Source organism: Nonomuraea sp. NPDC003804, from assembly GCF_040610675.1.
GTDB lineage: Bacteria > Actinomycetota > Actinomycetes > Streptosporangiales > Streptosporangiaceae > Nonomuraea.
In genome coordinates this window covers 1-56834 of sequence record NZ_JBEXMT010000035.1, presented here as the reverse complement: position 1 = coordinate 56834, position 56834 = coordinate 1, and the positions used below count along the sequence as shown (strand labels likewise).

Below are 56834 nucleotides of genomic sequence, written 5' to 3'. Positions count from 1 at the left end.
CGGCTCGCCGCGCTGTCGGAGGCGGCCGGCACCCCGCTGGTCGTCCCGCACGGCAGAGGCGTCAGGTTGACCAGGGCCGGTCACACCCTCGCCGACGCGGCGGTCCGCGCGCTGGCGGTCATGGCGACGGGCGTCCGGGAGGTGCGGGAGGAGATCGACCCCGGCAGCGGCCGGATCGTGCTCGGCTTCCTGCACCTGCTCGGCCGCTCTCTGGTGCCCGCACTGGTGGGCGGCTTCCGCGAGCGGCGTCCGGGGGTGCGCTTCAGCCTCGTGCAGGGCTCGCGGCAGGACATCCTGCGGCGGCTGCGCGAGGGCGAGATCGACCTGGCGTTCGTCGCGCCGCTCCCCTCCGGCGACGCCGAGCTGACCGGCACCCCGCTGGCCCGGCAGGAGCTGGTGCTCACCGTCCCCACCTCGCACCGGCTGGCCCGCCGCCGCCGGGTACGCGCCGCCGAGCTGGCCGACGAGGACTTCGTCACGCTGGAGCAGGGGTACGGCGTGCGCCAGATCACCGACGAGCTGTGCGCCGCCGCCGGCTTCCGGCCCCGGATCACCTTCGAGGGCCAGGAGTCCGACACCGTGCGCGGACTGGTCGGCGCGGGACTCGGCGTCGCGCTGCTGCCCGGCTACGGGGTCGCGCCGCTGCCGGGCGTGGTCGAGATCCCGCTGTCGCCCGCCGTGTTCCGCACGATCGGCATCGTCAGGCCCGCCCAGCTCACCCCTGTGGTGCGGGCCTTCCACGCGCACGTGGTGGCGGAGACGCGCGACGTCGGGCCCGAGTTCAGCCTCCTGGCGGAGAAGGGGAGCCGTTCCCGCGCAGCCGGCCGACCATGAGGTGAACGGTCGCCGGGCTCGTGTTGTCTCCCCTCTGGGCGTGGCTTTACGACGATCCGGGCAGTCCACCCATATGACTGGGTCAAAACGGACAAAAGCCATCATCGGTGCCGGAGTTGCGGGTGCGGCCCTGCTCGCGGCCGCCGCATGCGCCGGCACGCCGACCGACGCCGCCAAGGCGGCGCCCGCACCCGCCGTCGGAGGCGCCGTCGCCGGCCTCGCGTCGCCGACGATGCCCCCCGAGCCCAGCCCCGGCGAGATGAGCCCCGGGGAGCCGAGTCCCGGAGTCGGCGGCATGGAGGACATCACCCGGGCGGGCACCGCCGCCATGGACGCCGTCGAGGGCGGCACGGTCGTCTCCCTCGAGGCGGAGGAGGAGGGCAAGATCTGGGAGGTCGAGCTGGCCGAGAAGAACGGCACCGAGCAGGAGCTCGAAGTGGACTCCTCAGGAAAGGTCGTCTCGGGGCCCACGGCCAGGGAAGGCGACGCCGAGGACAAGGCCAAGCTCCTCGCCCTCGTCAAGGGTGCCGAGCTCACCTACCAGGACGCGGCCGAGAAGGTGGCCGCCGCGGTACCCGAAGGCAAGATCACCGAGCTGAAGCTCGACCGGCACAAGGGCGCCGTGGTCTGGGAGTCCGACGTCGTCGGGTCGGACGGCACCAGGCACCAGATCAGGGTCGACGCCAAGGACGGCACCGTGACCAAGAGCGGCCAGACGAGCTGAGAGCCCACACCGCACACCGGACGCCCTGATGCGCCGCGCGCCTCCCCCACGCGCGGCGCTGCCACCGCTGCCCCGCGTCTCCCGTGCGGCCGGGCGCCTCCGGGCAGCCGGAGATCGCCGGATGGTCGCCGGACGACCGGCGGCGCGGCGGGCAGGACGGGAGGGTGGGCAGGATGGGGAGATGAGCGCCGCGTACACGCCCGCGTGGCCCGCGATCCGGCAGAGGCTGGAGACCAGGCCGTGGGCGGCGGAGATCCTCACCGCCATCAGATCGGACTTCACCCGCTGGTCGCGCGATCTGGTCATCCCCGGCCCCGACCAGCCCTCGGCATGGACGCACCACTACTTCTGCGACGCCGACGGCGCCCCGCTGGTGTTCGACGCCGCCACGCCCGCGCGGCACGCCTGCCCCGCGTGCGACCGGGTCTACCGGGGCGAGCCGTGGGACGGCGCGTGGCGCACCACGATGCACGACGCCGCGGCCGTCCAGGCCCAGCGCGCCGCCCTGCTCATCCGCCTGTCGGACGCCGCCGCAGAGGCCGCCGCCGAACTCGAGCGCCTCGCCGCCGCCTACGCCCGCCACTACCTCTCCTACGAACCCCACGGCGGCAACGCGGGCCAGGGCCGGGTCCAGCCGCAGTCGCTCGACGAGGCGGTCTGGGCCGTCGGCCTGCTGCGCGCGCTGCGCTGGGCGGGCGACGTGCTCAGCCCCGCCACCTCCGCCGCCGTCGACGCCATGGCGAGCGCCATCGCGGATCTGCTGCGCCCGCAGGCCGGCATGGTGCACAACATCCACTGCTGGCTGCTGGCCGCGCTGGCCGAGTGCGCCGCCCGGCTCGGCGACCGGAACCTGACGGAGTGGTGCCGCGACGCGCCCTTCGGCGCGGAAGCCCAGGTCATGCAGGGCTTCCACCCGGAAGGTGTCTGGTACGAGATCAACGCTCACTACCACTACTACGCGGTCGCCGCCCTCCTGTCCTACCGCGAGGCCGCCGGACCCGAAGGACTGTCCGAGCGGGCGGCACGACGGCTCGCGCGCGCGATCGCCGCCCCGCCGTCGCTCGCCTACGCCGACACCCGCCTGCCCGCCTACGGCGACGGCTGGGCCGAGTGCCACGTCGGGGACTTCGCCGCCCAGGCCGAGGCGGCCTGCACGCTCCTCCCCGAGGCGGCGGTCGACCTGGCCCCCTACTACGAACGCCGCCGTCCCGGCCCGGTGCGTCCGTGGTTCGGCCGCCCCGACGCCCTGCCCGGCGGCGTGGACGTCGGGTACCGCTCGTCCGTCGCCGCCCTGCTCTTCGGCCCGGACGAGGTGCCCGCGGCCTCACCGTCCACCACCCCGGCCTCCGGAACCAGCCGAAAGTCCGCGGGCTCACCCGCCACCCCCGCCTCCGGAGCCGACCGGAGTCCCGCGGGCTCGCCCGCCGCCCCGGCCTCCGGAACCGGCCCCAGGCCAGCGGGCTCGCCCGCCGCCGCCCGCGACTTCGCGCCGGACCGGGTGGCCGGGCGTCGCTCGTCCTTCGTGTGGCCGCACGCCGGGATCGGGGTGCTGCGCTCCCCCGCGGTACGGCTGGCGATGCGGTTCGGCCCCGACGCCGGCTGGCACGACCACCGCGACAAGCTCAACGTCGACGTCGAGACCGCCACCGGCTGGTGCAGCCTCGACCTCGGCACCAGCGGGTACGGCTCGGCGTTCACGGCGTGGATGCGCTCGCCCCTCGCGCACAACGTGGCGATCGTCGACGGGGCCCGGCAGCCCCCGCACACGGGACGCCTGCTGGAGTCGTCCGAACGCCGTCTCGTGGCGGAGTCGGCGTGGGAGGGCAACGTGCTGCGCCGCTCGGTCGCGGTGACGGACGACGGATGGGCCGACGAGGTCACGGTCACGCTGCCCTCGGCACGGCGCGTCGAATGGGCCTTCCACGGCGACGGCCTCTTCTCCCCCGACCCGACCCCGGACCGCCCCGCCGTCCCCTCCACCCGCCCACCCTCCGACTCTCCCGCCCAGGGGGTTCGGGAGCCCTCGGCCTCCGCCCGCCACGGCCGGGAGCCCTCTTCCTCCCGGCCCGCGTGGGAGCCGCGTGATCCCAGCGACTGCGCCGCTCACTCCACCGGCGTCTCCAGCTCCTCCACGATCTCGCCCTCGGGCCCTTGCGACGCCGGCTCCAAGGTCCCCCGCGATGTCCGACCCGAGAACGTGGGCGCCGCCGGCTCCGCGAGCCTGCGTGACGCCCGACCCGGGAACGGTGGCGACGCCCGACCCGAGGGCCGTGGCGCGGGCGTTCTCGGTCAGGAGGCGGCGGCGTTGCGTGATGTCCGCCGGCTCGCCGTCCCCGCCGACGGGATCCTGCGCGGCACCTGGGACTTCGACGGCGCCCCGCACCTCGCGCTCGCCGTGCCCGACGGGTTCGCGGCCTACGCCGCCACGGCGGAAGGGAACCCGAACGGACGCCCGCTCGGCCTGCTCATCCTGCGCGGGCACGCCGCCCGTGCCCGCTTCCGCGCGACCTTCACCGTCAGCGAGGGGCGCCGGCGAGCAGCCCCTGGCACAGCTCCATGAGAGTACGGCGCAGCGGCGCGGCCCGCTCGGCGAACCCGCGCTGGGCGGCCGCGTAGGCGAGCCTGCCCTCGGGCGTCTCGATCGGGACGGGTGCGTAGCCGAGGGCGCTCAGGTCGTAGGGGCTGGCGCGCATGTCGAGCGTCCTGATGTCGCGGGCCAGCTCGAAGCAGTCGGCGACCAGCTCGCTCGGCACGAGGGGCGACAGCTTGTAGGCCCACTTGTACAGGTCCATGTTGGCGTGCAGGCAGCCGGGCTGTTCGAGCTCCACCTGGCGTTCGCGGGTCGGCCGCAGGGCGTTGAGCGGGCGTGCGGCCTCGGTGAAGAACCTGAAGGCGTCGAAGTGGCTGCACCGGGCGCCACGGCGCTCGACGACGGCGGCGATCTCCTCGGACGGCATGCGCAGCGGCTGCGCGGCGTGCCGTACCTGGCCGGCGGGCAGTTTGTAGACCATCGCCCACTCGTGCATGCCGAAGCAGCCGAAGTTGCCCTGCCGTGCGGCGGTCGCCGACAGCAGCGCGGCCGTCCACTCGACCATCGCGCGCCGCTTGTCCAGCAGCCGGTCGACGTCGACGGTGGCGCCCTCGCCGGTGTCGAGGTAGTCGGCTCCGTAGCCCTGGGCGTCGGCCAGCACGACGCCCGCGCCGGGATGCCATCTGCGCAGCCGCCCGGGGCGGTAGCCGTAGTAGTCGAACAGGAAGTCTTCGACCGGGTGGGCCCTGCCCTCCTTGCGGCGGCTCAGGTGCGGCCCGACCCAGGCGTCGACCCGCCGCTGATGCGCCTCGGCCCGTGCCTGCCACTCCCGCTTGTCGAGGATCCTCACGGCTTCATCGTAGGAACCCCCGCCCGGTGCCGGATCCCGAGCCGGGTCAGCGGGCGAGCACGAACGCGAGCCGCCGGGCCAGGCCGGTGTTGCGGCGCAGGCCGAGCCGGTGGACGGCGAGCTCCAGCGCCTCACGCCGCCCGACCAGCACCACCCACGCCTTGGCCCTGGTGACCAGCGTGTAGAGCAGCCTGCGGCGCAACATCACCCCGCCCGCCTCCACCACCAGCGGCGCCACCACGAACGGGTACTCGCTGCCCTGGGAGCGGTGGACGCTGATCGCGTAGGCGTGGGTGAGGTCGTCGAGCTCGTCGAACCCGTAGGACACCACCTCGCCCTCGTCGATGAGCACCTCGACGACGCGCTCCTCCCTGTCGAGGGCGACGATCGTGCCTGTCTCGCCGTTGAAGACGCCCTTGTCGTAGTTGTTGCGGATCGGCATGACGCGGTCGCCGACCCGGTAGACCGACGCGCCCGACCAGTGCTCGGCCGTACCGTCGCGGGCCGGGTTGAGCCGCTCCTGGATCAACCGCCCGAGCTCGGCGGTGCCCGCGTCGCCCTTGCGCATGGGGCACAGCACCTGAACCTGCTCGGGACGGACGCCCTGTTTCGCGGGGATCGCCTCGGTCGCGAGATGCACCACCCGCGCCGCCACCGCCGACGGGTCGTCGAGCTCCTCGAACCAGAACCCGCCGCCGCCCGGTGTGTACGGCACCGCACCCGACCTGATCTGGTGGGCGGCCTGGACGATGCCGCTGCCCTCGGCCTGCCTGAAGACGTGGGTGAGCCGCATCCGGGGGATCGTCTCGACCCGCAGCAGGTCGGACAGCACGCTGCCGGGCCCGATGCTCGGCAGCTGGTCGCTGTCGCCGACCAGCAGCAGGTGGCTGCCGTCGGGGATGGCCGAGCACAGCCGGGTGGCCAGATGGAGGTCGAGCATGGACGCCTCGTCGACCACGACGAGGTCGGCCTGCGCCGGGGTCTGGTCGAAGAGCTTGTCAGGATCGGGCTGTACGGCGAGCATCCGGTGGACCGTCGTCGCGGGCAGCCCGGTCAGCTCCGACAGCCGCTTGGCCGCCTTGCCCGTGGGCGCGCACAGCGTGACGGCGCCGCCCATCGCCCGCACGGTCGAGGCGATCACTCGCACGGTGTGGCTCTTGCCGGACCCGGGGCCTCCGGTGAGGACCGAGACCGTGCTGGTCAACGCCATGGTCACGGCGGCCTGCTGATCGTCGTGCAGGCCGGGGTCGTCGCTGAAGGCGCGCAGCGGCAGCGTCGACCTGGCGGCGCAGAGCCTGGCCAGCTCCGCCGCCAGCTTGACCTCGCGGCTGTGGTGCTCCTTGGAGTAGACGACCAGGTCGTCGTCGGTCTCCTCGACGACGACACGGCGCTCGGACAGCAGCGCGTCGACCATCCGGCCGACCAGCTCCTCCTCCAGCTCCAGCCGTTCGGCGGTGCGGGCGACCAGCGCCGGCAGCGGCAGGAAGCAGTGACCGTCGCGGGCGGCGGCCGCCTCCAGCCGGTCGACGAGAGCCGCCTTGATCCGCTGCGGGCTGCGCTCGGGGACGCCCGACCGCAGCGCGATCCTGTCGGCCGTGGCGAACGCGACCCCCCTGACCCTGCCGATGAGCTGGTAGGGGTCGGTGGCCAGGATCTCCGCCGAGGCGTCGCCGTACACCTGGTAGATCTTGGCGGCCAGCAGCGGGCTGACCCCGTAGCCCTGGAGCACCACCATCAGCGCGGCGACGGCCTTCTGCTCCTTCCACGCCTCGACGATCTGCGCCTGGCGGGCGGGGCCGATGTTGATCACCTCGGTCAGCCGCTCGGGGGCGGTGTCGATGACGGTGAGCGTGTCCTCGCCGAAGTGGCCGACGATCGCCTGGGCCAGGCGCGAGCCGATGCCGCGGATGAGCCCCGAGCCGAGATAGAGCTGGATGGCGTGGACGGTGGACGGCACGACACGCTCGCACGCGGTGACCGCGAAGCGCTTGCCGTAGGTGGCGTGCTCCTCCCACTGGCCGTCCAGGCGGAGCGTCTCGCCCGGCTGCGCCCCCGCCAGCGCCCTGCCGGAGGCGACGAAGCCGGACCCGCCCGCCTCGCTGCTCATGCGGGCGACGGTGTACGCGTCCTCCCTGACGTACACCAGGTGCTCGACGGATGCCTCCACGTACGGGATCCAACCACGCGGCGCCGACATTCGGCGGCACCCCACCGCCCCGGACGGTCCGGCCAGGGGCGCCACCTCCACCGGCCCGGCCCGAGGGACGCGGCGGCACGGAACAGACAGCGCCGGACAGACGACGCGGGACAGGGCCAAGGCGGGAAAGGGCCGAGCCGGTCACGTCGCCGAGCTCGGCGCGCACCCGCGCCATCGTCTCCTCGTCGGGCCGCTCGGCCTCGGCGAGCCACTGGAACTCCGCCACCAGCTCGCCGACCTCTCCCGCCAGCGCCATCACGAGGTTCTTGGGCGTGTGGAACCGTTCCCATTCGCGGTCGCTCGCGAACCCGCGCAGCCGTACCGCCAGCTCCTCCAACGGGGACGTCATGGCTGGTGACACTACCCCCTGTGTCACCTCCGCGGTTCGCGGGGACCGCACCACACGCCGCTGCCGACGGCGGTGGGAGCGGGGCTCGCCCGGGGCCGGTGCACCCCGCGGACTCCACCGATGGCGGACACGGCCGGTCTCACCCGACAATGGGCTGATGCCAGGCGTTGAGACACCTGAGACACCGTGGGGCTGCTGGGAGCCGGCGCCGCTGGAGGAGGTCGTCGCCCTGTTCGGGGCCTCGACGGTGCCGTGGTGGGTGAGCGGCGGCTACGCGATCGAGCTGGCCGTCGGGCGGCCCTTCCGCGAGCACGGGGACGTGGACGTGTCGGTCCTGCGCCGGGACCACCTCGCGGTACGCCGCCTGCTGGCCGGCTGGGACTGCCACGTGGCCGATCCGCCGGGAACGCTGCGGCCGTGGCCGGTCGGCATCCTGCTGACGCCGTTCCACAACATGGCGCTCATGTGCCCCGACACCACGCGCGCCGACGTCGACCGGCACGGCGTGCTGTTCCGCGAGGCGGTGGAGGAGCTGGTCGGCTGACGTTCCCCCGCCAGGGGGAGGCGCCTCCCCCACCCGGGCGAATCGCGGCGGGGCCGCCGGACGCGAAGCTCGTGAGCATGACGCGATGGATGACGTGGGTCCCGTGGGCCGCCGCGGCCGGCGCTGTTGCCTACGGGGCGGTGCAGGCCTCCTGGGCGCTGGGCGACGCACCGTCCTGGGTGCTCGGCTTCGACCTGACCTTCCCCGCGTGGGTGGTGGTCGGGCTCTGCGCCGGCGTCGTGCTCGTGGTGGCGGGGTTGCGCGCCACCGGGGGCCGGCTGCCGCTGGTGCTGGCGGCATGGGCGCTGAGCGCCGCGCTGGTGTCGGCGTCAGCGGTGCTGCTGCTCGACGTCGTCGGCGGCATCCTGCCGGGGCTGGGGCTGCCCCGCGACCTGCCCGCCTTCCTCAGCAGGGCGAGCTGTGCGACCGTCGGGCTGCTGGCGGGCGCCACCGCCCTGTCGTGGCAGCGCCGCCGTACGGCAGGCTGCCTGCGCTGCGTCCGCCTCCCGCGCCTGGAGGCGACCCCGCGCTGGGGTTACGCCGCCGCCTACGCGGCGGTGGCGGGCTGCCTGCTCAGGATCGTCGCCCAGCTGACCATGGGCGTCGCCGTCCCCTACGCCGCCAGCCCCTCACTGCTGGTCTTCGAGTTCGGTTTCCTGCTCGCGGGCGTCCTGCTGCCCCTCGCGCTGGTGCACGGGTGGGGCAAGGTCTGGCCGCGCTGGGTGCCGTTCCTCGCGGGGCGGGGGGTGCCGCGCTGGCTGGTCGTCGGCCCCGGGTTCGCGATCGCGGGCGCGATGCTGGCCTACTTCGGCACCGGCATCACGCAGATGGTGACCGAGACGATCGACGGCACCCTGGAGGAGCCCGCGTTCATGTGGGTGGCCGTCCCCTCCTACGTCGTGTGGGGCGCCGGGCTCGCCGTCGCCTCCGTCTCCTACTACCTGATCACCCGCCCCGCGTGCGCGGCCTGCGGCCGTTGACCGTGCGCACCCGGGACGACAGCGTGCACCGGGACGACAGCGTGCACCCGGGACGTCAGCCGCCCTGGGTGTAGACGGTCCTCCACCGGGAGCAGCGGCCCGTCGGCCCGGTGGCGGTGCCCCTGCACACCCTGACCCTGATGTGCAGGACACCGCCGACGTCCCGCCGGAAGCCCTTCGTCCCCGGCACGCAGGCGCCGGCGGACGCGGTCCGCCAGCGCCCGTTCTCGCTGCTCATCCCCTTGATCTGGACCCAGGAGCAGCCGGCGCCCCTGGTGTCGGCGAGCGTGCCGGACACGACGAGGCCCGACTGGCCGGCGGCCACCTTGCCGGCGGCCTCGGCGTGGCCGTCGGTGGAGCGGACGGGGCCCCACCTCCAGACGGTGGGATCGGCGGCGGCGGGGACGGCGCCGGAGACGGCGATGACGGCGGCGGCGGTCAGGCCGAGGAGTGTTCTCATGCCTCAAGAGCTACGCCCTCCGACTTGTGCCCGGCTTGGAGCCCCGTTGCACCCCGATGGAGCCGCCCGGCGGGGCGGGCATGGGGGCGGCCCGGAGGCGGCCCGAGAGGGAGCGGCCCGGAGGAGCTGGCCTGTGTGGCGGCTCGGCGGGCAGGTGGAAACCCGCATGCGGCCGGACGGGAGGTTCTCGTAGGCTGCGGCCGTGCTGCCCGACCTGCCCTGGCCCTCGATGACCCACCGCCACGCCACGGCCGAGCTGGTGCTGGCGGGCTGGACCCCGTGCGGCGTCGGCGACTGGGCGACGGGGTTGCGGTCGCCCGACGGGCTGTGGGTGGCCAGGGTGTGCCCGTTCGACCCGGCCTATGCCGCCTTCCTGGAGCTGTGCCGCCGCCGGCCAGGCAACCCCTACCTGCCGCGCGTCGCCTTCGACTCCCCGCTGGAGGGCGGCGGCACGCTGGCCGTGCTGGAGTTCCTGGCGCCGCTCGAGCCGGCGCGGGCCGAGGAGGTGGCCCGCCGGTGGCGGGAGGGCGGGGGCGACGACCGGCATCTGGCGGAGGTACGGCAGGCGGCCGCCGCCGTCGACGCCGAGTTCCGGGCGCGCACGCCCTGGTGGGACGGCATCGACCTGAACCCCGGCAACGTGCGGCGGGCCCTCGACGGGCGGGTGGCGGTCATCGACGTGTTCTGCATGGACGGCGCCTCCGTCTACGCGCAGGTGCTCGAGGACGCCGGCGTGGTCAGGCGGAAGCTGCCGGGCAGCCGCCATCTCCTCGACATCCCCTACATCGCCCGCGAGAGCACCCCCGACGAGATCCGCGCCCTCCAGGCCGCCTGGTACCGCACACCGTAGGGTCGGCTACGTGGACCTGCTCGTTCGCAACGCCGCCCGGCGCGATCGCCCGGGCCGCTGGATGCTGGCCGCCGACCACGGAATCCTCACCGTCGTGGCGCCCGAGGACCGCGACGCCCCCGGCGGCGCCACCACGGTGATCGACGCCGAGGGCAACCTGGTGACCGAGCCGTTCGCCGACGCCCACCTGCACCTGTGCAAGGTCCACACGCTCGACCTGGCGGGCTCGCGGGCGCTGGAGGCGTACACCGGGGGCTCGATGGGCGCGGCGATGGCGGCGATCGAGGCCGCCGCCGCGGTCAAGCGCGACCAGACGGCCGCCGCCGTCGCCGACCGGGCCCGGCGGGCTCTCACGGAGTCGGTACGGCACGGCGTCCGGGCCGTGCAGGCGTTCGCCGACGTGGACCCCGACGCCGGTCTCACCGGGGTGGAGGCGCTGCTGGCGCTGCGGGAGGAGTTCCGCGACCGGGTCGAGGTGCGCGTCGTCGCCTTCCCTCAGGACGGCCTGCTGCGCCGGCCCGGCACCGAGGAGCTGGTCTCGGAGGCGGTACGGCTGGGCGCCGACGTCGTGGGCGGCATCCCGTGGATCGAGTACACCGACGCCGACGCCGCCGAGCACGTGCGCCGCATGGTCGAGCTGGCCCGCCGTACGGGCAGGCGGGTGGCGATGCTGGTCGACGACGCCGGCGATCCGGGCCTGCGCACGACCGAGATGCTCGCCTCGGCGCTGCTGGCCACCGGGGTGCGCGGCAGCGCGCAGCACGCCCGCGCGATGGCGCTGTATCCCGAGCCCTACCTGCGCCGGCTGGTGGGGCTGTGCCGGGCGGCCGGCCTGGGCTTCGTCAGCGACCCGCACACCGGGCCGCTCCACCTGCCGGTCTTCGCCCTCGCCGACGCGGGGCTGCCGGTGGCGCTCGGCCAGGACGACATCGAGGACGCCTACTACCCCTTCGGCCGGCACAACCTGCTGGAGGTCGCGTTCCTGGCCGCCCACCTGCTGGACGCCCGCGCCGACGCCGCCCTCGACCGGCTGTACGACATGGTGAGCCTGGAGGCGGCCCGCGTGCTGGGCCGTCCCGTCCACCGGCTCGTCCCGGGAGCGCCGGCGGACCTGGTGGTCCTGGAGGGCCGGACGGTACGGCAGGCCCTGGCCCTGCACGCCCCGCCGCGGCACGTCGTCGTGGGCGGGCGGGTGGTCGCGAGCACGCGCACGCGGACGGAGTTCTCGCCACCCGCCCGTTGACAGGCATACCAACCAAGCGCATGCTTCGTTCGGCGCCGGGCGCGAGGTGCCGGTCAAGGATCAGCCTCACGTCGAAGGGATGCGCCATGCCCGCGGACCACACCCCCCAGCCCGCACCACGGCACACCAGGCGGCAGGTGTTACGCGGCGCCGCGGGAGCCGTCCTCACCACCGGTGTCCTGGGTGGTCTCGACGGCACCGCCCACGCGGCCGTCGCGGACTACGACGTCGTCGTGGTCGGCTCCGGCGCCGCCGGGATGACCGCGGCGCTGCGGGCGGCCAAGCGGGGGCTGCGGACGGTGGTGATCGAGAAGGCGCCGACGTTCGGCGGCTCGGCGGCGCGTTCGGGAGCGGGCATCTGGATCCCGAACAACGAGGTCATCCTGGCCGCCGGGGTGCCCGACACGCCCGCCAAGGCGGCCACCTACCTCGAGGCCGTGGTGGGCGGCGGCGTGCCGGCCGACCGCCGGGCCGCGTTCCTGTCCGCCGGGCCTGCCATGATCTCCTTCGTGACGCGCAACAGCCCGCTGCGCTTCCGCTGGATGGAGGGCTACTCCGACTACTATCCCGAGTTGCCCGGCGGGATGCCGAACGGCCGCTCCATCGAGCCCGACCAGCTCGACGGCAGGGTCCTCGGCCCCGAGCTGGCCCACCTGAACCCCTCCTACATCCCCACGCCGCCCGGCCTGGTCGTCTTCAGCGCCGACTACAAGTGGCTCACGCTGGCCGCGGTCAGCCTCAAGGGCGCGGCCGTCTCCGCCGAGTGCGTCGCCAGGTACACCGCCGCCAAGCTGCGCGGCGAGATCCCGCTCACGATGGGCCAGGCGCTGGCCGGCGGCCTGCGCGCGGGACTGATGGCCGCCGGCGTGCCGGTGTGGCTCAACACCCCGCTGCTGGACCTGCGCTTCGACGGGGACGGCCGGGCCACCGGCGTGCTCGTATCGCAGAACGGCACGCAGGTGCTGGTCAGGGCCGCGCGCGGGGTCATCATCGGCTCGGGCGGCTTCGAGCACGACCTGGCCATGCGCACGGAGTTCCAGCGGCAGCCCATCGGCACGGACTGGACCGTCGGCGCCAAGGAGAACACCGGCGACGGCATCCGGGCCGGCCGCCGCGCCGGCGCCGCCCTCGACCTGATGGACGACGCCTGGTGGGGTCCGGCGATCCCGCTGCCCGGCGAGCCGTACTTCTGCCTGGCCGAGCGCACGCTTCCCGGCTGCATCCTGGTCAACGGGGATGGCGTGCGCTTCGTCAACGAGGGCGCGCCGTACAGCGACGTCGTGCACGTCATGTACGACCGCAACGCCACAGGCCCGCACATCCCGGCGTGGCTGATCACCGACCAGAACTACCGCAACCGCTACCTGTTCAAGGACGTCGCGCCGACGCTGCCGTTCCCCGACTCCTGGTATGCCGCGGGCGCCGTCCACAAGGCGTGGACGGTCGGCGACCTCGCGACGAGGATCGGCGTCCCTGCCGCCGCGCTGCGCCAGACGGTCACCAGGTTCAACGGCTTCGCGATGACGGGCAAGGACCTCGACTTCCGCCGCGGCGACAGCGTCTACGACCACTACTACACCGACCCCGCCGTGGCGCCGAACTCCTGCCTGGCGCCGCTCTGGCTGCCGCCGTTCTACGCCTTCAAGATCGTCCCGGGCGATCTCGGGACCAAGGGCGGGATGCGGACCGACGCGCGGGCGCGCGTCCTGCGCGCGGACGGGTCGGTCATCCCCGGCCTGTACGCCGCGGGCAACGCCAGCGGAGCGGTGATGGGCAACAGCTACGCCGGCGCCGGCTCGACGCTCGGCCCGGCGATGACGTTCGGCTACGTGGCGGCCGACGACATCGCCGGCACCTGACGCGCGGCGGCCTCCCGCCGGTCAGGCCGAGGTGGGCTCCCACCGGCCAGGCCGAGGTGGGCTCCCACCGGCCAGGCCGAGGTGGGCTCCCACCGGTCACGCCGTGGTGGGCTCCCACTGGTCACGCCGAGGCGTGGCGGGCACCCGCCCCTCACGCCGAGGCCTGACGGGCGCCCGCCCGTCAGGCCGAGGCGCGGCCGTGCAGGACCAGCGCCCAGACCAGCAGGCCGAAGGCCGGAAGGCTGGTGAGCACGCGGACCATGTTGAACGTGGCCCACCTGGCCTCGTCGAACCGCCGGCGCACCGCGGCCACGTCGATCCGGTCGGGATCCCCTGCCGCCTTGATGGCGTCGTTGCGCGGCACGTTCACCCCGACCGTGATGACGAACGTCACGACGTACAGCACGAGCGCGACCACGATCCACGGGAAGGCCGGCCGGCCGATCTGGGTGACGGCGGCGGCGACGGTGAACAGCAGGGCGCCGAAGAAGCCGCCGCCGATGAACCACGGATTGATGATCGCCCGGTCGATGGCCTGGAAGGCGCCGACGAAGGTGCGGTCGTCAGTCTTCCCGAGCCCCGGCATGATGGTGTGCGCGTAGAGCACGAACGCGCTCGCCGACATTCCCATCGACAACGTCGCGGCGATCAGTGACAGCGTGCGCAGTACGTCCATCGGACACTCCCAACAGGCGAGAAACGGGCCGGCACGGCCCGCGGAAGCGAAGGTAGCGGACAAATCCCATCGCGCGCGGCGCGAGCCGGACGGTAGCGTTCTCCGGTGCCCGAACTCCAGCGCCTCCGCCCCGACCACGTCCCCGCCGTCCTCGCGTTCGAGCTCGAGAACCGGGCCTACTTCGCCGCGTCGGTGCCCGACCGTGGCGACGACTACTTCGCCGAGTTCGACGCCCGGCTCAGCGCCCTGCTCGCCGAGCAGGCCGCCGGCATCTGCCACTTCCATGTGCTGATGGACGGCGGCGCGGTGGTGGGGCGCGTCAACCTGGTCGACGTGGAGGACGGCGCCGCCGAGCTCGGCTACCGCATCGCCGAGAAGGCCGCCGGGCGTGGCCTGGCCACCGCCGCCGTCCGCCGGATCTGCGAGCTGGCGGCCACGGAGTACGGCCTGACCGAGTTGCGGGCTGTCACGACGCTGGACAACACCGGATCGCGGACCGTGCTCACCCGCACCGGATTCGTTCCCGCCGGCGAGACGGTACTGGAGGGCCGGCCCGGCGTGCGCTACACCCGCGCGCTGACTGACGCCGTCTCCTGACCGGGGGCGGTGCGGGAGGCCGGGGCTGCCGGTCGTGCCCGGCAGCCCCGCAGGACCTCAGTGCGCCTTCGGCAGGGCGTCGATGAGCTTCTTCGGCGCCGGCTCGAGGGATTCCTCGAGCGCGGGAACGTCCTCGCTGCGCGTGACCAGGTCAGCGGGCGGCGGCTCGACCGTCACCTTGGCGCCCCAGCCGGTGAAACGCACGTCCGCGCTGACGTCCAGCCGGCGGTCGGAGAGCCGCTGGTCGGCCAGCATGGTGGTCAGGCGGGTCACCCTGCCCTTGTCGTCGAACCAGAGCGACCAGGCGATCTTCACGCCGTTCCGGGAGCCGAAGGGCCGGCCCGGGATCTTGCGGATGTCGATGGCGCCCTCGGCGGAACGGGAGCTGACGGAGGAGGCGGTGGCGAGCAGCGCCTTCAGCGCCCCCGGCTGGAAGAGATCGACCGTGAGGTCCGCGGGGCGGGACTCGCCGGGAATGTCGCGCACCCACTTCTTGTCCAGCGGCAGCATGCCGATCAGCTCGCCGCCGGAGGTGTAGCTCACGCCCTTGGCCCTGATGACGAGCGTCGGGAAGCGGAAGTCCGCCTGGAGGCTTTCGGCGCTGTCGGGCGCGTAGACGCTGGTCGTCTCGTCGGTGTCGACCTGCCATCCCTTACGGAAGCCGGCGACGCGCTCGGTGCGGATGGTGGCCAGCCGCTTGCCGTCCAGCGCGATGCGGGTGATCAGGGAGACGTTGACGCCCTTGCCGGGCGCCACCTGGGCCTGAAGCGCCTTGACCGGGTCGGCCTTGGGCGCTGCCTGCGCCGGCGGAGCGGCGACGAGCGCGGCACCCGTGGTGAGGGCGAGGCCGACGATGATCCTCTTCATGCGATTTCCTTCAACATCTGGAGGGAGGAGGAGCATCCTGCCAAAAGAAGATCACGGCCCCGTCTCGACCAGCGGCGGGCGCCGCTACGGGTGGTGCCAGGGGATGACCACGGGCTCGGCGGGCAGGTCGCCCTGGAGGAGGCGTGCCAGCAGGTCGGCCAGGTTGAGCGGGATCACGCGCTCGGCGGTGGCGCGCAACTCGGCCACGCTCCACCACCGGTGGGTGCCGAACAGGGAGCGTTCGAGGTCCTCCATGCCGGAGGTGTCCACCGTGAACTCCGGGACGCGGAGGAAGAAGAAGGAGTCGTCGGCGTGGACGCGCACGCCGTCGTTCCGGACCCAGGGGCCGGAACTGACCGCCACCACCGGGCCGACCGCTTCGGGGGCGACCGTGTGCCCGGTCTCCTCGCGCAGTTCTCTGGCGGCGGCCACGGCCAGGTCCTCGCCCGGCCGGACACCGCCGCCGGGAGTGAACCAGGCGTGGCCTGAGTTCTTCGTCAATCCCCGCCCGTGGTACAGCAGGATCCTGTCGCGGTCGTCGACGAGGAGGACGCGGGCGGAGGGACGCGGTATCGCTTCAGGCACGGGCGCGAGCATAGGGAGGCCCGGCGGGCCTGTCATCGCCTTTTCCGGCGACCGCGAGACGGGCCGGGAGCGTCACCGCTGTTCGTCCGGGCCGCGGTCGCGGATACGGGCTCGTACGACGTCGGGATACCACTGGGTGAAACGAACGGCGCCGACGATCGCCGCGATCTGGATGATCCAGCCGGTCCAGATGTTGTCCGGGTCGCGCAGGACGAGGTCCCCGAAGAGGCCCGCGATCGCCGCGACCAGGAAGGCCAACCCCCAGACGCCGGTGATCACATAGTTGGTGCGGAGGAAGACGGGCGAGTTCCAGTACGCGCGGTCGACCTGCTCGCGGGCGTACTGCAGGGTGAAGGGCCGCCGCGCCGCCATGGACCCGAACGCGATCAAGGTCAGGGCGATGTTCGACATCTCGCCCGCGTACGTCTCCAGCCAGCGGCGCGTGTCCTCGCTCGCCGCCCCGCCCACCATGGCCGTGACGGCGAAGAACAGCACGGTGGCGACTTCGAGGAGCTTCCAGGAACTGCCCGGCCTTGCGATGCGGGCGGCCACGATCAGGAAGAGGGAGGCGGCCAGCGCCAGCATCACCGCCGACTCGAACCGCCCCGGGCCGACGAGCACGGAGAAGATGATCCACGGGGCCATGCCGACGGCCGGGTTGTCCAGGACGCCGGTCGGTTTCCCGCGAGCCTGGGCGTTCATGGGCGCGCCTTACGTCACGGGTTCCTCACTGCCAGTGTGCCTTCCCCGTTCGGCCGCCGGCCAGGGGGATGCGCCCCGCGACGGCACCCGCCGCACCTCCGGTGATGGTGTCAGGCGCCCGGTCAGAGCCGGTCGAGGATCTGGCGCAGCTGGTCCACCTCGGCCTGCTGGGTCGACGCGATGGTCCTGGCCAGTTCCTTGGCCTCGGGGTTGACGCCCCGCGCCTGCTCGGCCTCGGCCATCTCGATCGCGCCCTTGTGGTGAGCGATCATCAGCTGGCCGAACAGCTTGTCGAAGGCGGCGCCCTCGGCGGCCTCGAGCCGCTTCATGTCGTCGGCGGACATGATGCCCGGCATGTCGTGGTGCATGCCGTCCGAGGGCATGAGCCGGCCCCAGGCTCCCAGCCAGCTCCGCATGCTCTGGATCTCCGGCTCCTGGGCCGCCTTGATCCTGGCGGCCAGCTCCTTGACCTCGGGGTCGGCCGCGCGGGTCTCGGCCAGCTCGGCCATCTCCACGGCCTGCTGGTGATGCGGGATCATCATCTGCGCGAACATCACGTCGGCCTCGTCGAAGGCGGCGCCGGGCTGCGCGGTGGCCGTGGTGGCGACCGCGCCCGGCGCCGCGCCGGGCCCTTCGGGTCCGGCCGTCGCGGTGCCGCAGGCGGCGACGAGCAGCAGCGTCGCGGCGCCCACGGCGAGCCGCAGCCGCCGGGCGCCCGATCGGTCGGTGGACATCATGGCTGGGTGCCTCCTGGTGATCGGCGTGCACTCCTCACATATAACTATGAGCCATAGTAAGAAGGGGCTGCCATAAGGAGCCATCCAGGCCAAACTTTACGACTATGAGTAGTAGCTATCCGACGCCCCAGCGCACCCAGTGCTGGAGCGCTCCGGCGACCAGTTGCACCGCCATCGCGGCGGCGAGCAACCCCATGACCCGCGTCACCAGGTTGAGCCCGTTGTCCTTGAGCAGCCGCCCGATGAGCGAGGAGAAGCGCAGCGTGAGCCAGGTGATCGCCAGAGCGGCCACCATGGCGAGGACGACGGCCAGCGTGGCCGGCCCGCTGTCGGCCTTCTCCATGTAGAGCATGGTGGCCGCGATCGCGCCCGGCCCGGCCAGCAGGGGCGTGCCCAGAGGCACGAAGGCGACGGCGCCGCTCTCGGCCCTGGCCCGGTCGCGGGCGCAGTCCGCCTTGAGCAGGTCGAGCGCGATGAGACCCAGCAGCGCGCCGCCCGCGACCTGCAACGCCTGCAGGGAGATGCCGAGCGCGTCCAGGAGCCGGTCGCCGAGCACGGCGAAGACGGCGACGATGCCGGCCGCGACCAGCACCGAGATCCTGGCGGTACGGCGCCGCGCCGCCGGCGTCTGGGCGCGGGTGAGGGTGAGGAACACCGGGATGGCGGCGAGCGGATCGAAGATGACCAGAAGCGTGACGAAGGCCTGGACGAACAGGGCGGTGGACATGAGACGACCCCACGGGCGAAAGGGAGGATCCCGCTCGCCGTCAGGAAGCCTCGGCGGGCGGGCTGGGCCAGGTCGCCGCCCACTCGCAGGGCACGGTCCAGCGCAGCCACACCGCCACGCCACGCCGTCCGTCGATCATGCCCGCCGTAACCGCGGGGCTCTCCGAGCTATTCCGTCAGTCAGCGCCCGGATGGCCATCAGGGTGGCCACTGGACCAAACTTGACCCGCGCGAGCCTGACTGGAGGGTTTACTACTTCGTATAGTTATTTTGTCGGATCGACGCAAGCTGCGAACGCCCGGCGGCCCGACAGGGGTGGACATGTCCGACAGTTTCCCCGTGATGCCGGACATGTCCACCCGATCTTCGCCTATATACCCCCCGCCCGTATATGATGCGGACGTGACCTCTCCGGAACGACGCCTCGTCGAGCACCTCACCCGCTGGCTCGGCACCTGGCCGGCCACCACCGGCCTCGACATCATCGCCGAGCCCGGGCGCGCGCTCCCCGGCTGGGACGGCCTGCTCCACCCCGTCCTGGGCGTGGCCGGACCGGCGGGCGGAGTCCTCTCGGTCCCCCCTGTGCATGCCGAGACGATCGCCGCGCGGTACGCCGAGAACCAGGACCTGGCGCACTTCGGCCCCCTGGTCCCCGCGATGGCGGGCTTTCCCGAGCGCGGCTGGTTCACCGCCGTCTACCGCTGGACGACGCGCCCCGCGCCGCTGGCCGACGCCGGTGTCTGGGTGCCCGCCCAGGACCCCGCCGTGCCGGAGTGGCTGCGCCCCTTCAACGGCGACGTGCTGGTCGCCCACGACCCGGAGACCGGCGAGCATCTGGCCGGCGTGGGGATCAAGCGGCACGACGACTACGGCCGCGAGCTCGCCGTCGTGACCGCTCCCGCCGCTCGCGGCCGCGGGCTGGCCCGCGGGCTGGTCGCGCAGGCGGCCCGCCGCGTCCTGGACGAGGGCGGGATCCCCACCTACATGCACAGCCCGGACAACCTCGCCTCCGCCTCCGTGGCGGAGGCGGCCGGGTTCGCCGACGCCGGCTGGACCGCCTTCGGCGCCACCGAACAGGCGACGCAGCGGAAGACCGCCGGCTGACGCTCCCCGCGGGCCGGTCTCCGGGTTCCGGCTATCCCACCGCTGGGTCGGTGACAGCGTGGCGCCGGACGGGCTCGTCGTCGTCATGGTCGTGCCCGCGGCGGGCCGAGGCCAGCGCCGCCAGCGCGGTGGTGATGGGCACCGCGGCGATCAGGCCGAGGGTGCCCACCACGGCCCGGACGATCTCCTGGGCCATCATCGGGTTGGTCACGGTCTCGCCCAACGGCTGGTCGCCGATGCTGATCAGCAGGAGCAGCGGCAGCGAGGCACCCGCGTAGGCCAGGATGATCGTGTTGATCACGGAGGCGATGTGGGCGCGGCCGACCCGGGCGGCGGCCCGGTACAGCCGCCTGGCGGTGAAGGCCGGGTTGGCGTGGGCCAGCTCCGCCACCGTGACGGCCTGGGTGACGGTGACGTCGTCGAGCACGCCGAGCGTGCCGATCAGGATGCTCGCCAGGAGCAGCCCCTGGGTGTTGATCCCATGGCCGGTGTCCAGGTAGAACGAGCTCTCGTCGGTGATCCCGTTCAGCTCCGCGAGGCCGATGGCGGCGTAGGCCAGCGCGCCGGTCAGCGCCAGGCTGGTCAGCGTGCCCACGATCGCGATCGACGTGCTGACGGTGAAGCCGTGCGTCAGGTACAGCACGGCCAGCATGATCGCGGCGGCGCCGACGACGGCCACGAGCAGCGGAGGCCGGCCGTCCAGGATGGCGGGGATCACGAAGAGCAGCAGCAGCGCGAAGGTGATGGCCAGGCCGACCAGCGCGCTGAGCCCGCGCCAGCGTCCGAAGGCCAGGACGGCCAGCGCGAACGCCGCCCCCGTCAGCCACAGCGCCGAGGAACGATCGTGGTCGGAGATCCGGTACGGCGAGGCGTCCAGCGTCTCCTCCGGCGTGTAGATCACCACCACGGAGTCGCCCGCCGCGAACGTCTGTGCCCCCGGCCCGCTCGGCAGGGGCGTCGAGACGATCTGGCCACGCTGGCTGCCGGTGGTCAGCTCGATGCTCGCGGTGCCGCAGGTCCGCGGGTCGGCCGGCGGTCGGTCCTCGGCCGCCACGCCGTCCGGAGCCGGTTCCCTGGGGCACGGCTTCGGCGTGATGGCGATGACGGTGGCGTGCATCCGTTCCAGACCGGCGGGTTGGGGCACGTCCGCCTGCCGCCGGTCGGGCCACAGCCACAGCAGCGCCACCACGGTGGCGAGCGCGAGCGGGATGATGACCGCCAGCGTCGCGACCACTGTGGCGCGGGAACTGCTCGCGACCGAGCCGTGATGGTGGTTGGCACCCACGAACGCGATCTCCTCGGGTGACGAGCGGAGGGGTTTCCGCGGCAGACGGCTACCGCCGCGCTGGGGTCGGCGGCGGCAGGCCCCGATTCCATCAGAGAAGGCCACGGGACCCAAACCGCCCCCGGCGGTCCGCCCGTCCCGCTCATCACTTCCGCGGTGTCGACGAGCCGTCCTTCTGTCGTCTTCGTCACAGCGCGCGCGATCGCCGCGAGGACAACCCGAGAGGGGGAAGGAAACCGTCATGCCCGACCGATATCCCACCGCCGCCCGGCAGGTGGTCCGGTGCCGCCATCGGCCGATCGGCTGCCAGGGGGTGTCCTGATGAGCACGACGGACAGGCGATCCGCCGTCCCGGCCACGGGCCGCGGCCGTTCCACGGGCGGCCGGCGGATCGTCGCGGCGCTGTCGGTCACCCAGACCATCGGCTACGGCGTGCTCTACTACGCCTTCTCGGTGTTCCTGCGGCCCATGACCGCCGCGCTCGACGCGAGCGGAGCGCAGGTCACCGCCGCGCTCACCGCCGCGGTGCTGACCACGGCGCTGTGCGCGCCGCTGGTCGGCAGGTGGCTGGACGCCCACGGCGGACGCGCCCTGATGACCGCCGGATCGGTGCTCGGCACGCTCGCCGTCCTGGCCTGGTCCCAGGTGACCTCCCTGCCCCAGCTGTACGGGGTGTTCCTGGCGATCGGCGTCGCCTCGGCGATGGTGCTGTACGAGCCGGCGTTCGCGGTCATCGTCAACTGGTTCGACGGCAACGGCCGCGCCAACGCGCTGCTCGCGCTCACCATCGTCGCCGGATTCGCCTCCGCGGTCTTCCTGCCGCTCACCGGCCTGCTGGTCGACCGGTACGGCTGGCGTCAGGCGCTGGTCGTCCTCGCCATCGGCTACGGCGTGACCGCGATCCCGCTGCACGCCTGCGTGGTCCGCCGCCGCGCCGACCCGGCCGCGGCGGCGCGACCGCCCGCGCAACGCGCCGACCTGGTCAGGGCGGCGGTGCGGGGCCGGCCGTTCTGGCTGCTCGTGGCGGCCTTCACCGCCCACAGCGGGGCCGTGGCGACTATCGCGGTCCTGCTCGTCACCTACCTCGTCCGTCTCGGCCATCCGCCGGTGTTCGCCGCCACCGTCGCGGGGCTGCTGGGCGTGCTGTCGGTGACCGGCCGCCTGGTCACCACCGGGCTGCGCCGCCGCTGGTCCGCCGCGCCGGTGGCGGCCGCGGTCTTCACCCTGCAAGGCGTGGGAGCGCTCCTGCTGCCCCTCGCCGGCCGGACCGTCGCGGGCGCGATCGGCTGCGTGCTGCTGTTCGGGCTGGGGTTCGGCGTCGGCACCATCACCCTGCCCCACCTGCTCGCCGAGCGGTACGGCACCGCCGCCTACGCCACCCTGTCCGGCCGCGTCGCGATGTTCTCCGTCGCCGACCGGGCGGCCGCCCCGCTGGCCGCCATGGCCCTGGCCCAGGCGGCCGGCTACGGCTGGGTGATGGCCGCCGTGGCGCTGGCGTGCGCGACGGCGGCGTTGGCCCTGCTCGCCTACCACCGCCGCTGACCGGCGCGAGGTCCTGGCGAGGTGCTGCCGTCCGAGCCCCGGCGGGGAGGGACACCACAGCTCCCCGGGACCGCAGGAGAGCACGACCAGGTCGCCCTCCCCCACCGCCGGGCAGGTCATCTCCCCGACGTAGTGCGCGTCGAGGCCCGCGTGGAATTGCCGCATCACGAGGCCGCGCAGGACCAGCCCCTCCCTGCCCGGCGCGTAGCAGGCGATCCGCCGGGCGGCGAGCAACTCCTCGGCGATCGCGTCGAGCTCGGTCCCTGGCACGCTCCCGACCGCGGCGGCGATCTCCTTCATGGCCTGCGCGGCGTCGTCGGCGAGCCGGCTGTCCGTCGTCATCGCGACCTCCTCGAGCGGCGCCGCTGATCCGGGGAACGAAGCCGTGATCAGCGGAAACTCTGTCCCAAGAATCATTCTGCTGTTCGTGCTTCTCCTGCGGCGCGCCGCCGCGTGCCGTACTGGGCGGATCTACCGTGAGCGCCAGGGCCGACGTGATCGGGGGATGCACGTGCCACAGAAGACAGAGGAAGTTCCGCCCGCCCGCTTCGTCCGGAGCGGTCCGTTGCCGCCCCATCGCGACATCGTGTTCTCCCAGCGCCTGGCTCTGGCCACCGTTCTCGTGCTCGCCATGGCCGCGGGTGTCGGCGGCTGGCTGGGCTCGGCGTCGGCCAGGCAGCCCGCGCTCCCCGCGCTCCCCGCGCCGGCCGCGGCGCCGCGCGCCGTGGTCACCGTCACCGCCTCGCCGCACGCCCAGGCGAGGAGCACGGCGTCGCCCGCTCCGACCCCGTCCGTGACTCCCGCCGCCAGGAAGCCGGAACCGCGCACGAAGGAGGAGAGCATGCGCGCGCGGCAGCGGCTGCTGCTGCAGACCGCCAGCCGGCGCGAGCTCACGAAGGGGTTCTGCGCCGCTTTCACCGGCCTGCGGCGCGACTACTGTTGGGAGTTGCTCCTGAGGCGCTGATCACCTCGGGGGGCGGGCCGTGCTGTTCCTGACCACGAGGCGGGGCGGGACCAGGTCGGTGCCGGGCTCGGCGGCACGGCCTTCGCGGATCTGGCGCAGCACCCGCTGCACGCATCTCCTGCCCACCTCGGCGAAGTCCTGGTGGACCGTGGTCAGGGGCGGGACGAAATGGGCGGCGTCGGGGATGTCGTCGAAGCCGACCACGCTGATCTGGTCGGGGATCGCCAGGCCGCGCTCGTGGAAGGCGCGCAGCAGCCCGAGAGCCATCTGGTCGTTGGCGGCGAACACCGCGGTGCAGCCGGGTTCGCCGGCGAGGCGGAGACCGGCGCCGTAGCCGGACTCCGCCGACCAGTCGCCGTGCAGGGGCGGAGGGACCGGACAGCCCGCCGCTTCGAGCGCGCCGCGCCAGGCCTGGGCGCGGCGCTGGCCGGCGTAGGACGTCCGCGGCCCGGTGACGTGCCAGACGGTCCGGTGTCCGAGGTCGAGCAGGTGGTGGACGGCCCGCCGCGCCCCGTCGGCCTGGTCGGTGTCGACCACGCTGTAGCGGTCTCCGGCGTCGGAGTCCACGACGACGACGTGCACACCGGGCGGCAGGCTCACGGTCCCAGCGTCGAGCAGATGGATCCCCATGATGACGATGACCGCGTCGACGGCCAGCTCCCCCATCCGGGTGAACGCCCCGAGCACGTTGTCCTGGGTCGGCACGTCGATGGGGATCAGCGTGATGGCGTAGCCCTCGGCCGCCGCGTGCGTGGCGATGGCCTCCACCGTGCGGCTGTTGCCGGTCGACGCCAGGTCGAAGAGGATGACCCCGATGGTGTTGAACCGGCCGTACCGCAGCGCGCGGGCCGCGCTGTTGGGCCGGTAGCCCAGCTCCCGCATCGCCGCCAGCACCTGCTCGCGGGTCGACCCGATGACGCCGGGCTGGCCGTTGGAGACCCGGGAGACGGTCTGCGCCGAGACGCCCGCCAGCTTGGCGACGTCCGCCATGGAGACGCGCTGCTTACGGCGGCCGCCCGGGATGCCCGACCCGCCACGCTGGACACCACCGGTGGGCGTGGCGCCCCCGTCCATAGTCTCACCCCTTGCCTGCCCTCGGCCGATGCTCTACCGTACCGCAACAAGTTTACGTAAACATCACCCTGAGGAAATCTCTGACTCCTCTGCGTCGCCATCGCGATCGCGGTGATGTCGACGTCGCGGGCGGCCGGCCTTCTCATGGCGGTTCGCCGGTCAGGAGGCGGGCACCGGCTCGTGCGGCCGGCGCAGGACGCACACCTGGCGGGGGGCCAGGGTGAGGCCAGGGGCGAGGCAGGGAGCCTGCACCACCTCGCCCGCCACGTCGCCCACGGCGACGCTCCGGTCGGTGCGGTTGATGAGGAACCAGTAGTCGGCGTCGCCGCCGGTGCGGATCGCCAGCTCCACCGCTCCGGCGACCGCTGCCGGGAGTTCGGGGCGCACCCCGCTGAAGGCGAGAAGCCGGGACAACACCGGGCCCAGGCCCTCGGGCCCCAGCCTGGTCGAGACGTAGGACGCCGAGCCCGGCCCGACGGGCCGCGTGGTCACGGCGGGCCGTCCCGCGTGGTCGCCGGACGCGTACGAGGCGACGATCTCGACATCCGGCGCGACGACGTCGATCCGATCGGTCCACAGCGTGCCGGACACGCCCAGATCGAGGTCGACGCGGTCGCCCTCCAGCAGCGGCCCGAACTCCTCGATCCGGATGCCGAGCAGATTCCGCAACGGGCCGGGATAGCCGCCGAGCCAGACGTGGTCGTTCTCGTCCACGATGCCGGAGAAGTAGGTGGTGACGAGATGGCCGCCGCCGGCGACGAACCCGTTCAGGCGCTCGGCCAGCTCTGCCGGCACGACGTGCAGGATCGGCGCGACCACCAGGTCGTAGTGCGAGAAGGAGTCGCCGGAGGAGATGACGTCGACCCGCACGCCGGCCGCGGCGAAGGCCGAGTACCAGTCGAGGGCCTCCTGGCGGTAGCGCAGCCGCGACGTGGGATGGGAGTCCAGCTCGCCGGCCCACCAGGAGTCCCAGTCGAAGACGATCGCGGCCGCGGCCCGCCGGCGGCGCGTCCCGGCGACCGGCGCGAGCGCCCGCAGCGTCGCGCCGAGATCGACGACCGACCGGAAGACCTCGCTGTCGGTGCCGGCGTGGGGAACCATCGCCGAGTGGTACTTCTCGGCTCCCGCCGCGGACTGCCGCCACTGGAAGAAGCACACGGCGTCCGCCCCGTACGCCACATGGGTCAGCGAGTCGCGGGCCAGGCCCCCCGGCTTCTTGGCCAGGTTGACGGGCTGCCAGTTGACCGCGCTGGTCGAGTGCTCCATCAGGAACCAGGGCCGTCCCCCGGCCAGCGAACCGGTGAGATTGGCCGAGAACGACAGCTCGTCCTGCGCCTGCGGTCCGGTCAGCAGGTAGTGGTCGTTGGACACGAAGTCCACCTCGGGTGCCCAGTCGGCGTAGTTCATGCCGCTGGTGTCACCCATGACCATGAAGTTCGTGGTGACCGGGATCCGCGGCGTCAGCTCCCTCAGCACGCTCCGTTCGGCCCGCAGGTAGTCCTTGAGCGCGTCGGAGGAGAAGCGTTTGAAGTCGAGCTGCTGGGTCGGGTTCGGGTAGGAGGCGGCCAGCCGAGGGGGCAGGATCTCCGCCCAGTCGCCGTACCCCTGGGACCAGAACGCCGTCGCCCACGCCCGGTTCAGCTCCTCGATCGTGCCGTACCTGTCGCGCAGCCAGATCCGGAAGGCCGCCGCCGCGTCATCGGAGAAGTCGTAGACGTTGTGGCAGCCGAGCTCGTTGGAGACGTGCCAGGCGGCCAGGGCCGGATGCGTTCCGTATCTTTCCGCCATGGCGCGGACCAGGCGCAGGGCGTGCTCGCGGAAGATCGGCGACGTCGGGCGCCAGTGCTGGCGCGCGCCCGGCCACAGCGTGCGGCCGTCACGGTCGACGGGGAGGATCTCCGGATGCCTGGTGGTCAGCCACGGCGGCGGGGACGCGGTCGCGGTGGCCAGGTCCACGGCGATGTCGTGGGCATGGAGCAGATCCATCACCTCGTCCAGCCACTCGAAGGTCCACACGTCCTGGCGGGGCTGGAGCCGCGCCCACGAGAAGATGGCAAGCGAGACGATGTTCACCCCGGCCCGGCGCATCGCCCTGACGTCCTCCTCCCACACCTCCCTCGGCCACTGCTCGGGGTTGTAGTCGGCACCGAAGGCCAAGCGTCCGCGCGAGCTGTCCGAAGGCCAGCGAAGCCAGCCCGGCCTGGACTCGTCATTGATCGTCACAACCACTCCTGCCGGTCACCCAGTCCCATGTTTACGTAAACATACGCTATCGGGCCCGCCCGGTTCGAGTCGTCCGGGCGGGCCTCCTACCACTCCAGAGCGGTGAGCAGCCGGTCGCTCTCGCTCGTCCAGTAGGCCAGTCCCAGGCGGGCGTGGGTCTCCCGGGCCCGCCGGGCGTGCCGGCGCGCGAGGTCGCGATCGCCCGTCGCGCCGGCCAGTTCGGCCAGCACCATGTGCATCGATCCCCACGCGGCACCGCCCATGCCGCTCACGACAAGCCGTTCGGCGTACGGCGCCAGCCTGCGGTAGTGGGCGGCGGGGTCGGGTGCCCGCAGCCGCGCGGCGACATGACCCCAGACGACCGTCAGGAACTCGGTGGCCCAGTCCTCGCGGACCTCGCTGCCCCACCGCTCCAGCAGCCGCCGGGCGAGCGCGGTGTCGCCGACGTCGAGAGCGGCCAGCACGGCGACGGGGCGCAGCGGCACGAGGCCGGGGTCGTGCGCCCGGGAGATCAGCCGGTCGGCGATCTCGGCCACCCGGCCCTGACCGCGCCTGCAGGTGTACAGGGTGATCAGACCGGGATAGTCGACCGCCCACATGCCGATCCCCTCGAGCAGCGCGGTGAACTCGGCGGCCAGAACCTCGGCCCGTTCCCAGTGGCCGCGCAGGTTGTGGCCCGCGGCCTCGGCGATCCGGGCCATGCCGGTGAGCTCGGGCCGCTTGAGCTCGTCCACCAGCCACCGGCAGCGGGACAGGTCGCGCTCCCAGGCGGCCAGCTCGCCGGCCCGCAGCAGGTGCGCCATGCGGAAGACCCGCGCCACCGCCTCGGTCGGCGGGTCCAGCGGCAGGGACAGCATCTCCTCGACCGCCTGGCGGCGCTGCTCCTCGCGTTCCGGCACCCATGCCGCCACCAGGTAGTTGTTGAGCGAGCGGGCCAGCAGGCCAGGATCACCCGTACGGCGGGCCACCCGCACGCCCTCCTCGGCCAGCCGTTCCCCCTCGGCGCGGCGCGGGGAGTAGTAGAGCTCCAGGCCGAGGTTGCCCAGCACGGTCGCCCGTTCGGCGTCGCCCAGCGGCTCGGCCACCAGGCTCTCGAGCAGGGCGATCATCGTCGCGTCGACCTCGCCGTAATGGCGCCAGTTCCACACCGACAGGCCACCGAACACCTTGACGGCCTCGATCAGCGTGGCGCGGTCGCCGATCCGGGCGGCGAGCGTGATCGCCTCCTCCAGCGCCGACCGTGCCCCGCTCAGATCCCCGACCACTCTCAGCGCCTCGCCGTGGCCGACCAGCAGGGCGCAGCGCCGCGCGGGATCGGCGGGGCCGAGCGCGGTGAGAGCCTTCGCCCACCAGGTGACCGCCTCGGCGTACGCGCATCGCGAGGCGGCCTGGCCGGCGGCCCGGACGGCGTAGTCGACCGCCTGCGCCGCGCCGCCGGCGCGGGAGGCCATGACGAAGTGATGGGCGAGCACGGACACCTCGACGCCGGGCAGCGTCTCCAGCGCCAGTCCCGCACGCAGGTGCAGCTGAGCCTTGCGGACGCGACTGAGGTCGGCGTAGAGGGCGTCGCGGACGAGGGCGTGCGAGAAGCGGTAGTCGAAACCGTCCGGGACCTCGACGAGCAGCCCCGTCGCCACGGCCGGTTCCAGCAGCGCCATGACCTCCTCCGCGGGTGTGCCGCTGACGGCTTCGAGCGCGTCGAGGCTCACCTCCCGGCCGAGAACCGCTGCCGAGCCGAGCAGGGCGCGGGTCTGCTCCGGCAGCCGGGCCACGCGGCGGCCGATCACCTCCCGCACCCCGGCCGGGACGCCGAGGGAGGCCGCGTCGAGCCGGTGCTCGCTGCCCAGCAGCCTGATCAGTTCGCCCAGATAGAAGGGGTTGCCGGCGGTCCGGTCGAAGAGCACGCCGGCCAGCCGCGGGTCGGGCAGGCCGCGCCCGGTCAGGTAGGTGAGGACGTCCTCCCTGGTGAAGGGCGGGAGCGCGAGGCGCTCGGTGCCGCGTTCGCGGGCGAGGGCGGCCAGGGTGTCGCGCAGCTGGTCGGGGTCGCCGCCGGGTTCCGGCCGCATGGTCGCCAGCACCAGCACCGACGTCCTGTGCAGCGCTCCCGCCGCGAAGGCCAGCAGGCGCAGGGACGACGCGTCGGCCCAGTGCAGGTCCTCCAGCACGACGAGCACCGGGCCCACCGACCCGAGCGCGTGGACCACGCGTTCGTGCAGCTCGAACAGGGCGGCGCCGGGGTCACCGTCCCGTCTCGCGGTGACCCCGGACAGCGCGCCCAGCGCGTCGGCGGCCTCCTCGCCGAGGTCGCGCAGCACCTGCAGCCATGGCCAGAAGGCCGGGGCGCCCGTGTCCTCGGCACAACGTCCCCACGCGACCGCCAGTCCCAGCGCGTCCGTCTCGTCCGCCACCGCCTCGGCGAGGCTGGTCTTGCCGATCCCCGCCTCGCCGGAGACCAGGAGCACGCCGCCCCGGCCGCGCCGGGCTTCCGCCAGGCGCTCGCCGACCCGCTGGAGCTGCTCCTGCCTGGCGACCAGCCCGTCCCTCACGAGGGTGCCGGCCGGGACAGGACCGACGGGGACGGGACCGACCGGGACAGAGCCGGCCGAGACAGAGCCGGCCGAGACAGAGCCGGCCGAGACAGAGCCGACCGGGACCGGACCGGCAGGGACGGCGGCGGCCCGGGCGGGACCGGCAGGGGCCGGTTCCAGAACCGGCGACTGGTCGAAGACATCCCGCTCCAGCCGCCGCAGCTCTGGACCCGGCTCCAGGCCGAGCTCGTCGGCGAGCCGCGCCCGGACCCTGCGCAGTGCCGCCAGGGCGTCGGCCTGCCGTCCCGAGCGGTAGAGGGCCAGGACCAGCAGCCGCCACACGCGCTCCCGGAACGGGTACTCCTCCACCAGGCGTTCGAGATCGGCCACGCACGAACCGCTGTCACCCAGCGCCAGCCGGGCCTCGAACCAGTCCTCGGTCGCCGAGGCACGCAGCTCGGTGAACCGCGCGACGACCGGCTGGACGAAGTCGTGGCCGGCGAACTCGGCGAGCGGCTCGCCGCGCCACGTCTCCAGCGAGCGGCGCAGGAGATCGGCCGCCGTGTCGTGGTCGTGCTGGACGAGCGCCCTGCGGCCGTCCTCGGCGAGGGTGGTGAAACGGACCAGGTCCACCTGGTGGGGTGCGACGGCCAGTAGGTAGCCGGGTTCCCTGGTGATCAGCACCTTCGGCGGCGTGCGCGGCGGCCGCCCCGGCTCCAGGGCGCGGCGGAGCTGGGAGATGTAGGCCTGGAGCGTTCCCGTGGCGCTCGACGGCGCCTCCCCTGACCACAGCTCGTCGATGAGGCGGTCGAGGGAGACGACGCGCCCCGGCTCCAGGGCGAGTACGGCCAGCACCGCCCGCTGCTTGCGCCCCCCGAGATCGACGGCATGCCCCGCCGAGTCCGCCACCTCGAACGGGCCGAACAGCCGAAAGTCCACGCTTCCTCACCAGAGCCGGAAAAACACTCGAGAAGTGTAGAGCCATGCCGCGGGAACCCGTGGACTCCTAGTCACCTCCTACTCGCCTGCAAACCAGCTGCGGCAGGCTATGGCGCGAATGCCGCAGTGATCAGGAGGAACGTGTGACATCCATCGGAACCGACCTGCGCCGCGTGGTGCGCGGCCGTGTCCTCGCGCCCGGCGACGACGCGTTCGAGACCGCCAGGCTGCCCTGGAACCGGGCGATCGACCAGCAGGTACGGGCGGTCGTCGAGATCGAGGACGCGGCCGACGCCGCCGCCGTCATCCGCTACGCCAAGCTGCACGGCGTCGGTGTCACCGCGCAGGCCGGCGGGCACGGCGCCTCGTCCCATCTCGACGGGACCATCCTGGTCCGCACCGGACGCCTGCGGGGGATCGACGTCCGGCCGGAGCAGCGGATCGCCCAGGTCGAGGCGGGCGTGCAGTGGGGCGACCTGCTCCTCGCGACCGGCAAGCACGGGTTGACCGGCCTGCCGGGCAGTTCCCCCGTCGTCAGCGTCACCGGTTACACCCTCGGCGGCGGCATGAGCTGGTTCGGCCGCCGGTACGGGCTGGCCGCCAACGCCGTGCGCGCGTTCGACGTCGTCGACGCCGACGGCGCTCGCGCCCACGTCACGGCGGAGTCGGACCCGGACCTGTTCTGGGCCCTGCGCGGCGGAGGCGGCGACTTCGCGCTCGTGACCTCGATGGAGGTGGACCTGCACCCGGCGCCCGTCCTGTACGGCGGGCGGCTGCTGTGGCCGGCCGACCGCGCCCCGCAGGTGCTGGACGCCTTCAGGGAGGTCACCGCCACGGCCCCGGACGAGCTGACCGTCTGGTTCACCATGCTCAGGTTCCCGCCGCTCCCCCACGTGCCCGAGCCGTTGCGCGGCCTCGCCGCCGTCGCGATCGACACCACGTACCTGGGCGCGGACGACGAGGCGCGGGCCCTGCTCCAGCGCTTCGAGACCATCCCGGGCACGATCCTCGACACGCGCGCGCCCATGGCGCTGGACGCCCTCGGCGGCATCTGCGCCGAGCCGACCCAGCCCGTGCCCGGGATGCAACGCGGCGACCTGCTGGTCGGGCTCGACGACGACGTGGCCGCCGACCTCCTCGCGGCGGCAGGCGGCATCGCGCCGCTGGCCGCGGTGCAGGTGCGTCACCTCGGCGGCGCCCTGAGCCGCCCGACCCCCGGCTCCGGCGCGTGCGGCCATCTGGCGGAGCCGTACCTGCTGGGGTTGCTCGGCCCCGTCCCGACTCCTGAGGCGGCACAGGCGGTCAGGGAACGGCAGGCGGAGATCTCGCGCGCGCTGATGGCCCACACCACCGGCCGCAAGCCGTACACCTATCTGGGGGGCGGGGAGAAGACCGCCGCCGCCTTCCCCCGGGACGTCATGTCGCGGCTGCGTGACATCAAGCGCCGTCGGGACCCTGCCGGAGTCATCCGGAGCAACCACCCCGTGCTCATCTCGTGAGACGGTCCGCCCGCGGGCGAGGGCGGACCGGCGGTCATCGCGGAGCGGACGGACGACGGCGTCCTCCGGATCCGCGGCCGCCGGCCTGCCCGGGACCGTCGGGCAGGCCCTAGTTGTACTTGTACAGCCGTGTCGCCACCTGGCGGTCGTCGTCGAACACCGAGGCGCGGTACATGCTCACCGGAAGGTCGTCGTGCACGGCCTTCCCGCAGGTGTTCAGCCCGGCCAGCTGGTGGATCTCGAAGCGCGCCGTGGGGTCGCCGTCCAGGAAGTACTCCGCCCGCGCCTGGTGCCGGTCGGCGCCGGTGTCACACGCGTAGACGGAGGTCTTCTTCCCGCCGAAGCACATGCTGGCGGCGCCCTTCGTCGAGGTGCAGATCTCGGAGCGGGCCCGCGCACCGGCCGGGGTCACGCGGGTTTCCCGCTTGACGGGGTTCTTGGTGACGTCGGGGACCGTCCGCCACGCGCTGACCCTGATCCGCTCATCACCGCTGTAGACGGCGGCCCTGAACGTGACGGTCTTGCCGATCCGGCGGTTTCCCTTGATCTCACCCTTGCGGGCGAGGTTGTGGATGACGTACTTCGTGCCCAGGTAGCCGTTCTGGTAGTACTCGACCGCGGCGTGGAGCCTGTCCTTGCGCGTGTCCTCGATCGTTATGCCGGGCAGGGAGCCCTGGTCCACTCCCACGCACGCCCTCGCGCCTTTGACGCGGACGCACTCGGCCGGCGCCGAACCCACCGTTGTGGACACCGCGGCCGGAGTGACCACGCCGACCGCCGCGGTGCTGACGCGGGCCATCGGAGCAGGACGGGCCTGGACCTCCGCCGCGGCTCCCTCCACGCCGAACGCCGCGGTCATCACCATGACCACGGCGGCCAACCTGCGATCTAATACCACTCGTCCCTCCAACCTCAGCTGTCACATGTTCCAGGTGTGACGCGCCGCATGCGGTAAAGGTTCGGATGTGGAGGGATATGACCGTCAGGCCGTGGCCGGTCGCGCTCCCGGGCCGTACCGGTGAAGCAGCGGCTCACCGCGGTTCCACGGCTTCATCTGCCCGCTCTTCTCCGCACATGCTATGGACCCCGCGCTGGGCCAGGCTCACCGCGGCTCGCGTCAGGCGGGGGCGACGCGGGCGAGCGCGTTCAGCAGGTGCGGCAGCGCGGGCCCCGGTGGGCCCGGGGGTACGGCCAGCGACGTGGTGAGGGCGGGCTCGGCCAGCGGCCGCAGCGTGACGCCCGGAAGCACCGGCAGCCCGTTGACCTCGTAGAAGACCGTCCACGACGGTGTCCCGGCGCCGATCGCGGTGAGGGTCTCCTGGAAGCCGGTGAACGGCGGCCCGAGCGTGGGTTCGGCGCCGGCCGCGCGCATCGTCCCGACGACCAGGTCGTGGAACGGGGGATTGTCCTGTCGTGGCGCGAGGCGGAGCGGCAGGTCGGCCAGGTGCGCCAACCGCAGGTCGGGCGCCTCGGCCCGGGGATCGCTCGAGGGGAGCGCGACGTACAGGGCGTCGGTCCAGACCGGGAGCAGCTCCAGCCCCGGTGCCGCGGTCATCGCCCGGACGAACGCGGCGTCCAGTTCCCCGGAACGCACCGCGGCCAGCCGCTCGGCCAGCGGCAGCCGCCGCGGCCTGACCCGCAGCCGCGGAGCGAGGCGCGACAGCTCCGCGAGCACCTGGAAGATCCGGTCACCCGGCCCCTGGATGACGCCCAGCCGGAGCACGCCGTCCGTGCCCGCGGCGATGTCGGCGGCCACCTGCCTGGTGCGATCCGCGGCGGCCAGGACGGCACGGGCCTCGGCGAGCAACCGCTCGCCCGCACCGGACAGGCTCACGTGCCGCGTGGAGCGGTCGAACAGCCGCACGCCCAGTTCCCGCTCCAGCCGCTGGATCTGCTGGCTGACCGCCGACTGCACGATGCTCAGCCGCTCGGCCGCGCGGGCGAACCCGCCTTCCTCGGCCACCGCCACGAAGTACTGCAGCTGGCGAAGCTCCACGCGTTACCCCGATTTATCGCGATCGGTGATTTCTGCAGGTGACAACTGCCGGTGGCTCCGGTGATGTTCCCGCGATCGAATGAAAGCCCGCTCTCGATCAAGGAGATGACCATGACGTCCATCGGTGGAGCGCTTGTCGTGCGCCCGGAGGAGGCCGAGGAGGTGGCCCTGCCGGACGGCGGCGGTTTCCGCCTGCTGGCCGACGCCGGCCATACCGGTGGTGCGCTGGGGGCCAACCGCCTCGTGCTGGGCGAAGGCGCCGTCGGCGCCCGCCCGCACCACCACGTCCGGTCCACGGAACTGTTCTACGTCGTCGACGGCGAGCTGGAGTTCTGGCTCGACGGCGCCACGACGCGGGTCGGCAGGGGCGGCGTGGTCGTGGTGCCGCCACGGACGCCGCACGCCTTCGGCGCGGCGCCCGCCCGCACCGCCGAACTGCTGGCGGTCCTGACACCCGGTGTCGACCGTTTCGGCTACTTCCGCGCTCTCGGGCGCATCCAGCACGGGCTGGACTCCTTCGAGAGCCTGCTGCCCGAGCAGGAACGGTACGACGTGCACTTCCTCGACGCCACCGTCTGGCCCCGCTGAGCAAGGAGTTCGCATGTCACACACCATCGCGACCACGGGCGTCTCGGCACCGGACAGGGATCACGGACCGCTGTCGACCGCGCTGCGCCTGGGGGCGCTCTTCGGGCCCGCGGTCTTCGGGGTCACGGCGGCCGGTGTGGCGCTCCCCCAGGTCGCTGCCGAGCTGCGGGCGCAGCCGGACGCCGTGGCGTGGGTGCTGACCGCCCACGCGCTGGCCCTCGGTGTGGGCACGGCCGTCTTCGGCCGCCTGGCCGACACCCGCGGCCTGCGCGTCGCGCTCTGGATCGGCGCGCTCCTGCTCGGCGCCGGGGCGATCATCTGCCTGGCCGCGCCGGGGCTGGGCGTTCTGGTGGCCGGGCGGCTGGTCCTCGCGGCCGGATCCGGCGCGATGGCCGCCGGCGGGGCGGCCCTGGCCGCGGCGGTGCCGCCGGACCGCCGCTTCCGCGTCCTGGCCGGGTACGGCGTCGTCATCGCGGCGTTCGCGGCCTGCGCCACCCTGGTCGGCGGTGTCGTCGCGACGTGGGTCTCCTGGCGCGCGACGCTGATCCTCCCGGCGCTGTCGCTGGCCGCCGTACCCCTCTGCCTGCCCCTGGTACGGCGGGCAGGGACCGGCCGCAGCCTCGACGTGACCGGCGCCGCCCTGCTCACACTGGTCGCGACCACGCTCCTGGTGGCCATCCAGTCCGGGACTTTGCGACTGCCCGCCGCGCTGGTCGTCGCGCTGGTCTGCTGCCTCGTCCCCGCCGCCGCCGCGCTGGCCTGGTGGACCCGGCGCCACGCGGACGGCTTCCTCCCCCACGCGGTGATCACCGACCGCGCGTTCCTGGCGGCGGTCGCCATCGGCGCGAGCGTCTTCGCCGGGCTGTTCGCCACCATGTACGCGGCGCCGCAGATCCTGGCCCGATCCCACGGCTGGAGCGTGCTCGCCATCGGGGCGGCGCTGTTGCCCGGCGCCGTCGTGGGCGCCGTCCTCGCCCGTACGGCGGGAAGGTTCCACCCCGGCGGCCGGCGCCGCCTGCTGGCCGCGACGGCGCTGGTCACCGCCGCCGCGCTGGCCGTCGCCGCGACCGGCGCGGCCGGGCCATGGGCCGTGGTGGCCGCCGCCTCGCTCAGCCTGTCGGCCTTCGCCGTCACCCAGGTCGTCCTGACCGGCGAGATGTCGGCGCGGCTTCCGATCCAGCTACGCGGTGTGGGGATGGGGCTGCTCAACCTGACGTTCTTCGTCGGCGGCGCGGCCGGCTCGGCGGTGACCGGCGCGCTGTCGGGAGGACTGGGGCTGACCCGGGCGCTGGCCGTGGTCGCGGCGTTCTCGGTCGCCGCGGCGGTGCTGGCGCTGTCCACCCGCCCGGCCGAGACCGCGTGATGTGACCCGCCGGGGCGGTCCGCCGGTTGACCGGCCCGGATGGCGGGATCCGGGGTGGGCGGCGGCCGCCGTGACGGCGCCCGCCCGCCTTCCGGCGGCGTGCCCGATTCGGGTGGTTATCGCACCACAGGTGAAATGTTGCGGGATTGATGGCTGTGTCCTGAATGGATACCCTCCGGGAGGATTCACCTAGCCGTTCGGAGTCGTTCATGCGCGATATGGGCGGGTTAGTCGGGCGTGAAACCGCGTTTCAGGCCCTCCTGGAGGCCATGACGCACCCGCCGTCGGTGGCCCTGGTGGAGGGAGAGCCGGGCATCGGCAAGACCACGCTGGTGCACGCGGCGGCTCAGGCGCGCGGAACCGGCAGCACGCTCCTGCTCGGCCACTGCCACCAGCTGCGCGAGCCGTTCCCCTACGGCCCCGTCTTCGAGGCGCTGCGCGACCTGACGGACCGGCTGCCTCCCGTGGGGCGGCTCAACCCGGTGACCGGGGCGCTGCGCGACCTGACGGACCGGCTGCCTCCCGTGGGGCGGCTCAACCCGGTGACCGGGGCGCTGCGCGGCCACCTGCCCGAACTGTCGGACGTGCTGCCCCCGGCGCCCGCCGAGCTGGCCGACCCCGGAGCCGAACGCCACAGGCTGTTCCGCGCCGTCCACGAGCTGCTGGCCGCGGCCGGCCCCGCCGTACTCGTCGTCGAGGACCTGCACTGGGCGGACGACGGCACCCAGGACCTGCTGCACTTCCTGCGGCGCAGGCCCCCGGAAGGGCTCACGCTCGTCCTGACCTACCGCAGGCAGGACCTGCCCGCCGCCGGGCTGCCGCTCGTCGCCTCCTACCGCCAGTCGCCCGAGGCCACCAGTGTGCTGATCCCCCTCGGCCCGCTCGACGCCCGTGACGTCGGCACGCTGGCGGCCACCCTGCTCGACCGGCCCGAGCTGCCGCCGGAGTTCGTCACCCGGCTGCACGAGCGCACCTCCGGCATCCCGTTCCTGGTGGAGGAGGTGGTGCGCTCGCTGGGCGACGACCGGCGTCCCGAGGCGCTCGACCGCGCGGGGGTGCCGCTGCTGCTGCGCGAGTCGATGACCGAGCGGCTGGCCAGGCTCTCCCCCGCGGCTCTTGGCATCGTGCGGGCCGCGGCCGTCCTGCGCCTGCCGGTCGGTGAGGCGCAGCTCGCCGCGGTGGCCGGCGACGCGGGCGGGCTGGTCGAGGCGCTGCGGCTCGGCGTGCTCCACGAGTACCCCGACGGCAGGTACGGCTTCCGCCACACCCTCGCCCAGGAGGCCGTGTACGACACGATCCCCGGCCCCGACCGCAGGCTCGCCCACGAGCGGGCCGTCGCCACGCTGGCCACGGGCGACCCGCCGCCCCTGGTCCAGCTCACCTTCCACGCGCGCAGGTCGGGCGACACGGCGGCCTGGCTGAGGTACGGCGCCGCGGCGGCGGCCCGCGCGGCGGCCGTGGGCGACACCCCTCTCGCGGTCGAGGTTCTGGAGGAGATGCTCGCCGACCCCAAGCTGCCGGAATCCGAGCAGGCCGCGCTGGTGCTCATGCTGGGCCGCCTGTCGCTGGCCGGCCTGTCCTACCCGCGGGTGATCAGGCTGCTCAGGCACCTGCTCGCCGACGACCGGCTCTCCCGCGACCTGCGCGGCGAGGCGCGGCTGTCGCTCGGGCTGATGCTGTTCGGTCAGGGCGGCGACGTGGCCGCGGGACGCTCGGCGATCCTGACAGCCGTGGAGGAGCTGGGCGACCGGCCCCTGGCGGCGAGAGGCCTGGCCGCGCTGGCGATGCCCGCGTGGGGCGAGGAGAGCCTGCCGACGCACGAGAAGTGGATGGCGTGGGCGGAGGAGCTGGCCGCCACCTCCGACGACGCCGAACTCGCGGCGGCGGTGCGCGGGAACAGGGCGGCGCTGGCCATGGCGGTCGGCGCGCCGGAGGCCGGCGCTCTGGCCGCCGCGCTGCCCGCCACGGACCCGTCGGCCGCCGTCCGCAGGCAGGTGGCGCGCAGCTGCTGCAACCTGTACGACATGGCGGCCAACCTGGGCCGCTACGCCGAGGCCGAGACGTACGGCAGGCAGGTGCGCACGCTGGCCGAGGAGACGGGGGCGTTCTTCCCCGCCCAGCTCGCCCAGGGGGTGACGCTGCGCGTCGACCTGATGACCGGCCGGTGGGACGGCCTGGCGGCCAGGGCGGCCGCCGCGACCGAGGCCGTGGAGGAGTCGCCGGTGGCGGCGATGGAGGCGCACTACGTGCTCGGCCGGCTCGCGCTGGCCTCGGGCGAGTGGGCCGAGGCCGCCGCCCGCCTGCGCGCGGCGGGGCTCGACGACCCCGGCGAACGCTACCTGCCGCTGGTGCTGGCCGCGTGGGGCGGCCTCATCGAGCTGCTGCTGGCCAGGGGCGAACTCGCGCGCGCGGTGGCGGAGTCGGGCAGAGCGGTGGCCAGGCTGCGCGACAAGGGGGTGTGGGTCTGGGGCGACGAGGTCGTGCCGCCCGCCGTCACCGCGCTTGTCGAGGTCGGCCGGGTGACCGAGGCGGCCGAGCTGACGTCGTTGTTCGCCGAGGGGATCGCCGGGAGGGCGGCGCCGTCCGCGGCGGCCGCGGTGCGTCTCGCGCGGGGCGCCGTCGAGAGCGCGCAGGCCAGGCACGAGAGCGCCGCCGAGCAGTTCGCGCTGGCGCGGGCCGCCTACGCCGCCATGCCGCAGCCTTACGCCGCGGCCCGCGCGGGAGAGGCGGAGGCCCGCGCCAGGCTCGCCCTGGGTGACCGTACGGCCGCCGCCGCGGCGCTGGCCGAGGCCGCCGAACGCTTCACCGCGCTGGGCGCCACCCGTGACGCCGCCCGATGCCGTCACGAGCTGCGCGAGTGCGGCGTGCCCACCCCCGGGATGCGCCGCAGGGCCTCCGGCCTGCTGTCGCCCCGGGAGCGGGAGGTGGCCAGGCTGGTCGCGCTCGGCCGGACCAACAAGGAGATCGCCGAGGTGCTGTTCCTGTCGCGCCGTACGGTCGACACCCACGTGGCCACCCTGCTGCGCAAGCTCGGGGTGCGCTCGCGCACCGAGATCGTGGTCCCGGCCGAGGATCCGGCCGGGACCACGGGTGCCTCCTAGACGGTGATGCTCCAGGAGTCCAGGATTCCGTTGTCGAGGAAGTAGACGTCCTCGATCTCCAGCACCCAGGTGCCGGCCGCCGGCTGGGTCACGGGCACCGAGAAGTTCCTGGTGCCGAAGACCGAGCAGGAGGTGCCGCCGGCCGACCTGAGCTTGTACCACGCGCCGTTGGGGCCGCGCAGCCAGATCTCCAGGTCCTCGATGCAGGTGTGCGTGCTGGTGATCGAGACCTTCACCGGCGAGACGGCGTTACCGCTGGCGGTGGAGGTGATCGGGCTCTGGACGGTCGAGAAGTCGTTGATGCGGTAGTCGGTGTCGTTGCGGAAGGTGCGCCCGGGCTGGGAGGTCTGCACGGTCAGCGTGTACACCGTGGTGTGGCTGCCCGTCTCGCCGGTGCCGACGATCGTCAGCTGGTGGTTGCCCGCCGGGGTGCCGGCACTGGTGGTGATCGTCAGCGTGGAGCTGGCGCCCGAGGTCACCGACGACGGGTTGAAGTTGACCGTGACCCCTGCGGGCAGGCCGGTGATGGTCAGGTTGACCGTCTGCGCGGTGCCCGCGGTGGTCTGGGTGGCCACCGTCGTGGTGGTCGCCTGGCCGGCCTGGACGGTGCCCGAGGAGGGGTTCACCGCGACGGAGAAGTCACGCGAGGTGGGCGTGCCCACCGCCAGCTTCCAGATGGCGTACGCCGAGGCGTCGGCGGCCCGGTCCAGGATCGTGTCGTTGATGTTGGTGGTGGTGTCGCAGGAGGCGTGGTAGCAGGAGTCGTAGGCCTGGCCTGCCGTGCCGCCCCACTTGGCGGCCTGTGCCGACGACTTGGTGTTGCTGGCGCCGGCCGCCACACCCGAGGTCGCGATGCCCGCGTTGCGGAAGGAGGCGTCGTCGGAGCGGTTGGCGCCCTCGGTGTTCTCCTCCGGCTGCAGGTTCAGCGCGTCGTAGAACGCCTTGAGGTGGGTGGCCGCGGTGGTGGTGATGTTGTTGATGAAGTAGCCGCCGTTGCGCGAGCCGACCATGTCGAAGTTGTGGTAGACCTGGATCTTCGAGCGCTCGGCCGAGCTGAGAGAGGCGACATAGCCCTCGGAGCCGTTGAGACCCTGCTCCTCGTCGCTCCACCAGCCGAACCTGACGTGCTTGGCCATCGTCGGGTTCTTGGCGGCCAGTGTCAGCGCGACCTCGAGCAGCGCGCCGGAGCCCGAGCCGTTGTCGTTGATGCCGGGTCCCGCGGAGACGCTGTCGAGGTGCGCGCCTGCCATGATCACCTGGTTGGCGTCACCGCCCGGCCAGTCCGCGATCAGGTTGGGTCCCGCTCCCGAGCTGCAGGTGGAGCCGCAGTTCTGCCGTACGACCGTGTACCCGGCGGCGCGCAGCTTGTCCTCCAGGTAGGTGACCGAGGCGGTGTAGCCGGGGCCGGTGGACCTGCGGTTGCCGCCGTTGTTCGTGGCGATCGTCTGCAGCTGCGCCAGGTGCGCCTTCACGTTGGCCAGGCTGACGTCCGGCGGGTCGGTCGGGTTGGGGCCGCCGCCCACGGTCAGGGCGTAGGTGGCGGTGTGGGTCGCCGTCTGGCCGGTGCCGGTGACGGTCACGGTGAAGGTGCCGGCCGGCGTCGAACCGGTCGTCGCGATCGTCAGCGTGGAGGAGTTCCCGCTGGTCACCGAGGTGGGGTTGAACGTGGCCGTGGCGCCGGCGGGGAGCCCGGAGGCGGTCAGGTTCACCGTCTGCGCGGCGCCCGCCGTGGTCTGGGTGCCGACGGTGGTGGTCGCCGACTGCCCTGCCTGGACGGTGCCGGAGCCCGGGTTGGTGCTGATGGAGAAGTCCTGGCTCTGCCCGGTGCAGGTGGGCTCGCCGGCCTGCGCGGGCACGCTCACCGCGTTCCACGCCGCCTTGGTGGTGGCGCACTCGGGGCTGTTGGCGCCGTACAGCTCGGCCGCCGCGGCCAGCGACGCGGAGCGGACGTTCGCGTACCGCCAGGAGGAGGTCTTGCGGGCCAGCGCGCCCATGAAGATCTTGCCGGCCTTCTGGACGCCGACGCCGGTCACCGACGAGGGCCCGCCGGAACAGATCGGGCTGGGCGGCTTGCCGCCGCCCGGCGCCGACCCTTCGGCCAGCAGGTAGAACCAGTGGTTGAGCGGGCCGGCCGCCGCGTGCACCTCGGTGTTGGGAATCGAGGTCGACCAGCAGTTCGGGTCGCCGACGCGCGACGGGTTGTACATGTACCTGATCGGGCCGTCGCCGACCAGGTTGACCTCCTCGCCCACCTCGTAGTCGGGCGGGTCACTCGCGTTGTTGGCGTAGTGCTCGGTCAGGGCGCCGAAGATGTCGCCGGTGCCCTCGTTGATGCCGCCGTTCTCGTTGCCGGACCCGGCGCCGCCGGGAGTGGTCTGGAAGATGGCGTGGCCGAACTCGTGGCCGACGACGTCGATCGGGGTCGCCTGGCGCTGGTTGTCCTGGGAGTGGCCGAAGTTGGTGTAGCTGCCGTTCCAGTAGGCGTTGACGTCGGAGAGCCCGACCCTGGCGGGGAATCCGCGACCCTGGCCGTCGATGCCGTTGCGGCCGAGCCAGTCGCGCAGCATGTCCCATTCCCGCTGCACGCTGTACAGCGCGTCGACGCAGGCGGTCTCCAGGTCGGTGCCGGAGTTGTTGCCCCAGGTGTCGTCGGTTCCCGTGTACGGCTGGCCGTTCTGGCCGCCGCACTGGATGCCGGGGCGGGAGGTGTCGACCATCCGGTAGGTGCCGCTGGACTGGCTGGTGTCGAGGGTCACGCCGGGGTAGTAGTTGCCGTTGCCCGTGCCGGCCTTGACCTCGTCGTAGAAGTCGGCGACCCGGCCCGTGCGGGCGTCGACGAACACGTGCTGGCGGCTCGGCTTGCCGTCGGCGACGCCGGAGACGACGGTCTCCCACGCCAGCCTGGGTTGCCCGCCCCAGGCGAGCACGACCAGGCGGGGCGCCTCGCTGTCGTCGACCTTGGACAGCCTCCCCCTGGAGACCTCGATCGCCCGCTCGGCGGACACCCGCGGCCGGACGTTCAGGTTCTGGGGAGCGGGGCCCGAGGCGGCGGTGGTGTCGCGCACCCGCCCCTCGGAGTCGGTGACGACGACCGCGTCGCCGCCGACGACCGGCAGGCCCTTGTAGGTGCGGTCGTAAGAGACGTAGAACATGCCACTGGCGCCGGCCGTCACGGCGCGGCGCCAGTAGGTCTCGTCAGGTCCCTTGCGTAACTCGTCCAGGCCGCTGGAGACGGCCTGGTCGGCCGCCTTCGCGGCCAGGCTCGCGGGATCGTTGCCCGCTGTCAGGCTCTGCTGGGGTTTCACGCCGGGAGGCGCGCTTGCGGCGGCGGGGTTGACCACCAGCGCAGTCGTGGTCGCCAGCCCGGCGACTGCCGCGAGAACGGATCTGCGTCTCACTCGCCAGTCCTTTCATGCGGCCGTCCACGCCGGCCCGTTTCCTGAGCGGGCCGTGTGGAGGGCGGGGGGTGTTCGGCGGCTTGACAGTAGATCCGAACTGGCGGACAAGATATCCGTATGAATATCGGTACCAGTACCGAATTAGGACACGGGAGGAGAGGGCGGGCGGCGCCCGTGGCGCGGCGGCCACCCCCTCCAGGACGGCACGGCACCGTCTCGTAGGCGGATGCACGAGGGCGGCTCGGCCCGAGGTCGGTGCTAGCGTGTGCCCGTGTCGAAAACGGACAAGGTGCGCCGTCGCTGAGAGCGACGGCGCAAAACCCCAGTTCTCGCCGTCGCTCCTGACCCTGTGGCCGGGAGCGCCTTCGTGGCGCTCGGAATTCCCTTGTTCCGGAGCGCATCCGTGTTCGCCTTGTCTCTTCGTCAACGTCGGCGTGTCCTTGTCGCCGACCTCATCTCCACCGCGGTCTTCCCGCTCGCGATCACCGGCGCGACGGCGATCGTCCCCGATGTGAGCGCGCGGCTCCCAGGTGCGGACGCCCTGGGTCCGTGGATCGTCCTCGCCTACAACGGGCTCTTCGCCGCGGCCCTTCTGCTGGCGGGGGCGAGCGCGGATCGCACCGCCCGCACCCGGTTCTTCGCCGTCGGCAACATCGTCGTCGCGGCCACCGGGATCCTGTCCGCCTTCGCCCCGGACCTGCCGTCTCTGGTCGCCCTTCGCGCGGTCGCCGGCGTCGGGGCGGCCATGTGCGCCGCCGGCGGATCCTCGATGGTCCTGGCCGTCTACCCGCCGGAGGAGCGTCCTCGGGTGTACGGCTACGCGGGCGCCGTGCTGGGCAGCAGCCTGGCGCTGGGACCGGTCGTCGCCCAGGCCCTCACGGCCGTCGGAGGCTGGCCCCTCGTCTTCGTCGCGCCGGCGGCCGTCGCCGCCGTCGCGGCCCTGACCACACTCGGGCTTCCGGGTCTTCGCAGCCCCGAGGTGCCCGACGGCTTCGACCGTGCCGGAGCCGTCCTGTTCGGGCTGACCATCGCCGCCGCGGTGACCGCACTCGGGCTGGGCCTGGGGACCGGCGTCCCCTGGTGGGGGCCGGGCGCACTCGTCCTCGTCGCGGCGGCCGCCGCCACCGGGCTCGTCCGCGTGGAACGGCGCGCGTCCCGTCCCGCGATCCCCGTGGACCTGTTGCGGATCCCCGCCTACCGGGCGTACGCCCTGGCGACGGGTGCCTTCATGGGGATGCTCGTGGTGGGGTTGACCGTGCTCCCGCAGCTCGCCGCCGTCCGGGACATGGGCCCAGGCGAGGCCGCGGTCATGCTCAGCCTGCTGACCGTGCCGTCCACGGTTCTCCCGCTTGTCGCCGCGCGGCTCGCCCGCCGGGCGGCTCGGCCGCTGGTGACAACCGCGTTGTCGGCCTGCACCGCCACCGCGCTCGTCCTGCAGGTCACCGACCATCCTGCCGTTCTTCTCGCCGCGGCCGGGGTCGTCGGACTGTGTCTCGGCCTGACCGAAGGCGTCCCTGACGGGCAGGCGCTGACCCACGTGCCCTCCCAGCGCGGAGGGGCGGGCGCCGCACTGTTCAGCACGGCGCGGATGAGCGTGGAAACACTCACCCTGGCGGCGGCCACCGGGGTGATGGCGGCGCTGGGTCCGGCATCCGGCATGGCGGTCGCCGGCGCCATGTGCCTCCTGGCCGGCTTCGTCGTCCGCCGGACCGCCCCCTCCCGCGACGCGTAGCCGGGGAACGCACTCCCCTGGGCGCACGCCGTCGCGGCGTGCGCCCTGCTCGCTCATGGGACCGGCTCATCCACCGGCGGCCATCACATCCTCGGGGAGGGCGGCCGAGGTCTTTGGGCGAGTGCCGAGGGTGACGGCCAGCGAAGCCGCCATCAGCGCCACACCGAACCAGAAGGCACTCCTGACACCCACGTTGTCGGCGAACACCCCACCGAAGAACGCTCCGAGCGCGATGGCCGTGTTGTATCCCAGGGTGTTGAGTGACATGGCCGCTTCGAAGGTGTCGGGCGCGGCGGCGAGCGGCCCGGAACGAGGCGCATCGCCATGCTCACGCCGATGGCCCAGAACACCCCGTTGGCGAATCCCATGACCAGCCGCGGGTGCTCATCGTGTGTGGTCTGTGTGGTCATTGCTTCTCTCTGTTTGTCCGGATGAACGGCGATGGCGCCCGAAATCTGTGCGCTGAATGTCGCCCGCGCGCCGTCATGAACGCTTCCCTTCCACCGGGGGTGTCGCTGTCAGGGGAAACACGCGGGCGCCGCCCCCTGCCTTGCCCGGCCAGGGTTGCGCGAGCAGGACGGCAGCGATGATCACCACGGTTCCGGCCAGCTGCGGAACCGACAGCGTCTGACGGAGGAACAGGTATCCGAGGAGGGTCGCGACGATCGGGCTGACCAGGGCGAGGAAGGAGACCGCCGGCGCCGGCAACCGTTCGATCCCGCGGAACCAGATCGCATAACTGATGACGGCGCCCAGGGACATCAGATAGCCGAACCCGATGATGTTGGTGCCGCTGATGGCGGTCGGCAGCCCTTCGACGGCCAGCGTGAAGGGCGACAACACGAGTCCGCCCGCGACGAGTTGCCAGCCGGTGAAGGGAAGGAGCCCCACTCCGGCCGGGCGTCCCCACAGTTTGGTCAGCGTGATGCCGGCAGCCATGCAGGCCGCTCCGGCCAGGGCCGCCGCCACACCGACGACATCGGCTGCCGCCGTTCCCTTGAACACCAGCAGCGCCACGCCGCCTGCGCCCAGGACGCAGGCCGCCACCTGCTGGTACCGGATGCTGTCCCCGATGAGGAGCGCCGCCAGGACCAGGACCAGCATCGGCTGCACCGCCATGATCATCGCCGCGGTACCCCCTGGCAGGTGGTAGGCCGCGACGAACAGCAGGAAGTTGAACGCGCCGATGTTGAGCGTCCCGAGCACCAGGGCACGCCACAGCCAGATCCCGGTCGGCAGCGGGCGGGCGAAGACCATCAGGATGAGACCCGCGGGAAGCGCCCGCACGGTGGCGGCCAGCAGCGGGCGGTCCGGCGGCAACCACTCGGTCGCCACCAGATAGGTGCTCCCCCAGATCGCCGGCGCCAGCGCCGTCACACCCCCGGTGAGGCGCCGGCCGCTGCGGCATTTATCTTCCACGGAAGATAACTTATTTTCCGGGGAAGCTATAGTCAAGGCATGACAACGCCCACCGACCCTGACGGCGTGGATCGGATCGTCGCGCAGTGGCGCCGCGAGCGGCCTGACCTCGACCCCAGCCCGATGCACGTGATCGGGCGGATCAGCCGGCTGCACTGGGCTTTCCACGAGCGGCTGCTGCGCGTCTTCGCCCGCTACGACCTGGGCCGGGGCGAGTTCGACGTGCTGGCCACGCTGCGCCGCGCCGGCGAGCCGTACGAGCTGACCGCCGGCGAGCTGTGGGGGGCGACCATGGTCACCTCCGGGGCGGTCACCAAGCGGGTGGACCGGTTGGAGCGGGCCGGGCTGGTCGCCCGCCGAGCCGCCGAGGACGACGCGCGCGGCCGGCTGGTCAAGCTGACCGACCAAGGCCTGCAGGTCATCGACGACGCCATCGTGGCCCACGTGCGCCACGAGACCCAGCTGCTTTCCGGCCTGACCGATTCGGAGCGAAGCACCCTCACCGACCTGCTGCGCAAGCTGGGCCAGACGCTGCCCGAGGACTAGCGCTCGGGATCGGATGGCACGCCGACGGCGCCGGCCGTCCCGGCTGAGACCCACCCGGGCGACCCGCCTTGCCGCGGCTGGGCGCCGTCCTGCATGATCGACACTTCGGCAAGGCTCGGAGGGCGGATGCGGGACAACGGCTGTCGGCATGACAGGCTCGGCGGCGCGGGCGCATGAGGGATCGGCTGATCGAGATCGCCGCGGCGGTCCTGCCGGGGACGCCCGTGGACGGCGCCGTCCTGGCCGGCGGGCAGTTCCACGACGTCGTGCTGCTGCCGGGCGTGGCGGCCGTACGGGTGGCGCGCCACGAGAGCGCCGCGGCCGAGCTGCCCAGGCGTACGGCGCTGCTGGCCCGCCTGGCCGCGCTCGACCTCCCGTTCCGCGTGCCCGAGCCACTCGGTCCTGTCACGACGGTCGACGGCCTCGCGGCCGTGGCGCTGAGCTGGGTCGGCGGCGCCGCGCACCCCAAGGGCAGCGGCGATCCCGTACGGCTGCGCGGACTCCTGGAAGCTCTCGCGGCCGTCGACGTCGCCGCCGTCGAGGACCTGCTGGACGTCCCGCACGCCTACGCGGGACGGGAGCGCTGGGAGGAACTGCTCCTCGAGGAAGTCCTGCCCAGGCTGCCGGGTCACGTGCGCGGCGAGGCGCGGCGCAGGATCGAGGCCGCCGCCGGGCTGGGGCCGGTGCCGGCCCGGCTCGTCCACGGCGACCTGGCGGGCGACAACGTGCGCTGGGGGCCGGACGGCGCCGTGGTGGGCGTCCTCGACTGGGACCTCGCCTCGCCCTTCGACCCCGCGGTCGACGCCGCCTGCCTCGCCTGGCACGGGTGGGAGGCGGTCGCGGCGGCCGTCGACGGCGAGACGTACCGGAGGGCACGCGTGTGGGCGGCGACCTTCGCCGTCGAGGGGGTCGGCGCCGCGCTGCTGAACGACGAGCCGGTGGATCGGCAGATCGCGGCGGCGACCCGAACGCTGGAAACCATGGGGTGAGGCGCTGCACGACCGCTCGGACAGGCGAGCCGGCCCGCGCCGCGCCTGTCCGCCCAGGCGTCGGGACAGGGGAAACCTGTGCCCGCCCCTTGGCGAGGCCGGACCGAAGGTTACGCCGTCTCCCCGACGGCCGAGACCGCCGCGGCCCGCTGCCGGGTGACGCGGCGGCGCCGGGTCGGCAGCCGGAGCGTCGGGTTGGCGACGGCCCATGCGGCGCTCTTGCAGATCAGCTCCTTGTAGACGGCGGCGAGCCGTCCGGTCAGGACCGCCCGCACGGCGCGGTCGTCGGCGGTGACGTACTGGATCAAGCCCTCCTGACGGCCCAGCGAGACGCACTGGTTGAAGTAGCGGATCGGCACGTTCGGGAGCTTCCCGCCGGTCAGGCGCGCCGCGATCGCGCCGGCGGCCTGCCACGCGGTCGGGGTTCCCGAGGCGCACGACATCCGCAGCGGCTTGCCGCCGGGACCCGTCACCATGGCCGCGTCGCCGACGGCGTACACGTCCGGGTGCGAGACCGAGCGCATCGTCCCGTCGACCACGATCTGGCCGCTGGCGGCGACCTCCAGGGCGGTCGCCTTCGCGATCGGGTGGACCGCGAAGCCGGTGGTCCACACGGTGACCGCGGCCGGGATGACCTTGCCGTCGGCGGTGGCGACGTGATCGGCTTCGACGCCGGTGACGGCGGCGTGCTCGTGCGCGGTGATCCCGAGCTTGCCGAAGACCCTGCGCAGGTGCTCGCGGCCCTTGGGCGAGAGCCAGTCACCGAGGCCGCCGCGGGCGACGAGGGCGACGTCGAGGTCCGGCCGGGCCTCGGCGATCTCGGTGGCGGCCTCCAGCCCGGTGAGACCGCCGCCGACGACGACCACGGCCTGCCCGGCGTCGAGGCGGGCCAGGCGCTCGCGCAGCCGGAGCGCTCCGGGGCGGCCGGCGATCTCATAGGCGTGCTCGGCGGTCCCGGGGACGTCCTGGGCGTTCGAGCCGCTGCCGAGGGCGTAGACGAGCGTGTCGTAGGCGAGCTCTCCGGCGCCGTTCGCGTCGACGACGGCGACCGTCTTGCGGTCGACGTCGACGCCGGTGACCTTCGCGAGCCTCAGTTCGACGCCGGTGCCCGCGAACATCTCGCTGAACGGCCGGGGCCTGAGGTCCTGGCCGGCCGCCAGCTGGTGCATGCGGACGCGTTCGACGAAGTCGGGCTCGGCGTTGACGAGGGTGATGGCCACGTCCTCGCGGTGGAGCCGCTTGGCGAGGCGGCCGGCGGCGACGGCTCCGGCGTATCCGGCTCCGAGGACGACGATGCGGTGCTGCATGTCCTTGCTCCTGTCCTACGCGGGTTCGCCCCTTGAACCGGGCAGCCCGCCGTTTCCTGACAGGAACGCGATGTGAAACACCTCACATGACGGGTCAGACGCTGAACAGGGGCTCCCCGTGGTCGGTGGCCGCCCACTGCGCGGTCGCGCGTTCGAGCTTGTCGGGGTTGACCTGGTGACGGAATGCGGCGATGCCCTCGGCGGTGACCTCCAGACACATGACGCCGACGACCCGGCCGTCCACGACGGCCACGACGGCGGGGTCGCCGTTGGCGGTCCAGGCGTAGATCTCGGATGTGCCGCCGACCAGGGCGCGCTTCGCCTTGCCGGGTTTGAACAGGCCCCACAGGAACCTCGCGACCGCGACGGCGCCCTCGAATGCCTTGGCGCGGGCCGGGACCTTCCCGCCGCCGTCGCCGACGGAGACGGCGTCCGCGGTGAGCAGGCGCACGAGCGGCTCGGTCCGGCCGCTGGTGGCGGCCGCCAGGAACTCCTCGACGATCCGCCGGGCGGTGGCCTCGTCGATCTCGGTGCGGGCCTTGCCGTCCGCGACGTGCTTCTTGGCGCGGTGGAAGATCTGCTGGCTGGCGGCCTCGGTGACGTCGAGGATCTCGGCGATCTCCCGGTGCGGGTAGTCGAAGGCCTCCCGCAGCACGTACACCGCCCGCTCGTTGGGGGAAAGGCGCTCCATGAGGGTGAGGACCGCGTACGAGACCGATTCGCGCTGCTCGGCGGTTTCGGCCGGGCCGAGCATCGAATCCCCGGCGAGCAGCGGCTCGGGAAGCCATTGGCCCACGTAGGTCTCGCGGCGCGCCCGCGCGGAGGCGAGCTGGTTGAGGCACAGGTTGGTGAGGGCCTTCGTCAGCCAGGCCTCGGGGACCTCGATACGGTCGACGTCGGCGGCCTGCCAGCGCAGGAACATCTCCTGCACGGCGTCCTCCGCCTCCCCGGCGGAGCCGAGCAGACGGTAGGCGATGGCTTCCAGGCGCGGCCTGGAAGCCTCGAACCGGTCGACGTCGTTCACGGTCAAGGGCATGGCCCGATCCTAGGCCGCGCGGCATCGACCGCCGCGGCGACGGGGCCCTTCGCCGTTCGATACGCCATCCGACCGCGCGGACGTCGCCTCGCCCAGGCGGAGCTCACGGACGCAGCAGTTGCCGCACCCGTGCCGCCTCCCGCGTGAGGTGGTCGCGCTCCGGCACGCTGGTAGCGGCGCGGGATGCCTCGGCATACAGCTCGGCGGCATGCTCGAGGTTCCCGGCGCGTTCGTGCAGGTATGCCGTCACCGCGGCGTAACGCGGCAGGTCGGGGCGCACGTCAGCCAGCGCCGCCAGGCCGGCCTGCGGTCCGTCGGCCTCCCCGACCGCCACCGCGCGGTTGAGCCGCACCACCGGGCTGCCGGTGAGGAGCAGCAGTTCGTCGTACCACTCCACGATCTGCACCCAGTCCGTCTCGGCTGCCGTCCTGGCGTCCGCGTGCAGGGCGGCGATCGCGGCCTGCGCCTGGTATTCGCCCAGCCGGTCGCGGGCCAGCGCGGCCTGCAGGGTCGTCACCCCCTCGGCGATCAGGCCGGTGTCCCAGCGCGAGCGGTCCTGCTCACCGAGCGGCACCAGGCGACCTCCCGGGCCGGTGCGAGACGAGCGGCGCGCATGGTGCAGCAGCATGAGCGCGAGCAGCCCCGCGACCTCGGGCTCGTCGGTCAAGGCGACGACCTGGCGGGTGAGGCGGATCGCCTCGGCCGCCAGGTCGACCTTTCCGCTGTACCCCTCGTTGAAGACGAGGTAGAGCACGCGCAGCACCGTCCCCAGATCGCCGGGCTGGTCGAGCGGCAGCCCCGCGATCCGCCGCTTGGCCCGGCTGATCCGCTGCGCCATGGTCGCCTCGGGGACGAGGTACGCCGTCGCGATCTGCCGCGTGGTCAGGCCACCGACCGCGCGCAGCGTCAGGGCGACGGCCGAGGTCTGCGGCAGGGTGGGGTGCGCGCACAGGAAGTAGAGCCGCAGCGTGTCGTCCGTGGCGGGCACCGGACCGGCGGGAGGCTCGACCTCCACGGCCAGTTCGCGCCCCCGCCGCGACGCCTCGGCACGGGCGGCGTCGAGGAACCTGTGCCACGCGACCGCGACGAGCCATGCCTTCGGATCGCGCGGTGGATCGTCCGGCCAGGTTTCCAGCGCCCGGATCAGGGCCTCCTGCACGGCGTCCTCGGCCGACGCGAAGTCGGCTCCGCGCCGGACGAGGACACCGATCACCCCGGGCACGAGCTCCCGCAGCAGCGACTCTTTCACTCTTTCACTTTTTCACCTGGTCACTCGTACCTCGGTCACTCGTTCCTCGGTCACTCGTTCCTCGGTCACTCGGTCGCCGTGGGCGCCTCGGCGAGAAACGGCCGGACCTCGAGCCACTCGTGGATCGGCTCGCCGCCGGCCCCGGGAGCGGCGGACAGTTCCCCGGCCAGCTGGACCGCGCGATCCCAGGACTCCACGTCGATGACCATCCAGCCGGCGATGAGGTCCTTGGTCTCGGCGAACGGTCCGTCGGTCACCGGTGGGCGCCCCTCGCCGTCGTACCGCACGAACGCGCCCTCGGGCGCCAGTGCCTGTCCGTCGACGAACTCACCCGTCTCCTCCAGGCGGGCCGCGAAGTCGCTCATGTACTGCACGTGCGCGTCGACCTCCTCCGGCGTCCATCGGTCCATCGGCACACAGTTGACAGCGGGGGTGGGGCCGCCTCGGTAGTGCTTCAGCAGCAGGTACTTCATGGTGGTTCTCCCTCTTCGTCACGCGGCCCACCGTGGCCACTCGTGTCCCTGGGACGAAGCCGACACCACATTCTCGACATCCAGCGGCGCACAGACTTCCAGAACCTTCTTCTGTCCGTCACCACCCTGCCGAGCCGCCCGTGTGTTGAGCGGCGGGCAGATGGCGTCTCCATGAGGCGGTACCGGACCCGGGCTCGGCAGGGCCGGGCAACCCAGGAAGAGGCGCAGCCATGTCTCATCGTGGATTGCGCCCCTCCCCCACTCAGGGACTCTTGTGATTCATAGCTTCGGGTGACCATCAGGCGCAGCGGGGCCTTCAGCCTTTCAGCGCCGGACGGCACTATGCACAGTCGCTCATTTCTCTTTGGACCTGCTTCTCCTTGGCGCCGAAGGCCTTGAAGTCGTTGCTGACGTCCAGCTTGCCGTCGACGATGTCCCGCAAGGTGGGCTGATCGCCGTACTTCATCATCACGCCGACCATGCAGTCGAGGGTCGAAGCCGGGAGCTCCTTGATCAGTGCTCGACTCTTGGTGGCCTTGCGGGTGCGACCGCAACCATCGCGAAACAACCCGCCCGACTCGAGCACGTCGGCACTCTCGGGAGACCCGACGGACGAAGACGGAAAGGGCTCATTGCGGCTCCGGCGATAAAGCAGATCACGGCTCCTGCTCCTGCCAGGTTTCGCCTCGTTCTCCCCTCATGCTCTCGCCCAGGACGTGCCGTTCGTTTCTATGAGCCGTCACAACGAGCGGATGTGACCGACGAAAGATCACGATCTTCTAACGGGACGACTCTCACGCCCGAGGCGCGGCAGGAGCAAACCGTGCATGCGATCAGTAATCAGATAATCACCAGATGTCACTGAATGTGGCGTGGTCCACATGTGCCCCCGAGCCCCCGGGAACAGACAAAACGGGCAGAAGGCCCACAAATCGGGTGTTGGGGGGTTCGGATGTCACTGCGCGTCCCGTTCGTAGCGGTCGCAGTCGCGGCCGCCACGCTGCTCCTGGCCACAGGCCTGGCGGCGTCAGCGACGGCCAAGGTTCCTGAGCAGGACACACTCTTTCTCCGTCAGGCACACCAGAGAAACCTCGCCGAGATCGCCGCCGGAACCGCCGCACAGGAGAAGGCGGAGGCCGACGTCGTCCGGGCGATCGGAGCGGATCTCATCGCCGACCACACCAGGCTCGATGCCGCGCTCAAGCAGACCGCGCGCGCCTTGCGGGTGTCACTGCCATCACGACCGTCGGCGAACCAGCGGGCCGCTCACAAGCGGCTGGCAGCCCTGTCCGGCGCCGCCTTCGACCAGGCGTGGACGCAAGCGATGATCGAAGGACACCGGATGGCGCTGCAGCTGGGCGAGCGGGAACTACGGGAAGGCGCCTCGGCGAAGGCCAAGGAGATCGCCTCATCCAGCGCACCAGTCATCCAAGAGCATCTGGACCGGTTGCTCGAAGCGCAGAAGACGCTGGGCGCACCACGGGCGGTTCCAGCCGGCGACGGCGGCCAGGCCGGCGCCGAGACGATGCGGCAGCAGGGCCTCGGCTCCGGCGTGCTCGCCGCCGGCCTGGCGCTCGCCCTCACCGGCATCGTGGTGTGGAGGCGTGCCCGCGTGAGGCACCGCTGAAGCAGGCGGGTGCGACGATGACGCTGCTCGGTACGGTGCTCGCCTGCTGCGGCGGCACCGTACTGCTCGGCAGCGCCCTCACCTCCGCACCCTCATCGCTGAACGCCGGTCTCGTCCCGTCAACTGCGGCCGGTCTCGTCCCGCCGACTGCGGCCGGGTCCACCTCGCGCGCCGGCGGTGGAGGTTCGCCGCCGGTGCGCCTCCGCATTCCCGCCCTGCAGATCAGCGCGGACATCCGTCCGGTCGGCGTGGACGCGCACGGGGCTTTGCGTGTCCCCTCAAGTGCGCGCGTGCTGGGCTGGTGGAGCGGCGGGGCCGGCCCTGGATCCGGCGCGGGCCGCGTAGTGATCGCTGGACATGTCGACTCCGTCCGGCAAGGTCCTGGGGCCTTCTTCCGGTTGACCCAGGCGGTGCTGGGACAACAGGTGCTGCTGCGTACCGCCGACGGACGCTCCCGCTCCTACCGCGTCGTCGCTCGCCGCTTCTACCGCAAGGAGCAACTTCCAGCGCAGGTCTTCGCCCGCACGGGTCCGCCGTGCCTGGTACTCATCACCTGCGCGGGCCCTTTCGACCGACGAACCGGCCACTACCGTGACAATTTCGTGATCTACGCTTCGCCCGCCTGAAGACCACGTGCGTCAATGGGCAAACCCAAGCGGTCCCGTCCGAACGTGATCCCGCGATGCGGGCGGTCCGGCCGATCAAGCCTGTGCTGTCGACGGGGCGTGCACCTGCGCGGCTCCACCGAACCCACCCCGGCGATGACCGAGGCCGCCAACCCGAAGGGCGGCATGACGGCGGGGACATCGCCGCCGAATAAGTTGGCTGACTAACTGTAGACGCCTGCCTTCGGCGACTGCTACGGTTCAAATCAGTCAGCCAACTAACTAACTTACTCATCGGAGACCTCCCATGATCGTTGTCACTGGCGCCACAGGTAATGTCGGACGCGAGCTGACCGGATCGCTCGCCGCCGCCGCCGAACAGGTGACCGCGGTGTCCCGCCGCCCAGGGCCACTGCCGGAAGGGGTACGGCACAGCGCCGGCGACCTGGCCGACCCGGCGAGCCTGAAGGCGGCCTTCACCGGTGCCGACGCGTTGTTCCTTCTGGTGGCGGGCGAGGAGCCGCAGGAGATCCTCGAGGTGGCCAAGGCGGGCGGGATCCGCCGGGTGGTGCTGCTGTCCTCCCAGGGCGCCGGGACCAGGCCGCAGGTCTACCGCCATGCGGTCACCTTCGAGGAGGCGGTCCGGGCCTCCGGGCTGGAGTGGACGATCCTGCGCCCGACCGGGTTCGACTCCAACGCCCTCGCCTGGGCCGAACCGATCCGCGCCGAACGCACGGCCGCCGCCCCCTTCTCCGATGTGGGGCTGCCCACCATCGACCCGGCCGACATCGCCGACGTCGCGGCCGTGGTGCTGCGGGAGTCCGGGCACGCCGGTCGCGTCTACGAGTTGACCGGACCCGAGCCTGTCACCCCGAGGGAACGCGCCTCGGCGATCGCCGCGGCGCTGGGCGCGAAGGTGCGGTTCGTGGAGCAGACCCGCGAGCAGGCCCGGGCGCAGATGCTGCAGTTCATGCCGGAGGCGGTCGTCGAGGGCACGCTCGCCATCCTCGGCGACCCGGCCGAGGCCGAGCGGCGGGTCAGCCCGGACGTCGAGCGGGTCCTGGGTCGCGCGCCGCGCACGTTCGCCGAGTGGGCGGCCCGCCACGTGGCGGCGTTCCGATGAACGCCCCGGCCGCCGCCCTGAGCCCGCGCGTCGCCGCGTTCCTGGCGGAGCCGTACGTCGCGACCCTCACCACGCTGCGTCCCGACGGGTCCCCGCACGTCGTGGCCGTCCGGTTCACCTGGGACGCCGCCGCGGGCCTGGCCCGGGTGCTGACCGTCGCGACGACGCGCAAGGCACGCAACCTGCTCGCCAGGCCCGGCGGTCGGGCCGCGCTCTGCCAAGTAGACGGCTACCGCTGGGTCACCCTCGAAGGCTCCGCCATGGTGTCGGACGACCCGCCGCGGGTGGCCGAGGCCGTCCGCCGCTACACCGAACGCTACTTCTCGCCGCCACCCGCTCCGCCCGGCAGGGTCGTCCTGGAGATCGCGGTGCACCGGCTGACACAACTCAACATCTGAAGGAATGCACCATGCCGAACCAGCAAGTCCTCGACTCCACGATGTTCTATCGGGAGACCGGCGCCGGGAGACCGATTGTCTTCCTGCACGGCAACCCGACCTCCTCCCACCTGTGGCGCCATGTCCTGCCCGCCATGGGACCGGGACGCCTGCTGGCCCCCGACCTGATCGGCATGGGCGAGTCCGGCAAGCCGGACGTCGAGTACACCTTCGCCGACCACGCCCGCTACCTGGAAGCCTGGTTCGACGCCCTCGCGCTGGACGACGTGGTCCTGGTGGGCCACGACTGGGGCGGCGCGCTGGCTTTCGACTGGGCCGCACGCCACCCGGGCCGAGTCAGCGGCATCGCCTTCACCGAGACCATCGTCAAGCCGATGACCTGGGAAGAGTTCCCCGAGGGCGGCCGCGAGCTGTTCCAGGCCATCAAGACCGACGGCGTGGGAGAGAAGATGATCCTCGACGACAACGCCTTCCTCCTCCAGGGCCTCCCCGGCACGATGGCCACCGCGATGTCACCGGAGAACCTCGAGGTGTACGGCCGGCCGTACCCGACCAGGGAAAGCCGCCTGCCGCTGCTGCGATGGCCGCGTTCGATGCCTCTGGGCGGCGAGCCGGAGGACGTCGTGGCCAGGGTCGAGGCCTACGACACGTGGCTGGCCACCAGCGTCGAGGTGCCGAAGCTGCTGATCACCTTCCGGCCCGGTCCTGGCACCATGATGGGCCCCGCGCTCCTCGACTGGTGCGCGGCCACCATGGCGAACCTGGAGATCGCCGCGCACGACGCGATCGCCGGACACCACACGTCCGAGGACCAGCCCGAGGCCATCGCGTCGGCGATCCGGTCCTGGATGGATACCCACGGCCTGACTCCCTGACGGACAGGATCAACGCCCAGGTCTCCCCGGCCTGGGCTGTCTCATGCGGGCTGCGCCATCGTGAGCTGGGCTGCGGGGAGCCTGACCGGCACGGCGCCGAACCCCTGAGACCCGCCGACACCCGGCAGCTTGGGGCGAATGCCGCCTGCGAGGTGTCCGATCGGGGTGATCCGTCAAGTCGCCGGGCAGGGCACCTCAAGCGTCGCGCGTGCTCACAGGTCTTGCGTCCATACGCCGGGAAGGTGTTCGTCGGGTCTCACCCACAGGTGGGGCTGGTGGTCGCGGTAGCGGTCGTCCCCCTCCGGTTGCCAGGGGAAGGTGCCATCCGGGGCAGGCCATACGACCTGGAGGAACGGGAAGGGCGGCCGCTGGTAGAAGTCGATCGCCGTGCCGAAGAAGGCTCGATGCCAGCGATGGTCGACTGCCTTGAGAGCGACGGGGTGCCGGTCGACGATGTCGTGCCACTCTTGACCAGCCTCCAGCGTCAGGCCGGCGGCCACCTTGTCGCCGAGGGCGTTGAGGCAGGTCTGCATGTCGTGGATGTCCAGGCAGAACATGGCCAACTCGGGTGAGCGGTAGTGGTGCCACAGCCCGATGGTGAAGGCCCAACCCGGCCCGTGCTCGTCATGGGGAATCATCACGACTTGCCAGCCGTGCTCCTGAACGTTCTCGATCGTCAGCTGAGTACGACGATCCAGCTCGCCGGGGTCGTCGCAGAGGACACAGTGGCATGCGGTCAGATCGACAGGCATGGGCGTGAGCGTACGGGATGTCAGTGAACAGGGCGGCCACCAGTCCGCCCTCGATCTGGGCGAGACGGTGCACCAGGGACTCTCGGCACATCGTCACGCCCTCCGTCGTGACATCGAGACGGGGAAGCCGGTCCAGGATCGCGCGGGCGCGGTCGGGTGGTACGGCCCGATCGCCGGTGGCGAGCCGGTGCAGCGTGTCGCGCCTCGCCGTCAGATCGTCGATCCGGCCGGCGAGGCGCCGTTCGACGTCGACGAGCGCGGCGCCGAACCGGTCGGGATCGGCGTCCGGGGCGAGTCCATGCTCGTCCGATCAGCGTGCGCCCTGACCGGAGGTCGAGGGCAATCCCAGGGTGGCACCCTCGCTCACCAGCCAAGTCCGGTCGTGTCCGCCCCGCCCTCAACCCCGAAACCGGCGGATCGGGTCTGATGCGGTGTCGTGTCAGCGCCGTGTCAGCACGGCAACGGCCCGGTATCAGGGCGGTCGGGGATGGTGGACGCCATGGAACACACCGTCACCACGCTGCCGACCTCGCGTCAGCCCGGCTGCCCCTTCGACCCGCCCAAGGAGCTGATCGAGGCGCGCGAGCACGGTCCGATCAGCCGCTTCCCCTTCCCCGACGGGCACCAGGGCTGGCTGGTCACCGGATTCGACCTGGTCAGGGCGGTGCTGGCCGACCCGCGGTTCAGCTCGCGCAAGGAACTCATGCGCCACCACCCGCAGATGGACCTCGCCGGCATGGAGATCCCGCCGGCGCCGCCCGGCGAGTTCCTGCTGATGGACGACCCTGA

At 72.8% G+C, this 56834-nt stretch carries 50 protein-coding genes and 1 pseudogene (1 of these 51 running past the window's edge); 27 read left to right on the top strand and 24 right to left on the bottom strand.

Annotated elements, in window-relative coordinates; translation table 11 throughout:
- The 3 genes from ABZX22_RS36870 to ABZX22_RS36860 all read left to right on the top strand — a co-directional run.
- A protein-coding gene (locus tag ABZX22_RS36870) for a LysR family transcriptional regulator (RefSeq protein WP_354919052.1) crosses the window boundary here: on the top strand, positions 1-834 show its 3' portion. Its footprint begins 108 nt before the window's first position; 834 of the gene's 942 nt are visible here — the last part of the coding sequence; its start codon lies beyond the left edge, outside the window; it ends in the stop codon at positions 832-834.
- Positions 835-907: 73 nt separating this feature from the next.
- A complete protein-coding gene (locus ABZX22_RS36865) occupies positions 908-1558 on the top strand; it encodes a PepSY domain-containing protein (protein ID WP_354918934.1) in 651 nt (216 codons plus the stop codon).
- 181 nt (positions 1559-1739) lie between these two features.
- Positions 1740-4118, top strand: coding sequence for a heparinase II/III family protein (locus ABZX22_RS36860; RefSeq protein WP_354918932.1), 2379 nt, complete (start codon positions 1740-1742; stop codon positions 4116-4118).
- Here ABZX22_RS36860 and ABZX22_RS36855 read toward each other — a convergent pair.
- Positions 4075-4938 (bottom strand): 3-methyladenine DNA glycosylase, encoded by an 864-nt coding sequence (locus ABZX22_RS36855; RefSeq protein ID WP_354918929.1) that lies wholly within the window; start codon positions 4936-4938, stop codon positions 4075-4077. The two genes, ABZX22_RS36860 and ABZX22_RS36855, sit on opposite strands and share 44 nt — an antisense overlap.
- 46 nt (positions 4939-4984) lie before the next feature.
- The gene (locus ABZX22_RS36850) at positions 4985-7105 is read right to left on the bottom strand and encodes an ATP-dependent RecD-like DNA helicase (protein WP_354918927.1); all 2121 of its coding nucleotides are present in this window, start codon (positions 7103-7105) and stop codon (positions 4985-4987) included.
- A gap of 536 nt (positions 7106-7641) precedes the next feature.
- On the opposite strand from ABZX22_RS36850, the gene ABZX22_RS36845 reads away from it, so the two are divergent.
- Both ABZX22_RS36845 and ABZX22_RS36840 read left to right on the top strand, forming a co-directional pair.
- Positions 7642-8028 (top strand): hypothetical protein, encoded by a 387-nt coding sequence (locus ABZX22_RS36845; RefSeq protein WP_354918924.1) that lies wholly within the window; start codon positions 7642-7644, stop codon positions 8026-8028.
- 77 nt (positions 8029-8105) lie between these two features.
- Positions 8106-9008 (top strand): hypothetical protein, encoded by a 903-nt coding sequence (locus ABZX22_RS36840; protein WP_354918921.1) that lies wholly within the window; start codon positions 8106-8108, stop codon positions 9006-9008.
- Positions 9009-9063: 55 nt separating this feature from the next.
- On the opposite strand, the gene ABZX22_RS36835 is transcribed toward ABZX22_RS36840, so the two are convergent.
- Positions 9064-9468 (bottom strand): hypothetical protein, encoded by a 405-nt coding sequence (locus tag ABZX22_RS36835; RefSeq protein WP_354918918.1) that lies wholly within the window; start codon positions 9466-9468, stop codon positions 9064-9066.
- A gap of 202 nt (positions 9469-9670) precedes the next feature.
- On the opposite strand from ABZX22_RS36835, the gene ABZX22_RS36830 reads away from it, so the two are divergent.
- From ABZX22_RS36830 to kstD, 3 genes are all read left to right on the top strand, one after another.
- Positions 9671-10318 (top strand): hypothetical protein, encoded by a 648-nt coding sequence (locus tag ABZX22_RS36830; protein ID WP_354918916.1) that lies wholly within the window; start codon positions 9671-9673, stop codon positions 10316-10318.
- Positions 10319-10328: 10 nt separating this feature from the next.
- Positions 10329-11561: an amidohydrolase family protein gene (locus ABZX22_RS36825; RefSeq protein WP_354918914.1), complete on the top strand. Its 1233-nt coding sequence runs from the start codon at positions 10329-10331 to the stop codon at positions 11559-11561.
- 86 nt (positions 11562-11647) lie between these two features.
- Positions 11648-13420 (top strand): 3-oxosteroid 1-dehydrogenase, encoded by a 1773-nt coding sequence (gene kstD / locus ABZX22_RS36820; RefSeq protein WP_354918911.1) that lies wholly within the window; start codon positions 11648-11650, stop codon positions 13418-13420.
- 181 nt (positions 13421-13601) lie between these two features.
- Here the strand turns inward: kstD and ABZX22_RS36815 are convergent, their stop codons facing one another.
- Positions 13602-14096: an anthrone oxygenase family protein gene (locus tag ABZX22_RS36815; RefSeq protein WP_354918908.1), complete on the bottom strand. Its 495-nt coding sequence runs from the start codon at positions 14094-14096 to the stop codon at positions 13602-13604.
- 105 nt (positions 14097-14201) lie between these two features.
- On the opposite strand from ABZX22_RS36815, the gene ABZX22_RS36810 reads away from it, so the two are divergent.
- On the top strand, positions 14202-14693 hold the full coding sequence (locus ABZX22_RS36810; protein WP_354918905.1) for a GNAT family N-acetyltransferase: 492 nt from the start codon (positions 14202-14204) through the stop codon (positions 14691-14693).
- A 57-nt stretch (positions 14694-14750) separates the two neighbouring features.
- On the opposite strand, the gene ABZX22_RS36805 is transcribed toward ABZX22_RS36810, so the two are convergent.
- The 5 genes from ABZX22_RS36805 to ABZX22_RS36785 all read right to left on the bottom strand — a co-directional run bounded on the left by ABZX22_RS36805 (position 14751) and on the right by ABZX22_RS36785 (position 18311).
- The gene (locus ABZX22_RS36805) at positions 14751-15560 is read right to left on the bottom strand and encodes a hypothetical protein (protein WP_354918902.1); all 810 of its coding nucleotides are present in this window, start codon (positions 15558-15560) and stop codon (positions 14751-14753) included.
- A gap of 84 nt (positions 15561-15644) precedes the next feature.
- Positions 15645-16145, bottom strand: a complete 501-nt coding sequence (locus ABZX22_RS36800; protein WP_354918899.1) for an NUDIX domain-containing protein — start codon at positions 16143-16145, stop codon at positions 15645-15647.
- 72 nt (positions 16146-16217) lie between these two features.
- Complete coding sequence (locus ABZX22_RS36795) at positions 16218-16847, bottom strand: hypothetical protein (RefSeq protein ID WP_354918896.1); 630 nt, start codon at positions 16845-16847, stop codon at positions 16218-16220.
- 122 nt (positions 16848-16969) lie between these two features.
- On the bottom strand, positions 16970-17584 hold the full coding sequence (locus tag ABZX22_RS36790; protein ID WP_354918893.1) for a DUF305 domain-containing protein: 615 nt from the start codon (positions 17582-17584) through the stop codon (positions 16970-16972).
- Between the two features lie 115 nt (positions 17585-17699).
- On the bottom strand, positions 17700-18311 hold the full coding sequence (locus ABZX22_RS36785) for a MarC family protein (RefSeq protein ID WP_354918890.1): 612 nt from the start codon (positions 18309-18311) through the stop codon (positions 17700-17702).
- 401 nt (positions 18312-18712) lie between these two features.
- Here ABZX22_RS36785 and ABZX22_RS36780 point away from each other — a divergent pair, with 401 nt between their 5' ends.
- Entirely contained in the window at positions 18713-19414 is a 702-nt protein-coding gene (locus ABZX22_RS36780) for a GNAT family N-acetyltransferase (protein WP_354918887.1), read from the top strand.
- A 31-nt stretch (positions 19415-19445) separates the two neighbouring features.
- On the opposite strand, the gene ABZX22_RS36775 is transcribed toward ABZX22_RS36780, so the two are convergent.
- Entirely contained in the window at positions 19446-20699 is a 1254-nt protein-coding gene (locus tag ABZX22_RS36775) for a YibE/F family protein (protein WP_354918884.1), read from the bottom strand.
- 321 nt (positions 20700-21020) lie between these two features.
- On the opposite strand from ABZX22_RS36775, the gene ABZX22_RS36770 reads away from it, so the two are divergent.
- The 3 genes from ABZX22_RS36770 (at position 21021) to ABZX22_RS36760 (ending at position 23205) form a co-directional block, all read left to right on the top strand.
- Entirely contained in the window at positions 21021-22241 is a 1221-nt protein-coding gene (locus ABZX22_RS36770) for an MFS transporter (protein ID WP_354918882.1), read from the top strand.
- Positions 22242-22373: 132 nt separating this feature from the next.
- Positions 22374-22610: a hypothetical protein gene (locus ABZX22_RS36765; RefSeq protein WP_354918879.1), complete on the top strand. Its 237-nt coding sequence runs from the start codon at positions 22374-22376 to the stop codon at positions 22608-22610.
- A gap of 217 nt (positions 22611-22827) precedes the next feature.
- The gene (locus ABZX22_RS36760) at positions 22828-23205 is read left to right on the top strand and encodes a hypothetical protein (protein WP_354918876.1); all 378 of its coding nucleotides are present in this window, start codon (positions 22828-22830) and stop codon (positions 23203-23205) included.
- Here the strand turns inward: ABZX22_RS36760 and ABZX22_RS36755 are convergent, their stop codons facing one another.
- From ABZX22_RS36755 to ABZX22_RS36745, 3 genes are all read right to left on the bottom strand, one after another.
- Positions 23206-24279 carry a LacI family DNA-binding transcriptional regulator gene (locus tag ABZX22_RS36755; protein WP_354918873.1) on the bottom strand — a complete coding sequence of 358 codons (1074 nt, stop codon included), beginning with the start codon at positions 24277-24279 and terminating at the stop codon, positions 23206-23208.
- Positions 24280-24438: 159 nt separating this feature from the next.
- Complete coding sequence (locus tag ABZX22_RS36750) at positions 24439-26502, bottom strand: beta-galactosidase (protein ID WP_354918870.1); 2064 nt, start codon at positions 26500-26502, stop codon at positions 24439-24441.
- Between the two features lie 86 nt (positions 26503-26588).
- Entirely contained in the window at positions 26589-29969 is a 3381-nt protein-coding gene (locus tag ABZX22_RS36745; RefSeq protein WP_354918867.1) for a BTAD domain-containing putative transcriptional regulator, read from the bottom strand.
- 143 nt (positions 29970-30112) lie between these two features.
- On the opposite strand from ABZX22_RS36745, the gene ABZX22_RS36740 reads away from it, so the two are divergent.
- Positions 30113-31468, top strand: coding sequence for an FAD-binding oxidoreductase (locus ABZX22_RS36740; protein WP_354918864.1), 1356 nt, complete (start codon positions 30113-30115; stop codon positions 31466-31468).
- A gap of 109 nt (positions 31469-31577) precedes the next feature.
- Here the strand turns inward: ABZX22_RS36740 and ABZX22_RS36735 are convergent, their stop codons facing one another.
- A complete protein-coding gene (locus tag ABZX22_RS36735) occupies positions 31578-32366 on the bottom strand; it encodes a hypothetical protein (RefSeq protein ID WP_354918861.1) in 789 nt (262 codons plus the stop codon).
- 219 nt (positions 32367-32585) lie between these two features.
- On the bottom strand, positions 32586-33464 hold the full coding sequence (locus ABZX22_RS36730; protein ID WP_354918858.1) for a LysR family transcriptional regulator: 879 nt from the start codon (positions 33462-33464) through the stop codon (positions 32586-32588).
- 111 nt (positions 33465-33575) lie between these two features.
- Here ABZX22_RS36730 and ABZX22_RS36725 point away from each other — a divergent pair, with 111 nt between their 5' ends.
- The 3 genes from ABZX22_RS36725 to ABZX22_RS36715 all read left to right on the top strand — a co-directional run bounded on the left by ABZX22_RS36725 (position 33576) and on the right by ABZX22_RS36715 (position 38516).
- Positions 33576-34052 (top strand): cupin domain-containing protein, encoded by a 477-nt coding sequence (locus ABZX22_RS36725; protein ID WP_354918855.1) that lies wholly within the window; start codon positions 33576-33578, stop codon positions 34050-34052.
- A 13-nt stretch (positions 34053-34065) separates the two neighbouring features.
- Entirely contained in the window at positions 34066-35415 is a 1350-nt protein-coding gene (locus tag ABZX22_RS36720; RefSeq protein ID WP_354918852.1) for an MFS transporter, read from the top strand.
- A 209-nt stretch (positions 35416-35624) separates the two neighbouring features.
- Positions 35625-38516, top strand: a complete 2892-nt coding sequence (locus tag ABZX22_RS36715) for an AAA family ATPase (protein ID WP_354918849.1) — start codon at positions 35625-35627, stop codon at positions 38514-38516.
- On the opposite strand, the gene ABZX22_RS36710 is transcribed toward ABZX22_RS36715, so the two are convergent.
- Complete coding sequence (locus ABZX22_RS36710; RefSeq protein WP_354918846.1) at positions 38513-41914, bottom strand: M28 family peptidase; 3402 nt, start codon at positions 41912-41914, stop codon at positions 38513-38515. The two genes, ABZX22_RS36715 and ABZX22_RS36710, sit on opposite strands and share 4 nt — an antisense overlap.
- A gap of 403 nt (positions 41915-42317) precedes the next feature.
- On the opposite strand from ABZX22_RS36710, the gene ABZX22_RS36705 reads away from it, so the two are divergent.
- Entirely contained in the window at positions 42318-43646 is a 1329-nt protein-coding gene (locus ABZX22_RS36705) for an MFS transporter (protein ID WP_354918843.1), read from the top strand.
- Between the two features lie 66 nt (positions 43647-43712).
- Here ABZX22_RS36705 and ABZX22_RS36700 read toward each other — a convergent pair whose 3' ends face one another.
- Together ABZX22_RS36700 and ABZX22_RS36695 are read right to left on the bottom strand one after the other, a co-directional pair.
- Positions 43713-43913: a hypothetical protein gene (locus ABZX22_RS36700; protein ID WP_354918840.1), complete on the bottom strand. Its 201-nt coding sequence runs from the start codon at positions 43911-43913 to the stop codon at positions 43713-43715.
- 216 nt (positions 43914-44129) lie between these two features.
- On the bottom strand, positions 44130-45023 hold the full coding sequence (locus ABZX22_RS36695) for an EamA family transporter (RefSeq protein ID WP_354918837.1): 894 nt from the start codon (positions 45021-45023) through the stop codon (positions 44130-44132).
- Between the two features lie 81 nt (positions 45024-45104).
- Here ABZX22_RS36695 and ABZX22_RS36690 point away from each other — a divergent pair, with 81 nt between their 5' ends.
- Together ABZX22_RS36690 and ABZX22_RS36685 are read left to right on the top strand one after the other, a co-directional pair.
- Entirely contained in the window at positions 45105-45611 is a 507-nt protein-coding gene (locus tag ABZX22_RS36690; protein WP_354918835.1) for a MarR family transcriptional regulator, read from the top strand.
- Between the two features lie 173 nt (positions 45612-45784).
- Positions 45785-46600 (top strand): phosphotransferase, encoded by an 816-nt coding sequence (locus ABZX22_RS36685; protein WP_354918832.1) that lies wholly within the window; start codon positions 45785-45787, stop codon positions 46598-46600.
- 110 nt (positions 46601-46710) lie between these two features.
- On the opposite strand, the gene ABZX22_RS36680 is transcribed toward ABZX22_RS36685, so the two are convergent.
- From ABZX22_RS36680 to ABZX22_RS36660, 5 genes are all read right to left on the bottom strand, one after another.
- On the bottom strand, positions 46711-47907 hold the full coding sequence (locus ABZX22_RS36680; protein WP_354918829.1) for an FAD-dependent oxidoreductase: 1197 nt from the start codon (positions 47905-47907) through the stop codon (positions 46711-46713).
- Between the two features lie 94 nt (positions 47908-48001).
- Positions 48002-48943: an RNA polymerase sigma-70 factor gene (locus ABZX22_RS36675; protein WP_354918826.1), complete on the bottom strand. Its 942-nt coding sequence runs from the start codon at positions 48941-48943 to the stop codon at positions 48002-48004.
- A gap of 103 nt (positions 48944-49046) precedes the next feature.
- Complete coding sequence (locus ABZX22_RS36670; protein WP_354918823.1) at positions 49047-50192, bottom strand: DUF6596 domain-containing protein; 1146 nt, start codon at positions 50190-50192, stop codon at positions 49047-49049.
- A 65-nt stretch (positions 50193-50257) separates the two neighbouring features.
- Positions 50258-50665, bottom strand: coding sequence for a YciI family protein (locus ABZX22_RS36665; protein ID WP_354918820.1), 408 nt, complete (start codon positions 50663-50665; stop codon positions 50258-50260).
- A gap of 340 nt (positions 50666-51005) precedes the next feature.
- A complete protein-coding gene (locus tag ABZX22_RS36660; protein WP_354918817.1) occupies positions 51006-51251 on the bottom strand; it encodes a hypothetical protein in 246 nt (81 codons plus the stop codon).
- A 366-nt stretch (positions 51252-51617) separates the two neighbouring features.
- Between ABZX22_RS36660 and ABZX22_RS36655 the strand changes: the two genes are divergently transcribed.
- The 5 genes from ABZX22_RS36655 (at position 51618) to ABZX22_RS36635 (ending at position 55293) form a co-directional block, all read left to right on the top strand.
- Positions 51618-52292 (top strand): DUF4142 domain-containing protein, encoded by a 675-nt coding sequence (locus ABZX22_RS36655; protein WP_354918814.1) that lies wholly within the window; start codon positions 51618-51620, stop codon positions 52290-52292.
- A 17-nt stretch (positions 52293-52309) separates the two neighbouring features.
- The gene (locus tag ABZX22_RS36650) at positions 52310-52918 is read left to right on the top strand and encodes a class F sortase (protein ID WP_354918811.1); all 609 of its coding nucleotides are present in this window, start codon (positions 52310-52312) and stop codon (positions 52916-52918) included.
- A 286-nt stretch (positions 52919-53204) separates the two neighbouring features.
- Complete coding sequence (locus ABZX22_RS36645) at positions 53205-54020, top strand: NAD(P)H-binding protein (RefSeq protein ID WP_354918808.1); 816 nt, start codon at positions 53205-53207, stop codon at positions 54018-54020.
- Positions 54017-54418, top strand: coding sequence for a TIGR03618 family F420-dependent PPOX class oxidoreductase (locus ABZX22_RS36640; protein ID WP_354918805.1), 402 nt, complete (start codon positions 54017-54019; stop codon positions 54416-54418). Before ABZX22_RS36645 ends, ABZX22_RS36640 begins: the two co-directional genes overlap by 4 nt.
- Before the next feature lie 11 nt (positions 54419-54429).
- The gene (locus tag ABZX22_RS36635; protein ID WP_354918802.1) at positions 54430-55293 is read left to right on the top strand and encodes a haloalkane dehalogenase; all 864 of its coding nucleotides are present in this window, start codon (positions 54430-54432) and stop codon (positions 55291-55293) included.
- A 212-nt stretch (positions 55294-55505) separates the two neighbouring features.
- Here the strand turns inward: ABZX22_RS36635 and ABZX22_RS36630 are convergent, their stop codons facing one another.
- The gene (locus ABZX22_RS36630) at positions 55506-56045 is read right to left on the bottom strand and encodes a DUF4262 domain-containing protein (protein ID WP_354918799.1); all 540 of its coding nucleotides are present in this window, start codon (positions 56043-56045) and stop codon (positions 55506-55508) included.
- Between ABZX22_RS36630 and ABZX22_RS36625 the strand changes: the two genes are divergently transcribed.
- Both ABZX22_RS36625 and ABZX22_RS36620 read left to right on the top strand, forming a co-directional pair.
- Entirely contained in the window at positions 56044-56472 is a 429-nt protein-coding gene (locus ABZX22_RS36625; RefSeq protein ID WP_354918796.1) for a hypothetical protein, read from the top strand. The two genes, ABZX22_RS36630 and ABZX22_RS36625, sit on opposite strands and share 2 nt — an antisense overlap.
- 72 nt (positions 56473-56544) lie before the next feature.
- A pseudogene (locus ABZX22_RS36620) lies at positions 56545-56834 on the top strand (cytochrome P450); the annotation flags it as partial.

What these genes read in the sequence shown, in the direction of transcription:
- kstD (WP_354918911.1), top strand. Translation starts at nt 11,648, where the DNA reads ATGCCCGCGGACCACACCCCCCAGCCCGCACCACGGCACACCAGGCGG.
- ABZX22_RS36835 (WP_354918918.1), bottom strand. Translation starts at nt 9,468, where the DNA reads ATGAGAACACTCCTCGGCCTGACCGCCGCCGCCGTCATCGCCGTCTCC.
- ABZX22_RS36865 (WP_354918934.1), top strand. Translation starts at nt 908, where the DNA reads ATGACTGGGTCAAAACGGACAAAAGCCATCATCGGTGCCGGAGTTGCG.
- ABZX22_RS36770 (WP_354918882.1), top strand. Translation starts at nt 21,021, where the DNA reads ATGAGCACGACGGACAGGCGATCCGCCGTCCCGGCCACGGGCCGCGGC.
- ABZX22_RS36680 (WP_354918829.1), bottom strand. Translation starts at nt 47,907, where the DNA reads ATGCAGCACCGCATCGTCGTCCTCGGAGCCGGATACGCCGGAGCCGTC.
- ABZX22_RS36650 (WP_354918811.1), top strand. Translation starts at nt 52,310, where the DNA reads ATGACGCTGCTCGGTACGGTGCTCGCCTGCTGCGGCGGCACCGTACTG.
- ABZX22_RS36845 (WP_354918924.1), top strand. Translation starts at nt 7,642, where the DNA reads ATGCCAGGCGTTGAGACACCTGAGACACCGTGGGGCTGCTGGGAGCCG.
- ABZX22_RS36805 (WP_354918902.1), bottom strand. Translation starts at nt 15,560, where the DNA reads ATGAAGAGGATCATCGTCGGCCTCGCCCTCACCACGGGTGCCGCGCTC.
- ABZX22_RS36815 (WP_354918908.1), bottom strand. Translation starts at nt 14,096, where the DNA reads ATGGACGTACTGCGCACGCTGTCACTGATCGCCGCGACGTTGTCGATG.
- ABZX22_RS36700 (WP_354918840.1), bottom strand. Translation starts at nt 43,913, where the DNA reads ATGTCACTCAACACCCTGGGATACAACACGGCCATCGCGCTCGGAGCG.
- ABZX22_RS36635 (WP_354918802.1), top strand. Translation starts at nt 54,430, where the DNA reads ATGCCGAACCAGCAAGTCCTCGACTCCACGATGTTCTATCGGGAGACC.
- ABZX22_RS36630 (WP_354918799.1), bottom strand. Translation starts at nt 56,045, where the DNA reads ATGCCTGTCGATCTGACCGCATGCCACTGTGTCCTCTGCGACGACCCC.
- ABZX22_RS36645 (WP_354918808.1), top strand. Translation starts at nt 53,205, where the DNA reads ATGATCGTTGTCACTGGCGCCACAGGTAATGTCGGACGCGAGCTGACC.
- ABZX22_RS36840 (WP_354918921.1), top strand. Translation starts at nt 8,106, where the DNA reads ATGACGCGATGGATGACGTGGGTCCCGTGGGCCGCCGCGGCCGGCGCT.
- ABZX22_RS36625 (WP_354918796.1), top strand. Translation starts at nt 56,044, where the DNA reads ATGGGCGTGAGCGTACGGGATGTCAGTGAACAGGGCGGCCACCAGTCC.
- ABZX22_RS36685 (WP_354918832.1), top strand. Translation starts at nt 45,785, where the DNA reads ATGAGGGATCGGCTGATCGAGATCGCCGCGGCGGTCCTGCCGGGGACG.
- ABZX22_RS36785 (WP_354918890.1), bottom strand. Translation starts at nt 18,311, where the DNA reads ATGTCCACCGCCCTGTTCGTCCAGGCCTTCGTCACGCTTCTGGTCATC.
- ABZX22_RS36795 (WP_354918896.1), bottom strand. Translation starts at nt 16,847, where the DNA reads ATGAACGCCCAGGCTCGCGGGAAACCGACCGGCGTCCTGGACAACCCG.
- ABZX22_RS36640 (WP_354918805.1), top strand. Translation starts at nt 54,017, where the DNA reads ATGAACGCCCCGGCCGCCGCCCTGAGCCCGCGCGTCGCCGCGTTCCTG.
- ABZX22_RS36675 (WP_354918826.1), bottom strand. Translation starts at nt 48,943, where the DNA reads ATGCCCTTGACCGTGAACGACGTCGACCGGTTCGAGGCTTCCAGGCCG.
- ABZX22_RS36665 (WP_354918820.1), bottom strand. Translation starts at nt 50,665, where the DNA reads ATGAAGTACCTGCTGCTGAAGCACTACCGAGGCGGCCCCACCCCCGCT.
- ABZX22_RS36725 (WP_354918855.1), top strand. Translation starts at nt 33,576, where the DNA reads ATGACGTCCATCGGTGGAGCGCTTGTCGTGCGCCCGGAGGAGGCCGAG.
- ABZX22_RS36860 (WP_354918932.1), top strand. Translation starts at nt 1,740, where the DNA reads ATGAGCGCCGCGTACACGCCCGCGTGGCCCGCGATCCGGCAGAGGCTG.
- ABZX22_RS36655 (WP_354918814.1), top strand. Translation starts at nt 51,618, where the DNA reads ATGTCACTGCGCGTCCCGTTCGTAGCGGTCGCAGTCGCGGCCGCCACG.
- ABZX22_RS36690 (WP_354918835.1), top strand. Translation starts at nt 45,105, where the DNA reads ATGACAACGCCCACCGACCCTGACGGCGTGGATCGGATCGTCGCGCAG.
- ABZX22_RS36720 (WP_354918852.1), top strand. Translation starts at nt 34,066, where the DNA reads ATGTCACACACCATCGCGACCACGGGCGTCTCGGCACCGGACAGGGAT.
- ABZX22_RS36755 (WP_354918873.1), bottom strand. Translation starts at nt 24,279, where the DNA reads ATGGACGGGGGCGCCACGCCCACCGGTGGTGTCCAGCGTGGCGGGTCG.
- ABZX22_RS36715 (WP_354918849.1), top strand. Translation starts at nt 35,625, where the DNA reads ATGCGCGATATGGGCGGGTTAGTCGGGCGTGAAACCGCGTTTCAGGCC.
- ABZX22_RS36790 (WP_354918893.1), bottom strand. Translation starts at nt 17,584, where the DNA reads ATGATGTCCACCGACCGATCGGGCGCCCGGCGGCTGCGGCTCGCCGTG.